Source organism: Mesorhizobium sp. BR1-1-2, assembly GCF_020165435.1.
Taxonomy (GTDB): Bacteria; Pseudomonadota; Alphaproteobacteria; order Rhizobiales; family Rhizobiaceae; genus Mesorhizobium.
On record NZ_JAIUID010000007.1, the window covers coordinates 57,672 to 114,542 of the forward strand.

Below are 56,871 nucleotides of genomic sequence, written 5' to 3' on the forward strand. Positions count from 1 at the left end.
CGTCATTTCCGATCGCCGCAGTTCTTTAAAATCGCCGCTCGCCATCGATACGGACTCGAACAGCACCGAGCCAGCGGTCTTTCTGCCGCGTCTTCCACCCGATCAGAAAACGGGCGATTCAAACTGCCCAGTTTTGACAGCGATTTTCAAAACAGGACGAACCTGACCAGCGACCCGCCTGATGGCCGGGTGTGCTGGAGTGGACGCTTGGCCTTTTCCACAGCCCTTCGCGCCAGTTCGGTGATCGTCAGCGTGCAGCTGGCGAGAGCGCATCGCCAGGGTTTCCACCTTTTGGTAGACGAGACATACAGGTGACCTTGTCGATCATTCGGAGCACCGCATGGGGGGCACTGTGGTGAGCCATGTGCCCGGCATTTGGGACTATTTCAATCAGTGATCCTGAGATCTCGGAATGCAAGCGTTCCGCGTTCCGCCGAGCGTCGAACAGCCTGTCCCGTGCTCCAGCGACTATACCGGTCGGCACGCCGATGTCTCGATAGCTAGGTTTCGTCAGCAGCGCCGCGCCGAGCATCAGGGCTGTCTCCACGCAGGCGGAGCGCAACTGAGATGGGCGGCTGGCAACCTCCCTTGTGCTAACCGAAAAAGCATCGGAAACCGGCCCGGGACGGAATATCGTTCGCATCGCCGATGGCCAGCCGAATCTTACTCCGAGCGGCAGCAAGGTGTGACAGAATGCCGTGCCGATCAGCGGTACGGCCGGTAGTGCTGCAAGAGCGAGATCCAGCCTCGGTGGCGGATAATAGTAACCGGAGACGAGGACCAGGCCGGCTGCCGAGGGAGCATGCCTGCGGGCCATCTCCAGCGCGATCCAAGCGCCCCAGGAATGTCCGAGCACGAGGTATCTGTGAATGCCGAGGCTGGCGGCGGCCTCATGGAAGAGATCGGCTTGCTCACGCGCCGACCAGCGCTTTCCAGCCGGTCGCGAGCTTTCCCCGAAGCCGGGTCGGTCGAAAGCGAGGACCCGGTGCTTGGCACTCGCCAGGTCGAGCATGCCGCTGATCGCAAAATCCTCCGCCACTGAGCCATTGCCATGCAACAGGATCAAGGGAAGCCCGCTGCCTTTCTCGATGACGCGCAGATCCACCCCATCGATCCTAACAGTGCGTCCAAAAGATCCGGGGGCCCGAGCCTTCCTGGCGCGCGCGTGATTGTATGCCGCCAGCGACAGGCCGGTAGCCGCAAATACCGCGGCGAGCTTTATCAGGTTTGATAGCATGCTCAGCTCCCGCGCTGGGACGGCATGGTGGCCCCACGGTTCGGTTGTGCGGCGCCGGCTGCACAGACCAGATAAACAGCGCCGCTGCCGATCACCCTCAACGTCTCGCCCTTCACCACGATGGCCGTATCCTCATTGAGGCCGATGCACAGAAAGCATGGGTTCTACGACACTGCCCCAATGACCCGGCCGATGCGGCTGTTTTGCCTCGGCAGTAGCCCTCGTCAACTCTCGTCGTGCTGGTGATCAGCTTCCGATAGCGGAGGTTCTCGGTTCGAGGTTCACGGCGAGCGCGTTGCGCGGCCTTCCAACTCAGCGCCGATCCGGCCGTCTGTCGCGCACGGCCAGCCGGATTCATCTGATTTTCGGCAGCCTCTCCCATTGATGGAAAGGAGGCGGAGAGGTCAATTCCCATTCCAATGTGGTGGCCCCTGGCCCCCAGGGGTTCGTGCCGGCGGCCCTTCGCCGGTGGAAAGCCTCCGCGATGCCACCGATAAAAATTAAAACACTCGCGGCCGACAAATACGATCCAAAGGAGGAGACCATGTTCCAACTGGCAAAAGCGTCGGGATAGTCGATATAGCGACGCGGCATGCCGGCCATCCCGAGAAAGTGGTGGGGGAAAAAGACGAGGTTCACACCGACGAAGGTCGTCCAGAAATGGATTCCAGCCAGGAGCGGGTTGTACAGATATCCCGTCATCTTCGGAAACCAATAATACCAGCCCGCGAAGATGCCGAAGATCGCACCCAACGAGAGAATGTAGTGGAAGTGTGCGACGACATAGTAGGTGTCGTGCAATTGGCGATCGAGGCTGGCGTTCGCAAGCTGTACGCCGGTCACGCCTCCGACAGTGAACAAGGATATGAAGCCGAGCGCCCACAGCATCGGGGTACGCAAGCTAAGGGAACCGCCCCACATGGTTGCGATCCAGGAGAACACTTTTATACCGGTCGGCACCGCGATCACCATCGTCGCGAAGGTGAAGTAGCGCTGCGTGTCCACCCCTATTCCGCTGGTGTACATATGGTGGGCCCAAACAACGAAACCAATCGCTCCGATCGCGACGATCGCGTAGACCATCCCCAGATAGCCGAAGATCGGCTTTCGCGAAAATGTCGAGATCACCTGGCTAACGATGCCGAAGGCCGGCAAGATCATGATGTAGACTTCAGGATGGCCGAAGAACCAGAAGAGATGCTGGTACAGGATAGGGTCGCCGCCGCCGTCCGGCGCGAAGAATGTGGTGCCAAAATTCCGATCCGTCAGGAGCATGGTGATGGCGCCGGCCAGGACAGGCAGGGCCAGCAGCAAAAGGAAGCCGGTGATGAGGATCGACCACACGAACAAAGGCATCTTATGCAACGTCATCCCCGGCGCGCGCATATTGAAGATCGTGGTGATGAAATTGATGGCGCCTAGTATAGAAGAGGCTCCCGCAATGTGCAGAGACAGAATGGCCAGATCGACGGCAGGACCGGGATGGCCGGAGGTCGACAGGGGTGGGTAGAGGAACCAGCCGGTCCCGGGACCGTAGCCGCCGGGGACGCTGGGCATGAAGATCGACAACAAAAGCAGCATCAATGCCGGCGGCAGCAGCCAGAACGATATGTTGTTCATGCGTGGGAAGGCCATGTCCGGGGCGCCGATCATGATCGGAACCATCCAGTTCGCGAACCCTCCGATCAGTGCGGGCATGATGGTGAAGAAGATCATGATCAGCGCGTGCGCCGTGGTGAATACGTTATAAAGTTGCTTGCCGGCATCTATGGCCGCGTCGCCTTGGTAGCCGTAGATCATCGACGCCAACCCGGGGAAAACCTGGATTCCGGGTTCCTGCAGCTCCATTCGCATGCCCACCGATAAGAGCATGCCGATGACCCCCGCGATAAAGGCGAAGATCAGGTAGAGCGTGCCGATATCCTTGTGGTTAGTCGAAAACAGCCAGCGAGTGATGCCACTCGGCTTGTGGTCGTCGCGGCTGCGCGGAGCCGCCGCCGAATATTCACTCATGAGCGTTCTCCGCCTTAGCCATCCCTCAACAGCGCATCCGAACCATGATGTCAGTTGATTGTTCCCTCCCCAGAACGCCCGACGTGAGGGAACATACGGCAGAAGCCGAGGTTCGGGTCAGGCGCGGCGTAACCCTGCGCGGTTGAAGGATCGACATCCATGCTGGCAATCATTGCTGCGACATTGGTTCTGACGACAGTGGTCGGCGGGCTGATTACTGCCTTCTGGATCGAGGCCCGTCTTGGTCTCCACGACCCGACGTCGGACAGGGCAATGCACCTGGAGCTGCTAACCAGACTTGGCTCTCCTGTTTGGGCGGAGTCGTCCTGATATGGACACCATCACCGCGAAACTCGACCCGAGAACGCGAGTCGGCTGGCTTCTGCTCGGCTTCGCGCTGGGCGGCTTCTTCGACGGCATCGTCCTGCATCAGATTCTGCAATGGCATCATCTTCTCTCGGGTCTCACCGACCCTGCGGGTGACGACCTGCGCTTTCAGGTCATGGCCGACGGCCTCTTCCACCTGTTCATGTACGTGTTGGCCGTTGCCGGCACGGTGCTGCTGGTTGCGGCGAGGGCAGCAGGCGGGCGGGCCGGAAATACGACCGAGATCCTTCGGCTCGCCTTCACCGGGTTCGGCGTCTGGCATCTGGTGGACGCCATTGTGTTCCATTGGCTGCTCGGCCTGCATCGGATCAAGATGAACAGCGACATGCCGCTCGCCTGGGACATTGCGTGGCTGGTCATCTTCGGAATCGTGCCGCTGCTGTTGGTGCTGGTGCTGCCTAACCGCGGTGGACCGGCACGCGGTGCCTCGGCGGCTCTGACCAGCATCGTCCTGCTTGCAGGACTGGCTACGGGCGTCGGCCCACCATTCAACGGTGCCGCCACTTCCGTCATCGTCTTTCGAGCTGGGATGGAACCCGCCGCAATGATGCGGGCGATTCAAGCCGCCGACGCCGACCTCAGGTGGGCTGACACCAGCGGCACCATCTGGGCGGTCGATAGGGTCTCGTGGCGCGGGTTGATGATCCTGCACGCGCGCGGCGCCCTGGTCGTCAGCACGACGCCTGTCATTGCCGGATGCCTCGCTTGAATCGATGCCGCCCGGAGGGACAACGGCCCCAACGCGCAACAAGACATTGCTGCCGCGCTTTGAGTTCGGAATCGGACAGGTGTATGAAGCTCGCCATCGAGAGCGGTCAGCCGGAGCACCGCGGATCCTCTCTTCGTGTTGACTGACGCCCAATGGACGAAGAGGTCCGCATTGCCTGAGTAAGGCAGTCGACCGAGGTCGAAGCGGCGGCGACAACCGCCGCTTCGACTAAGCCGTGCTGTGGATCGTGCGCACGGCAAGCGGCGTGACTTTTCAGCCTTTTTCGGGAGTTGGAACACCGTTTTCAAGAGATACCGCGATTGGGTCAAAGCCGATGCTTTCGTTGGTGTCGCACGGTAGCCCGAACTCGATTTAGGCGGGTGGTCCCCAGCTTTATCCGGTGCCGGCCAGATGGATCCGGATGGTACCGGCGAAGTTGCGTTCCTATATGAGAAGTGAACACAGGCTCCTCGAAACGGGAGCTGTTGGCCCCCCCTTCAGAGCAGATTGTCATGACGTCACCTGCGACCGCTGAACAACCCCAAGCCATTCAGATGCGGCTTCCCTCCTCAGCAACAGCTATGCGCAACTGCCGGAGCGATTCTTCGCGCAGACAGATCCGAAGCCGGTGTCCGAACCCCGGCTGATCCGGTTCAACAGGCCCCTTGCCAAGGAACTCGGGCTCCATGCTGACCAGCTTACCAGCTCGGACGGGGTGGATATGCTCGCTGGCAACAGATTTCCGGCAGGCGTGCAAGCAATCGCCCTGGCCTATGCAGGTCACCAGTTCGGAAACTTCGTGCCTCAGCTCGGCGACGGGCGCGCGCTCTACCGCAAATCCAGATCGTTCGCGAAATGACGGGCCAAATCGGCTTCACGGATCATCCAAGACGCTGGGTTGTTGAACGATCCTTCGCCTGGTGGCAACCGCATGATCCACGCCCTTGGCAGTCGATCTGCTCTGAACGCGAGGACGAACAGCGATCGAGGCGGTGCGGCAGCAGCAGCCAGTCCGATCTGCCTGCAGCGATGGCAGTTAAAAGCGATGTTAACAGACCTAAGCCTCTTTGATTACCCTCGCCGCTCGCACGAGCGATGACCAGTCAGCGCCCATGGGTTTTACAAGATCACGAGCATCTTCGTCGGATATTCCAGTGTGGTCTACAAGCTTCCGTGCCAGCAATTCGAAAGCCTATTCTATAAGCGTCATAGATCAGCCCCTTCTGAGAGTTCTTGCGACGATAGGTTGCGAGAGGGTTTTCCGCATTAGAAGATGTTAAACGGCCATCATGAATGTCTCAGTGTCGGTTTCGGAATTCATCCTTGGCGTGCGATGCGCCTGACGAGGACCATGGCAGCGGTCGCGTAGAGGAACGCAGTGGCGGACCCCGATTGTGGGTGCGAAATCTTTGATTCTTCGCGGACCCTGTCGCGTTGCCGGCTATACTCCCACCACCCGCGCCATCGGCCGACAGCGGATGATTACCTCGTCCCTGCCGGAAACGGCGCCTACTCCGCTCGCCGCTTTCGCCAATCGGGCAGATGACTTCCTTTGTCACCTCGAAGATGATGATCTCGTCCATGTCGGACTCTTTCCCCTGCCAGCACCCCTGCCGCCGCAATACGCGTGACACCTTGCAAAGTGTTAGCGAGTTCGTGCTTTCACGTGGTCGACTTCTCCTTGGCGAAGGGCTCTCCCGCGTCGTCGGCGAGGAAGCAGGATCTGACCGGGCATGCGACCGCCTCTAAATCTCTAAACGGCTGCGACAGGCACGATGTTCCTTCGGGCCGGCGCACTGCTCGGGCCGAGGTGCAAACATACACTGGGTGCATTCCCAACTCCGTTTCGAGTCGTGCGGAACCATATCTCGCTCTCAGCAGCTGTACTCGGAGGCGAAATTCGGGCGGACCGGGCAGTTGACTTCATGCCCTGCGCGATGAGAGGCACGAACGGCGTCCGAGGCAACTCTGGCCGTCGTCGAAGATCTCGCCTCGTTCCGCCTTTCGGGGCGCGCTATCCCTCAAAGCCGGCTAATTTCTGCCAGTCGAAAACAACGCCCACGCCGGGCTCGTCGGGTGCTATCGCAACACCATTATGAAGCCTGAGCGGCTGAGTGGTATAATGGTCTATATCGAAGCTGTGCGCCTCCACCCAGCCGCCATTTGTCTGCCCTGCGACGAGGCTGACATGAAGTTCCTGCATTCCATGGCTGCACACGGGAATGCCGGCCTTGCGTGAAAGCGCTGCCACGCGCAGCCAGCCCGTGACCCCGCCGCAGTTAGACGCGTCAGGTTGGATGTAGGCGAGCTTGGACCAGGCGAAGGCATGCTCGAACTCCTCTATCACATGCAGGTTTTCTCCCATAGCCAGGGGCATGCCCGTTGCCTTGGCAATGCTGGCGTAGCCTTCATAGTCGTCGGGTATGATGGGCTCCTCGAACCACAGCAGATCGTACGGCGCAAATGCTGTGGCCGCTTCGATCGCCCGCGGGACGTTCAGCGCGTAGTTGGCGTCAACCATAAAGGTGGTGTCGGGCCCGATGCGCCCGCGGACTGCCTTCACCCGGGCCACATCCTCCGCAAGATCGTCCTTGCCGACCTTGATCTTAATCGCCGTGAAGCCGGCTTTCAAATAGGAATCAGTGCTGGCCAGGAGCTGATCGAGGGTAAAATTCAGGTCGATGCCGCCGCGATAGGCCTTGGCGGTCTTCCCTGCCGCGCCAGCCATCTGCCACAGCGGCAGGCCGCTGCGCCGGCCCTTGAGATCCCATAGCGCGATGTCGATTGCCGATATCGCGAAGGATGCGATACCGCCTCGCCCGACATAGTGGATGTGCCAGAGCATGCCGTCGTAGAGCGTCTCGATCCCGGTCGCGTCGCGTCCCTGGAGGAAAGGCGCGAGGTCGTGCTCGATCATTGCGTTGATGGCATGGCCGCCCTTGCCGCCGGTGTAAGTGTAGCCGGTGCCCTCGCTGCCATCGGCAAGCCTCAGCGTGACAGTCACCAACTCGAAATGCGTGTGCGCGCCGTGCTTGGCATCGGTCATCACCTCACGCAGCGGGACCCGGAACAGCCGGGTCTCGACATCCCTGATTTCGGTGCAGCTCATGCAGCATCGCGTCCAGATTTTTTCATCGGACCATAATTGCACCAACCTCCCTGTCTGGCAACGGTTTGCCGGAATTTAGGTGCAATTGGCAATCTTTGGTCCTACGATGGTCTCTGAACGCTTGTGCTTTGGTCCGAATTGCTTCTAGTATGATCGCTGATTGGGAGGAAGAAGGCTTGCTGCATACGGGAGAGCCTGAGATGCCCGCAGTGATGGTTGCCGCCCGCGCGGCCGACGCGATGGTGGCTGGGATCGAGGCCGACATCACGTCCGGAAGACTTGGCGACGGCAGCTACCTGCCGGCCGAGCGCGAACTGATGATTGAGTACGGCGTGGGACGGGGCGTGGTGCGTGAGGCGATTGCACGCCTGGCCAGCCGCGGTCTGGTGGAAGCGCGTCCACGCTTCCGGCCAGTTGCACGCAGGCCGGGCCTGGATGCCGCGCTCGGCGCCCTCAATGGCATTGTCGGCCATCTGCTGAGCGACCAGGCAGGCGTGAAGAACCTTTACGACATGCGCGTCTTCCTCGAGGCCTCCCTGGCACGCAACGCGGCCATGCATGCCCGCAAGGAAGACATCGCAGCGCTCAGGGCCGCACTGGCGATGAACGAGGCGGCTATTCCGGACTCGCAGAAATTCTACGCAACCGACGTGGCTTTCCACGCAGCGCTTTACGATATAGCCCGAAACCCGGTGCTGCCCGTGGTGCACAAGGCATTCACCGCCTGGCTGTCGCCGCAGTGGATGCGCATGCCCCGATCGCCCGAGCGCAACCGCGTGAATTTCCTAAGCCATCGGGAAATCTGCACGGCCATCATCGAGCGAGATCCCGACGGCGCCGAGCGGGCGCTCCTCAACCACCTTTCGGCGGCCTGGGAGTATGTGCGCGGTACTTTCGAAAGCCGTGAGGCGCCTGAGGCATGACGCAGTCCTACGACCATATCGTAGTGGGCGGCGGCGCAGCCGGATGCGTTGCGGCGGCAAGGCTGGTCAAAGCGGGAAGGCGAACCCTGCTGCTGGAGGCCGGCCATTCCCATCATCACCCTCTGCTCGACATGCCGCCCGGCATCTTCAAGATGATCAACGGCTCTAAGTTCATGCGCTATCACCGCACCGAGCCGCAAGCCCACCTCGACGGCCGCATTCACGAAATCTCGCAAGGCAACGTGTTGGGTGGCGGCACCTCGGTCAACGCCCAGGTGTATATGCGAGGCCGCTCGGCCGATTACGACGAGTGGGACGAGATGATGCGCGGCAACAATGCCGGCGTACGCTGGAACTGGCAGGCAGTGCTGCCGCACTTCACTAGCATGGAGGGAAACAATCGACTCGCCAGCGAACTGCATGGCAGCGAAGGTCCGCTGCTGGTCTCGGATCCCGGGCACATCGATGATGTTTCGCGTTGGTTCGTCCAGGCGGTCCAAAGGCTGGGACTGCCGTACAACCATGATTTCAACGGGCCGTCGCAGCGCGGCGTCGGTTTTTACCAGTTCATGAACCGGCGCGGAAAGCGCAGCAGCGCCGCCTACGCTTTCATCGAGCCGCTGACGAATGACCCGAAGCTGACGCTGAAGCTCAATTGCACTGTCAGCCGGCTGCTGATCGAGAACGGGCGGGTTACCGGCGTCGTCTACTCCGACGCATCGGGCGCCGAGCATACCACCTATGCGGATGCCGACGTCATTGTCTCGTCGGGTGCCCTCATCTCGCCGAAACTGCTCATGCTGTCCGGCATCGGCCCGGCCGACGCGCTTGCCGGGTATGGCATTGCCTGCGTCGCCGACCTGCCCGGGGTCGGCGAGAATCTGATCGACCATCCGGAGGTCCCGATCATCGCCACGGCGAACGGCCCTTACGGCTATTTCAGGCAGGGCCAAGGCTGGCGGATGATAAGGAATGGCCTGCATTTCAAGCTCTTCGGCACCGGCACGATCCTCTCGGCAGGGGTCGAGGCCGGCGCCTTCGTCAACCCAGCCGATCCGGACGGGGAACCGACGATCCAGGCCTTCTGCGTTCCGCACGTCTATCTGGATCGCGATATCCTGACCCTGGTCGAGAACACCTATGGGCTTACCGTCACGACCGTGGTGGTGAAGCCGAAGTCGCGCGGTTTCGTGAGGCTGCGTTCGGCGGACCCGAAGGACATGCCGGTCGTTTCGCCCAATCTGCTCAAGCATCCAGACGACATGCGGGAGATGATCTCCGGCCAGCGTTACTTCCTGCAGGCATTCCAGACGAGGCCGCTCGCCGATCGGGTCAAGGCCATTGCCGTGCCAAGTCGGGATGATCTCAGCGACGAGGCGCTGGCAAAACATTGCAAGCGCTTCGTCAAGACCAATTACCATCCGGCCGGCACTTGCCGGATGGGCTCCGACAGCGACCGGATGGCGGTGCTGGACGCCGCGATGCGCGTGCGCGGAGTGGACAATCTGCGGGTTGCCGACATGTCGGCCTGCCCGAACATCAATGCCGGCAACACGGCTGCGCCGGCGATGATGCTGGGCGACCGCTGCGCCGATTTCATCCTGGAGGCGGCATAGAGCCTGATCCAGTTTGCCAATGTGGCATGCAGAGGCCGTCAGGGCCGAAATCGTGAAGAAGTCCACCGTCGCAGAGAGAGACAATCAAGGAGGAAAGAGCATGATCATTACCCGTCGAAAGCTTCTGGTTGGCTCGGCCGCCGGCGCGGTCGCGCTGACACTCGGCTCACGCGCCTTCGCGGCGCTGCCGCCGCTCGCCAAGAAGGACAAGTACAAGGTCGGTTTCGCCCAGACGGAAAGCAACAATCCGTGGCGCCTTGCCGAGACCAAGAGCATGCAGGAGGAGGCCGCCAAGCTCGGCCATCAGCTGGTCTACACGGACGCGGCCGGTTCGTCGGCCAAGCAGGCCTCCGACGTGAACTCGATGATCGCGCAGGGCGTCGACGCCATCTTCCTGCCCCCACGTGAGGACAAGCCCCTGGTGCCGGTCATCCTGGCGGCGCGCGATGCCGGCATACCAGTGTTCCTGGTCGACCGCGACGTCGACCACACCATGGCCAAGCCGGGCGAGGATTACGTTTGCTTCATCGGTTCGGATTTCATCGAGGAGGCGACCCGCATCGGCCAGTGGCTGGTCAAGAATGCCAATGGCAAGTCGAAGATCATCGAACTGGAGGGCACGACCGGCGCCTCGGCGGCCACAGACCGCAAGAAAGGCTTCGACGATTTCATCGCCAAGCATTCGGAGTTCACCATCCTGGCGTCCCAGTCCGGCGACTTCGCTCGCGACAAGGGCCGGCAGGTCGCCGAGACGCTGCTTCAGGCGCATCCTGACGCGGACATCATCTACGCGCATAATGACGAGATGGCGCTGGGTGCAATTGCCGCCTTGGAAGCAGCCGGCAAGACCCCGGGCAAGGATGTGCTGATCTTGTCCATAGACGGCGAGAAGGAAGGCGTTCAGGCGATCATCGACGGCAAGATCGGCGCGATCTGCGCCTGCAGCCCGCTGTTCGGGCCGAAGGCCTTCGCCACGATGGCCGACTATGCGGCCGGAAAAAAGATCCCGCCGTTCATCAAGAACGAGGACGCCTTCTTCGACGCCACGAACGCGAAGAAAGACTTCGATATTGCGTTCTGATATCCACTCGGTTTCCAGTCGCCCTGCCCGCTTCGGCGGGTAGGGTTTGGGAGTTTGCCGATGACCGCCCAGCGGGACCCAGCCTCGCTGCTCCTGGACATGCATGACGTCCAGAAGCATTTTGCCGGCATCCCTGCCCTGGTCGATGCCTCGCTCCAGGTTCTTCCGGGCGAGGCTCACGCACTCATCGGCCAGAATGGAGCGGGCAAATCCACGCTTATCAAGGTGCTCACCGGCTATTACCGCAGGGATGCGGGCCAGGTCCTATTCGAGCAGAAGCCGTTCGAGGTCGGGTCTCCGCATCAGGCGCAGATCAGCGGCATCAGCACCATCTACCAGGAAATCAATCTCGTGCCGCTCCGCTCTGTGACCGAGAACATCTGCCTCGGACGCGAGAAGCGCCGCCGAGGCCTGCTCAACTGGAGCGCGATGCATGCTGAAGCTGAGCGCCTACTCGGCCGGTTCTCGATCAGGATTGATGTGCGCCGCCCGCTCGGCGATTTCAACACCGCCACGCAGCAGATGGTAGCGATCGCCCGCGCCATCGGCTTTTCCGCCCGCCTCGTGATCATGGATGAGCCGACCTCCTCGCTCGACGAGCGTGAAGTCTCGGTTTTGTTCACCGTCATCCGGCAGCTCAAGGCCGAGGGCGTCTCCGTTCTATTCGTCAGCCACAAACTCGACGAACTCTACGAGGTCTGCGACCGGGTCACGATCATGCGTGACGGCCGCACAGTGCGCAACGCCGCGATGAGCGACATCGGCAAGCTGGAGCTGGTCGCGGCCATGCTCGGCCGCGATGTCACGGCCGTCGAAGGCCACGCGACCGCGTTCGGCGAGCGCGATCGATCGAGAATCGGCGATGTGCTGTTTGCCGCGCAAGGGCTGGCGGCCGGCCAGTCGGTCCGTAACGTGAGCTTCGATCTGCGGCGAGGCGAGATCGCCGGTTTTGCGGGCTTGCTCGGCGCCGGCCGCACCGAAACAGCCCGCCTCGTGTTCGGCGCCGACCGCCGGAAGGCCGGCGCGATGACGATGGAGGGCGCGTCCTACCATCCCGCACGTGCCGCGGACGCGATCGCCGCCGGAATGGGCTTCTGCACCGAGGACCGCAAGGCCGAGGGCATCGTGCCGGAGATGACCGTCGCGGAGAACATAACACTGGCACTGCTGCCAAAGATCAGCCGCAACGGCATCCTGAACGAAGCCCGGCAACGGGAGATCGTCGAGCGTTTCATTCGCGAACTCGGGATCAAATGCTCGGGGCCTAATCAGAAGGTCCGCGAGCTCTCCGGCGGCAACCAGCAAAAGGTGCTGCTTGCCCGCTGGCTGGCAATGAACCCGAAGCTGCTCATCCTCGACGAGCCGACGCGCGGCATCGATGTCGGGGCCAAGGGCGAGATCCAGCGTCTTATCCGCAAGCTTGCCGACGACGGGCTCGGCGTGCTGATGATCTCCTCGGAATTGGAGGAAGTGATGGAAGGGGCCGACCGCATATTCGTGCTGCGCGAAGGGGCGAGCGTGGCCGAACTGGAAGGCCAGGCAGCCAACGAGGAGGACGTGCTCGCGGCGATGGCGCATGGCGATGCAGCGGAGGAGGCAGCGTGAGCGATCTGGCCAGGCCATCCGCAGCCAACGACGACGGAAACCGCGGCTTCAATGTGTTCGGCTTCCTGGCGCGCTACGGCACGGTGATCGCGCTTGTGCTGCTGATCGTCTTCAACCTTGCCTATACGCGTAATTTCGCGACGCTGCAGACGCTCAACGTCAACCTGACCCAGGTCTGCACGATTGTGATCGTCGCGGTGGGGATGACGCTGGTGATCGCCACGGGCGGCATCGACCTGTCGGTTGGTTCGCTAATGGCGATCTCGGGCGCATTGGCGCCGATGATCTTCATGGGAACGATCTTCCCGGTCGGGAACATCTATCTGGCGGTGACCGTCGCGATGGTTGCCTCGATCCTCGTCGCCGGCCTGTTCGGGCTGTTCAATGGCTGGCTGGTCTCGCGCTTCCGAATCCAGCCGATCGTCGCAACGCTCGTGCTGTTCATCGCAGGGCGCGGGATCGCGCAAGTTATGACCAATGGCAATCTGCAGACCTTCCGCGTGCCACAATTCCAGTGGATCGGGCTTGCCCGCCCGCTCGGCATCCCCGCGCAAGTCATCATCATGGCCGTGCTGGTTGCGGCGGCCGCGTGGGCCCTTCACCGCACGGTGTTCGGGCGAAGCATCCTCGCGGTCGGCGGCAACGAAAAGGCCTCGGAACTCGCCGGCATCGCCGTATCGAGGATCAAACTCGCTGTGTATGCGATCAGCGGCCTGTGCGCGGGGCTGGCCGGTCTCGTCGTCATCGCGATCAACTCCTCCAGCGACGCTAATCTCGTCGGCCTGGGCATGGAGCTCGACGCCATCGCCGCCGTCGCCGTGGGCGGCACGCTGCTCAGCGGCGGCAAGGCGACGATCATCGGCACCCTGCTCGGCGCCCTGACCATCCAGTTGGTGCGCTACACGCTGCTCGCCAATGGCGTGCCCGACGCCGCTGCGCTCGTGGTCAAGGCCAGCATTATCGCATTCGCCGTCTGGCTGCAGCAGCAACACAGGGTGTAATCCCATGAACAGCGCCCGACTGGTCCGCATCATCGGCACCTACGGTGTTGTTGTCGCGCTTGCAGCCTTGGTCCTGTTTGGATTCCTGCGCTACGACCGGTTCCTGGGCTTCTTCAACGTGATGAGTGTTCTGCGCTATAACTCGATGTTCGCGCTCGTGGCGCTCGGCATGTGCTTCGTCATTATGACGGGCGGCATCGACCTGTCGGTCGGCTCCGTCGCCGCCTTAGGCAGCGTCGCTTCCGCCCTGGCGAGCCCGCACGGCATCGCGGCCGGCCTTGCGGCGGGCGTGGGGGCCGGCCTGGCGGCCGGGCTGGTCAACGCACTCCTCGTTACGCGCGGAAACCTGATGCCCTTCATCGCCACGCTTGCGACCATGCTTGCCGCAAGCGGCTCGGCGCTGCTTCTTGCCGGCAACCAGACGGTTTCGGTGTCCTACGATTCAGGTTTCACCGCCATCGGCCAGGGGAATTTCTGGATCTTGCCGATTCCTGCGGTCATCGCCATGGTTACTTATGTGATCGGATCGGTCGTCCTGAACTACACCAGCACGGGACGGACTGTGCTGGCCATCGGTGGCGGCGAGGATGCGTCGCGTCTGATGGGACTGCGCACGGACCGCGTCAAATTTCTCGTCTATGTCGCAAGCGGGTGCCTGGCTGGACTCGCCGGCGTCGTTCTCGCTTCGCAGTTCGGCGCTGGCCAGCCAATCGAGGGCATCGGCTGGGAGCTGTTTGCCATCGCTGCCGTGGTCGTGGGCGGGACGCTGCTTACCGGCGGCTCGGGCTCGGTATTGACTACGCTGGCCGGGGTGCTGCTCCTCGGCATCCTTTTCAACATCCTGAACTTTGAAAACGGGATGGGTTGGATTTCCCTCTCGGCCTACTGGCAGTCAGTGATCCGAGGGCTGTTTTTGCTCGTCGTCGTTCTTCTCCAGGCACGGCTGACGACAAGGCGCGAAACCGCCTAGGTATCCTGGTTGACCCGCCCCGGCCCGATTAGCGCGTCCTGCAGACTTTTTGCGGCACCTGATGCTTCCCCCGTTGCACCTGGCCTCCGGCACCTTTTGGAGCGAGATCCGACAGCTGACCTAGTGCAGTCACATGGCCGTCCCGGAGACGGTCATTTCCCGGCGACCGCCACGAACACGGACTGCCACTGCCTTCCAGTCGAACAGAATGGGCTTGCTCTGCCGGCGAGACTTCAGCCAGCCGACTTTTCCCTCGCGCCTGCCGCCCCCGTACTTTTTGTCATCCAGAGAGGAACAACGGTAGCTCGGCCGCGTTCGGCGGCCAGTCGAGTAACAGGAGTACCTGACATGCCAAGCAGAAACGGGTCCCCGTATCCGAGACGAAGCGACTTCGCCAATGATGAACCCATTCGGCCGGAGGATTCCGCCGTGTTGGACAGCCCTGCTGGTCATGAGGACAGGCATGGGGCGGACCCCGGTTTTGTGGGAGCCGACGATGTCGACCGGCCGATCGGCGCGATGCCCCGCAGCGAAATTACCGGTCGTCATGATGAAGGGGCAGGCGCCAATGAGACTATCGACGGCTTAAGCGAAACCGAGGAGCTGACCCGCAGCTACGCCGAGGACATACCGGCCGGTGACAATGAAGAGGACGAGGAAAACATCCCTGTCTTCGAAAGAGGCCGAAGCAGCACCGAACTGGAGGGGCGCCGACCTCTTTGAGCCGTGGCTCTAACCACTGAGCCATCTTTTCTGGCATGAGAGGGACGCGGCCGGAATATACCGCCAACGGCGGCTCGCGCTCACGCCGCAGCAACGTTCAGCGACACTGGAGCAAAAGTTCATATTCAGATTTCTTCGCCATTGCGTCTGGTGCGCGTTGGTGCAGGCTGGATGGCGAACATAACATCGCGCGAAGCTGCCCTCTGTGATGGTGGAGCCGCGCGCCAATTGGTCTGGTCGACCTTGTGTTCCATTCGGAGCAGGAGCCGAACCCCGCAAGCAGGCTGACTTGGTGACCGAACGCGATCGATTGGATATGCGGAAGCTGCGCGTATTGGAGAATTCACGGAGAACGATTTGCAGAGCATTGCGCGCCCATCGTCTGCTGGATTGCAAGTTGGAGAAGCTGGGGCACCATTTCTGGATTTGAACCTGACAATGTGGTTGAAATGGCAGAAAATCAGAAGCCAAAATGGTCACATGTCGGCACAACGCAGGTCTGCGAGCCCGAGTGACGGCGAGACAAGATCGTCAGGGGCCATGGCGAGAAACAGCGGGATGCGCCATCGGCATCGAGCCTTGCGTGTCTCTTGCCGGCCAAGTTCCTGCAATCCTGAGGGAGAGCCGCGTTCGGGCAACTCGGTCTCTTTCGCGACCTCTTTTTCTTAGGTTCGGCGGGAGCGTTCTGCTTCATCAGCATTGTTGTCGTCGTCTGTCCGCCCGAGTTCCTGATCGATTGTCTCGCGCGACCCCCTCTACCGGATCCTGTTGCGGAGATGCCGGCTTCGGTCTTGTCTTGGGCGGGAACGGCGCGGTCGGGGGACTTTGACATTTCAGATTCCCTTTCGTCTGTCATCCGCCTAGACGTTTCTGGCGACTGGAATTTCGCGGGTCTACCTGCCGAACCGAATCGTCAACGCATTGTTCCGGGAAGACCCCCAGGTCGTTTTGGCCTGCCCGTTCAGAGCGATGCCCCTGCCGGTCCGGAACATTCACGGCGATTGAAAGTTGGGCCGAACACCTACGTAGGGTCGGCCCTTTTGTCCCTCACCTCACCCTCGGAACTTGGCCAGCAGTGATGCCGATCCACATGTGAAAACCCCTGGATTTAGCTATGGATGGGCTGTTTTCCTTTTTGAGCGGCCCCGCTTGAGTTGTTGCGTTGTTCTAGGCCCAGGCAGATCCGAACGGCCTTTCGACGGCTCGAATCCCGCAAAGCTGAAGGCCCTTCGCTCGCCCTGGTTCTGCCGGACTACGCGTCGGCGGCGACTGGCCAAGGGGCGCTAGTCAATTCGCAGAATGCGCGGATCGTTGAAATGCGTATCGGAGGTGAAGAAGATCATGCCGCGGCCGGCTGCTACGCACGATCGGTGATAGCTCCGGCTACCGGCGCTCTTCGGCTTCATCATCGATCCCGATCGGGGCTTCCCCGAGCATCTTGAGTGCCTCGTCCCTCGTGAGGCCGCACTTGCGCGCGAAGTAGAGTGCCTCGATCGCCTTTTCGCGATCCGCCGTGGATTCTGAGTGCTGTTTGGGCTTTTTGCCCATCGTTCTCTGTCACCTCTGAGGCACCGAACCATCACAGTGCCGCGTTGTTCCCGTCTCATCGGATTTGCTGACCTGCCGGAATGCGAATTCCTGTCTCCACAAACGGCATTGCGCGAGCCGCGGACAAAGCCCGAGCCGTGGGAGGGGGCCGGCGCGGGCGATCGGGTTGGCGATCTTGCAGCGCGGGGGTGGTCCGCTGCATGGCTCGGACTCTGCAATTCGGCATTTGTTCCGGCGCGCATGGAGCGTCGGCGTCCCGAAGCCGCTCGCCCCGACTGCGGGTGGCTATCTTCCGGTTGTTCGTAAGCGTGCGGTCTCTGCACCAGATTGAGTAGTGCAATAACGCGACTTGTTGGCTCCTTCCGTTGCATAGAGGATCTCCGGTGAATTTGAGTCATTTCGAGAACAAGACGCGGCAGTCCAATTGGGTGGCGGACGGAATATTGCCTTGTGCATCGCCTGACGAAGGACACGCTCAATCGCGGGCTGAAGTACACGATGGGGCGCGTAAGCAGGCGGAATACCAGGCGGAGTTGCGCCGTCACAGGCGCCTGGAAGAGCGAGCAAAGCGGCAGAACAGGCGCGCTCGGCTGCGCTTTGCGGTGAGCACGGATGTGCGCAACCGAGCCATCCAGGCGTTCTTCGCGATGCTTCGAGTGGCCGGCTGAGACGCGTGGGGCCTCTGATGCCTGCTACTCAGCGCAAGCGACGAATGCACACGAGAGATCGCCAGCCTAAACCTGTGGGTCGGAGTTCCATGCATCGAGAAAAGGGCACGCACTCAGGAGCGGATCGCAGCGTTGTTGTTGTCCACCTATGTGGTCCCCCGAGGGCCGAAACGTCAGGTCGACTTTGGCCTCGCCGACCGGTGAGTCGCAGAACGCGCGTGCAAAGCCGCAGAACAGTTTCGGCAGCCGCATGTTGAAACGGACCGCAACCTCAAACATGCTGCTCATCAGTTTTACAACTCCGGTAGTGGGCCTGCCCAGCAGCACAGATGGCGACGCCGTCTGGCCTGTCAGTCAGGAGTTTGCCACAGCAACGAAAAGCGATTGTCCCTGCCGGTCGATACGGAACAGCATTGGCTTTTTCTGCTGACGGGATTTCGCCCATTCCTCGCCAACGTCGGACGGCTGGGTCATGTTTCGGTTGTTGGCCGACACGATAACGTCGCCTGGCCGAATGCCGCTTTCGGCTGCAAGACTGTTCGGAGCGACATCCTGGACGAACACGCCCGTGGTGCCGGCTTGCAGGCCGAGTTGCTGGCGCGCTTCGTCCGGAATGGCGCTCAGCGCTAGACCAAGGCGCTGGTCCTCAGTCCCAAGGTTTGGAATGGCACCGGTCTGATCCTCCTGGTCCCTGCGTTGATCGACAGTCAGCGACAATTCCTGGTTTGTGCCGCCCCGGTTCGTTGTTACGGTCACTTTCGACCCCGGCTTTTGGCTTGCTGCCGCCAGCGTCAGGTCATGGACGCCTAGGATGTCCTTGCCGTTGAACCGGGTGATCACGTCGCCGGACTGGATTCCCGCTTTCTGCGCCGGGCTGCCAGCCTCGACCGAGGCAACCAGCGCTCCCTTGGCACCCGGCATTCCGAGCGCCTCGGCGATGGAGGGCGTGATCTCCTGAAGACGCACGCCGAGGAAGCCGCGCTCGATGCGGCCAGTGCTGATCAGTTGGTCGACTATAGTCCGAGCTGTGCGCGAGGGCACCGCGAACCCGATGCCTATGCTGCCGCCTGACGGCGACACGATTGCCGTGTTGACTCCAATGACTTCGCCGCGCGCGTTAAACAAAGGACCTCCCGAGTTACCTCTGTTGATCGAGGCGTCTGTCTGCAGGAAATCGTCGTAAGGACCTGCCTGGATATCGCGAGAGCGGGCAGAAAGGACGCCGACAGTGACGGTGCCCCCGAGGCCGAAGGGACTGCCGATGGCGATGGTCCAGGCCCCTGGTTGCATTGCGTCCGAATCCCCCCAGGCTGTCGCGGTCATGTTGGGCCAAGGATCGACTTTCAATACCGCGATGTCAGTTGCGGGATCGCGGCCCATCACCCGCGCTGGCGCCGTCTCCTTGTCGGAGAACACGACATGAATCTCAGTTGCGTCGGCGACGACATGGTTATTGGTGACGATGTAGCCTTCGGGACTGATCACAAAGCCGGAGCCGAGTGCTTCCCGCACCTGGGGCTGGATACGCCCTCCTCCGTCGAAGGGATTGAGAAAGTCGTAGAGCGTCGTTTGATCCTGGATGATCTGCCTGGTCGTGATTGCGACAACCGCTGGCAGCTTCTGACGCACGATTGCGCTGAAGTCGTTCGGAATTTCCTGTGCGGTGGCCGGAGCAAGGCTGCCAGTCGAGAGCATCAGGGCTCCTGTGATCAAGCCAATCCACAAGTTCCTAGAGACGTAAGACATGACTGGTTCTCCTGCCGGGATTCGGCCCTTCGATTTCGCCCGACCTCAGAACTGATATTCTCGCTGATTGTTTCACCGGCCCGATAAAATGGTTCTAAGGCGTTGACGACGGGAACGTGACCCGTGCCCGAGCCATTGAAAGTTGCTTGAGACGTTCCAAAATTTCGTCTGGCGGGAATCGCGAGAGCCGCCGAACTCAAACACGCAGGAGATTGTCTGAAGCGGAGGACCAGCAATGGAAGCAGCCATTTCGACCCATTTTGCCTCGATTGAACCCGTGGCTCCTGATGTTTTTCTGGACCGCTTGCTGCATCCGGCTCGGCATTTCAAACATTCCCCAGGACGTTTTGGTCGACGTTGCCCTGGACGTTCAGGAGAAGCGGGCGATCCTTTCGTCATGGGCGTCGGATGCCTGCGCTGTAGGATCCGTGCCAGCGCTTCGCATGCTGCCGGGGGCGGGTGAACCGGTCAGCTTCGACGCGATTAGGGATGCGTTGCGACAATTGGATCAAAAGGATGAGCTTGCCGGTCGTGACGGCAGTGACAGCGCGGAGGTGGCCGCGTTCGTACCACTCGTCGATCGGATTTAAGCGCGACGTAATTGTTCTTGCACCATGGACCCGTCGGCGAGTGACCCGCCGGCGGGAGGGGTGGCATGTGGTGCTTTCGCCCAGATTGCCGCTGAAAACTTTCCTATTCTTGCTCTTGAAGGTGCAACTCGCGATTCTAAATTGATGGTCGCCGGCTGCCCAATGGGGCCGGCAAGACCAGGAGGCGGCAAGGCTCTTGGTCCCTTCTGTGATCCATATTGCTCAAAGGAGGATGTGGCTATGAAGACAAACCTCGATTTTACCCCCCTATACCGGTCCAGCATCGGCTTCGACCGTTTGGTCGACATGCTTGAAAGTGCGAGCAGTGTGGCCTCGTTCGACAACTGGCCGCCCTACGATATCGCCAAAGGTTGATGATGATGAGTATCGCATCACGATGGCGGTCGCCGGTTTCTCGCAGGACCAGCTGACCATCACTCACCAGCCCAACATGCTGGTTGTGAGCGGGTCGCAATCTGGCGATGAGAACGGCCAATATCTCTACCGCGGCATTAACGGGCGCGCTTTCGAGCGGCGGTTCGAATTGGCCGACCACGTGAAGGCGGCGCGAGCCAGCCTTGAGAACGGGCTGCTGAGCATCGATCTCAAGCGCGAGGTTCCCGAGGAGATGAAACCGCGCAAGATCGAAATCTCCAGCGGGGCTCCCATGCCGCAGATGGAGGCTCCCAGGTTGAGGCCGACAAGCTGGCCGCCTGAGCAATTAACCATGAAGGCTTCCGCTTGAGCCGGGCGTCCCGCCCGGCTCAGAGACCTACGAAAGGAGAAAGACAATGAGCGTACGTGACTTGATCCCATGGGGCCGGGGCAACGGAAACTCGGCCCCCAGTCTCTTCCCTGATGGAGATCGAGACCCCTTCGTCTCCCTCCACCGGGAGGTAAACCGGCTGTTCGATGACGCCTTCCGCAGCTTTGGCGCCAGACTGCCGGCCTTTGGTTCCTCCTTCGGGGCCAGTTGGCCGAGTGTCGAAATCTCCGACACGGACAAGGAAGTCTGTGTGACTGCGGAGATTCCTGGCCTGGAGGAGAACGACATAGAAGTCCTGCTGGAAGATGGGGCGCTCAAGCTTAAAGGCGAGAAGCGTTCCGAGACCGAGGACAAGGACCGGCAGTTCTCCGAGCGCTTCTACGGTCGCTTCGAGCGCCTCATTCCGCTCGGCTACGAGGTCGAGGAAGACAAGGTTAACGCCGCCTACAAGAACGGCGTGCTGACCGTGACGTTGCCCAAGACCGAGCGGGCGCAGGCGAAGGCCAAGCGGATCGCAATCAACGGCAGGAACTGACGCACGGCGGTACGAGCAGCGGCCACCACGGCCGCTGCTCGTACCACCCTTCATGATAGGAAGGGAGAGACAATGGAGACAGTTCAAAGCAGCGCCATCAGAAACCCAATAAGGACCTCCGTCAGACCGGACAATGACAATCGGCCTCGTCTCGACGAGCCGGCTTTGTCAATGGGGCGGTCACTGTTTCCGGACGGCGCAACGGCGCGGATCTACCAGCCATGCCGCTCGGCCATGACCTCGGCAAAGCCCCGGAAGGACTGGCGATTGGTCTTCGAACCTCGCACAGCCCCGTTCGTCGAGCCGCTGATGGGCTATACGGGCGGCCGGGACACCCTGACCCAGGTTCAACTGGATTTTCCGACGCTGGAAGCGGCGATCCGTTATGCCGAGCGTCAAGGCCTCAACTTTGTCGTGCAGGCGGCACCTCCTGCTTCCCAGGCTACGGTCAGGAGCCAGGATGTATCAGAGAAACAGGCCCTTTCCGACGTGGTTTGGCAGCGGCTGCAATTGGCTTGGCTTCAGGCAAGCCATGGTTATGGCGCGGGTGTACAGGCAGCGCACATACAGACGGTGCTTTCCGCGCCCGAGGCATTCTACACGTCTGCGATGGAGGTAGTGGACGATCCGGTGCTTTCGCCCGACGAGAAACGCGCTGTGCTCAAGAACTGGGCCTGGAACGAGTACCTGATCGACCTGGCCACCGCCGAAGGCATGCCGGAAAATACACGCCCGACGCGATTGGACGAGGTCGAACTCGCTTTGCTGGCCTTGAGTGCTCGAAACGGGGGATTCCAGACTCGGACCAGCCCGGTGCACTCCCGGATAGCCGCATGATTGGAGGCAAAAATGGACCCACTGATCGTCTTCGACGCCCAACGGACCATCCCGAACCCCTTCGTGCTTGCGCTCGCGGCAGCGGGGCGGGCGCATGCATTGGCACGCGGCGCAGAGCCCGGCTGCCGGCCAGCCGGGCCCTCTCCTTTTTCGCGAGACCACAATCGATGCCAATGCCGTTCCGGTTTGGCGACTCATGTCCCGCGCTCGTGTGGAGTGGCCGCCCTGGACATGAGTAACAGGAAACACAGTTCAACGTCGCGGGGCCGATGCTCTTACAGTACATCTTGACGCGAATTCCCATAGCGGCAAGATCGCCGACATGCAGGTTGGTGGCCCGAAGCCCTCGCAGACTGAACGGACGCGCTGGCAGCGGGATGAGGTGCCACGTCGATATGATTGCCAAGAGGCTACTGCGCTCGGCCGGCCACTTCTCTCTTGAACTGAAAAATGGCATTTCCAATATCCTCTCTGTGTCGAGAAGACGTCACGCAGACCGGCACACTTTTGCCGAGAATCATCCTGCGTCACCCGAAGAGGCACAAGCGTCGCTTCAGGACTTGAAGGGAGGTCACGATGGAAAGCGCTACGTTCAAACAGCCGATTTTCGTACGAGATGACAGTGTCGTCCTCAAAAAGATCGGTTGCGTCATAGAAAGCCATAGAATTTCTCGAAGAATGGCCGGTCCAAAGGCGCGGCATTCTCCACTGCGCGGCGTGTGATACATGCTACTCGGCGTACGATGGTCGCAAGTCTGTCGAGGCCGCGCACAAGACGTTTGCGATGTGGGCACGCAGGGTGGGTGTGATCGAAGACGTTCCCGTGGCGCCGCCTTGGATGACAGGGCCGAAGATTGGCGGTGCAGACGAACTTATAGAAAGTGAGCGTTAAAACTCTCTGCGGCGGCAATCCTACCGCCGCAACAACCAATCTGACACGCGCCTCACGAGGGAGAGACGCTCGGACCCAGCATTTTGCGAGTTGTGGCGCACATGAGTCGCCTAGTGGCCGCACCAAGAGCCGGCAATACAGTCTTGGCACGGTCGATCCACATGCCGAAATACTCGATCGCGCAAGCCGGGTCGGACCTCCGAGCCTTGGGATATCTTACGCACAGACAGTTTGAGCAAAAGAACTGCACTAGCTTGCTGCCCGTTTGCCACGATTCTTCAGGGTGCCGGCAAGGCTCTCAGTCAAAACGACCTCCAGGACCCCGCCGTCCTTGCTGGTATCCCTATGCTATGGCAAAGATGACAAGTAGCGCCACCTCCGGCGGCGCGATCAGAAAAAATGTACGACCAAGGCTATTGCCCCACAGTGGTTTTCGTTCCCGTTTCCCCCTTAGGACGGTGGATGAGCAGACTACCCTCTGCTCAATAATCGCCGTTGTAGTACCTGTCGTCGCACGGTGCCGTGTAGATGCGGCCGCGGCGGTCTTGGTAGCGGCACATCTGTTCGCCGCGCCGTTGCGGCGTAGTGGCCGAGCCGACGACGGCGCCGAGCAGGGCGCCGCCGGCAGCGCCGATGAGCGTGCTTTCGGTGTTGCCGCCGATGGCCTGACCGACGAGGGCGCCGCCAGCGCCCCCGATCAGCGCGCCGGTTCCGGCCCTTTGCTGGCCTTCGGTCTGCGCGCAGCCCGCGAGTGCTGCGGTCATCAGCACGGCGGCAAAGGCTTTATGAAAGTTCATGCGAGGTCTCCCTTGAAGGCCTATAATCCCTATGGCTGGCCACGTGCGGTCGCATTGCGGCGGAACGGCCGCACAAGCGTCACGATATAAGACATGGTTTCTCGGGCGTTGATGATTATCCATTTCAGCCGGACGTCGATGCCCAACCCCGAATCTTTGCCGCCAAAATAACCCCACCGAACACAAAGTGTAGGGGAACGCGGGCGTGTCCCCCAACGAGGACGTGCCGGGAGGGCGGTCCCGGCCAAAGCCATAACTATTAGCATTACATGATGTTCCGTCAGAATTGGGCCCGCACGCTTGGGGACGATGCGAGCCCGGCCGAGGTTGCTCGACCAGCAGCGCGCGGAGGCGCTGCCGCCATGGAAACCAGCCATCAATTAGCAGGTTCCGCTGATTCAGAAAAAGCGCGTTACCTCTCGGCGGCGGTTTTCTGCGCAGATCGTCTAGACTACGCTTCGTGTCTTGGTGACATTCGCGCATTCTACCAGCAGCCCTGAACTTGTTGACTCCGGCCTTCGGGAAAGCCTAAGTCGCGGCTCGCGCCCCCGCGTCCAGGGCGCGCTTTTTACTCACAGAGGTGCCAAAGTGGACGACAAATATACCAATGCTCGTGAACACTTCTTCGCCGCGATCCGAGCGCTAGCGGCTTCCGAACATAGCATTCAGGCGAGGCTGATCGAGGCGAATGGAAACATTCTGAATGTGACGATCGACGAATTCAACGGCGACCGCGAACTCAAAATCAAATTTGCAAAATTGCTGGACCTTCTGGCCATCGATCAGGATGATTTGGAACCGTTGCTGTAGAGAACGCGGCGCACATGACTGACTTCGAAGCTGTGAAGGTTGCCGATCTGATCTGCGATTTCTATTATGAGATCACCTAGGTTCGGCGTGTGGCCACCTCGCTCTACACGCAACCAGCAACCGACCTCGGCCCTCTCCAAGTAACAGTGACATGTAACCCCATGTAACATGCTCTTGACACTTGCGACCGCTATGTTCGGGACAGGACGCGGTGTGGTTCGACGGGAGATGGGGGCATCACTCGTACGGCCCGGGCTCAGGCAAGCTACCGCGTCCGCACGCTTTCCATGTAGGCCGTTCCTGCCCGTTCGGGGCGCTCCCGCCGCAGCTGCTCGATCTCTTTCATGTCGCAGTAGCAGATCTTGCTTTTCAAGTGTATTGCACAGGGATCGTCGGGCAATAGTCGGCACGATCAAGCAGCCGAAGCATCGAGTTGATTGACCGTGCCGACCATATCTGGCACGAGGGTGGGCCTAATTACCCGGCCCATATGATACTGCACAATGGCATTGCTACAATTACGCCTGATGGCGTTTGTCTTCCAAAGCGAAATCTTGGAACTGGCCTCCAAGTGGCACATTACCCCTATGAGCGGTCGATTCCCAAGGACAGGTCCGCCGCCTCGCCCCAATAGGCGGCGGATGAGCAACTAGGCGCCTATGGGGACAAGCTTCGCAAATAATGCGACGTCGCGCGGATAAGATCGAGGCGAACGCCGTCCTTGCGCCGGTGCGACGAGCACTCAAAGCCAGCCAGGAAAAGATTGGCGAACGGCGACGTGCCCGCAATCGAAGTCAAGCCATCGCTATCTTTGTGCTGCTTCGCTCATGCGGTAACCCCTTCTCATTTGCCATGCTGCATCATCGTCCAGGGTATTACTGGGAGCCAAACCCGGATGGTCGAGCCTTTGTTCCGATCGAGCCCACCGAGCCTGTGAGCAGATAGCAGCCAGGGAACAAGGTGCGCCGAGGCAAGTTCGGGACCGAGCCGTCATCGATTGTCCGGCGGTTACAACGGAGGCAGGGAACAGTATGACCGTTCAGATTCGACTTTCCGACATCGACCATGCCAGGCGCGAGGATCGTGGCGACGGCGTCTGGAGCATCGCGCCGGATTTGGCCTATTTGCGGCTGACAATCGTGAATGTCGTGTTCTTCGGCGCTCCCGGCAGCGGAGATCGAAACTGGGTCCTCATCGATGCGGGTTTGCCGACGTCCCGAAGCAGCATCCTGGCGGTCGCGGAAAAGCGCTTTGGAGCCGGCGCGCGGCCAGCCGCGATCATCTTGACCCATGGCCATTTCGACCATGTGGGAACGGTTGTGGATCTGGCCGGCACATGGGATGCGCCCGTTTTCGCGCACCCGCTCGAGCGTCCCTATTTGGACGGGACCGAAGCCTATCCACCACCTGATCCTTGGGTGGGGGGAGGCCTGATGGCGCTGCTTTCGCCAATCTTTCCTCGTGGCCCAATCGATCTCGGAGATCGCCTGCAACTCTTGCCGGTCGACGGATCGGTCCCCGGCATGCCCGGATGGCGCTGGCTGCACACGCCCGGGCATGCGCCGGGGCATGTCTCTCTCTGGCGCGAAGAAGACCGTTCGCTGATCGCTGGGGACGCCTTCATCACCACGGGTCAGGAGTCGGTCTATGAAGTCGCCGTTCAGGACTTGGAGATGCATGGTCCACCGCGCTACTTCACACCGGATTGGGATGCGGCGGAAAAATCCGTGAAACAACTGGCTGCGCTGAAGCCGCAGATGGTGATCAGCGGACACGGAGCGCCAGCTGCGGGAGTTGGCATGCGCCAAGCCCTTGACAGACTGGCTGAGCAGTTCACGGCATTCGCCGTGCCGCTGCGGATGAAGTTCGTGCGTGAGCCAGCCACTGTTTCAGATGGCGGAGCTTAGCGGAGCGCCAGGAGCTGTATTGCCGCTCTAAGTTGCCTTGCAGCTTGTCTCGGCTGACTGAACAACCTCGTAGCGCCAGTGGGGCATGTTCCGTTGCGGACGTCAAAGCCTTGCCGAATTGGCGCCAACGGTATCTCAGCGACAATTTCGAACACAGCCCATGTCATAGGTCAATGCATTGCTCCGCAGGCTTCCCTATGGGCGGCATAACTGCGGGCTCGATTGTGCGGCGGTCCAACTCACGTCGGGAGCTGCATACGCAGGCCCCGCAGAACCGGCCCGTTCTCCGCCGCCGCTCTGTAATGTCACGGAACTTTCAGCGCGAATGCAAGTTCGATAAATAACATAAGCTAGGTAGCCAATTTGTCTCCCACCTCATCCTCGGATGTACTTATCCGCAAGCTTCAGAGCATCTCGGATGTTCGACAGACCGACATCGACGTTTTGAAGAGCATCCCGATCCAGGAGAAGGATTTTTTGGCCAACTATGACCTGGTGCGTGAGGGGGACCGTCCTGTTAGTTCGTTTGTCGTTTTGGATGGCCTGCTCGGTTCCACCAAACATACCGGCGACGGGAAACGGCAGATCACATCCTTCTTTGTGGCTGGTGACATTCCGGATCTGCACGGCGTGCATCTGTCGGTCATGGATTGTAACTTTTCGACCCTCACGCCGGCCAGACTGGGCTTCATACGGCATGACGCTCTTCGCGCCATTTGCGAACGGCATCCTCGAATCGCGACGGCTTTTTGGCGGTCGACCCTGATCGATGCAGCGATTTACAGGGAATGGGTCACTAATGTGGGAAGACGCGAGGCATACACGCGCATGGCTCACATATTGTGCGAACTGATTTTTCGCTTGCGCTCGGTTGGACGCATCCAGGATCACGTCGCGGATCTTCCCATTACCCAGGCGGCCCTTGGCGATGCATTGGGCTTGTCCACAGTCCACGTCAACCGAATGCTTCAGGAACTTCGACGTAGAGGCCTCATCGCCACTACGGGGTCAAGAGTTCATGCTCTTGATTGGCCTGGCCTCACTCGTGCAGGTGATTTCGACACGACCTACCTGCACCAAAGGAACCCCGCAGCTTAATGGTGACGGAAACTCTCGGATGGCACGGTTTTTCTTTGATAGTGGCGAACACGATGTGGTCATCAAGGACCAAATCGGCATCGATTGTGCCGGCTTGGAGGAGGTGCGCCGCGTGGGCTTCGAGGGCCTTATCGACCTTACGAGAGATGCACTCACTGAGGTGGACGGGCAGCAGGTGTTTGTTGAAGTGCGGAACGAAAACGGCGACAGGATTCTGAGGCTGAGCATCTCGCTTCAGATCAAGTTGATGAGGTGAAGTGCGCACCGGACTTGCTGCGTCAGAAAGCTGCCGAGCGACGGCACATCGAATGGCATGAACGGAGAGGAAACCCGAACGCCGCGTGATCGGACAGTCGCGCGAAGATGCCGCCGCCATTTGCGACCTCAGGCAAGCTTCGGTTCCCCACAGGAAGAAATCGGCAAGGCACAGCAGAAGGCCATGGCCCGTCCCATACTTGGCCCAACCCGAGTGATTTTAATCGGTGTCGCGTATTTTTTGATTGAAGTTCTGGAACGCGCACTTTCGGCGCTCGTTCATGTTGTCTCAGCAGTGGGTGTCGAAGTGCTAACGAAAAGCGAACGAAGCAAGCCGGGTAGCGAAAGGCCAGGAACTTGAGCTCGAACATCTGGTCCAGCTCACGGACATTGACCCCAAGCAAGCCCGAACGCTGCTTCGCAAGCACGGCGCCGATTGGCCGAAGCTCAAAGATGAGGCGGAAGCTCTGAAGAAGGAAGACTAATCGTCACCTTCCCAGCGGTTGGCGAGAAAGCTGTTCTAGCTCATCCTCATCCGTGATCCCCGCTTGGTAGTAGGCCAGAATACTTGATGCGCGGCGTTCCCTCTCGGTTGCGGTTTCGTTTTTTTGATTTTGCTGCGTGCGAAGACGCGACTGAGTAGGGCAAGTTCTGATGGCGTGAAGGCGGCTCTATGCATCGCATCTCAACTCCGCTCGCCGCCCGTCTCGAGAGGGGCCGAGGCGGGTGGTTGCAACCTTTGATGCCGGCCAGCAAGAGATCGCAGAACAGGTCGTCCGGCGCGCGCTAACGCTGGACGAGAAAGAATGTTCCACGTGTTCTCGGGAGGCAAACAAAATGGCGTCCGCTCGAACCAGCAACGGCCTTTTATCGGTCTACGGCGTGATCTGCCTCAACTACATCCGGAAAGCTCTTCCTAGATCGAAAGCCCGCCCCGGACAAAGCCGAGACGGGCCGAAGCTGCTTCGGCAGCCTCAAGGCCCAGACAAGGAGGGAGGATTGTAGGCCTGCAGCCAAACCTCGTGCCCCAGTGAATGTTCCGCGGCTGGAACTGTTGGCGGGATCATCTGCTGCGATTGCAGGACGCGGCAACTTCTTGTCGGCCGGGGTCGAGACGTTCCGATGCGCCGTCAAGCGGCCGACATCCCGATCAGCCGCGTGTTTTCATGTTCATTGAGAAGGCTGATCTGCAAATCCAGTCTGCTCGGCGCCAGCTCCCTATGGGCATGCGACGCGGCAATGGCAGCCTGTCCAAAACCGATGGCTATCTGGTTCAACGCGTTGACAGCGTCACCGGTGGCGTACATGCCATGGATGGAAGTCTGCTGATGCTCGTCGACTGTGACATAGCCGTCTTCATAGCATCTTGCGCCAACGGCCTCGGCGAGTTGAGAACGAACCTTGCATCCCAGTGCCAGATAAATGGCATCGAAGCGGTATGACGTCCCATCTTTCAAAATCGCCTCGCAGCCGTCTGCTGCCGGACAGAGCGTGTCGAGAGGTCACCGATGACTATGCCTCTTGCCCTCGCCGCACGATGAGTGCTGATCGGAAGGTCGGATGCGTCGCTCCCAAGCATGTTATGAGCGGTGTAAAACCGACTGAGAAAAATGGCCTCTTTCAAGGCTCTCACGTCGTGCCCGACGACTGCAATCTTCTGGTCGATCGCCTCCCATCGCATACTGGGCAGAGTCGAATGACACCTGCGGCAATTGCCTCGCGTAGACGCGGAATGACGGGTGTCGTGTCGGTGATCCCTGTCGCCAAAAACACCTTGCGTGTCCGGATTGCGCCAATCGAGGTCTCAGTGACGACCCCCCCTTAGGCGGGGGCGGGGGAATAGACCTGCCCTCCAACCAGAGTGGCTCCATACAAGGTGGCGTGACGTCGAAGGCGATCCAGAATATCGGCTCCACTTATTCCTTCGGGAAAGCCAGGACAGTTATGGCTCGTTGGGATCAAGGCGGCACGAGGATCGCCGGCATCGATCACCAGCACGCGATGGCGAAAACGGGCAAGATATTGAGCGGCGGTCAGTCCTGCCGGCCCGCCTCCGACGACCCTGGGTGAGCTTTGGCTCGGCCAATTTGGATGAGCGTTCCTTGCGCCTCAACGATGAGGCACTCTGAATGTCTACGGCATGGAATTCGCGCGGACGCAAATAGACGTTTTCAACGAGGACCTGAAACGATCAAGGCAGGTCAGTGTGGAAGAATGGCAAGCTCGTCCGCTAAGCGAAAAGGTCACCGACGACTTTGCGAGAAGGCTTCGCTCCCAGCTTTAATGGCGAGGTGCGGAGATGCAAAGTCCCCGCGGTTGATCGCCATTGGTATTGATAGACGCTCTTGGTCGAAATTAAACGCCGCGCCGTGGTTCTGCACAGATGTGGAGGGCCTAAAATACTTCAATCACCTTACGGCTTCTCTTTTTGAGAGCCTGGATGGATTCGCGATGAATTTGCGGTTGCGCCGGCGACGACTCCACCAGGTGCTGTGCAAGCCTTGCTTGTCTCAGCCGCGCCGTCTTCTCAGCGCGCTCCGCTCGTTCAGCGTCCAGCATCTCTTGGCTGATACGCTTGGCGCGGTCGTATCTTTCCTTGTCGTGATTGCGAGTCACGGACACCTCCTAGCCAGCAACAAAAATCCTGCGACCCTTTTTGGTGACACGCGGCCTGCGTTCGATGGGGCCGCGCGTGATGGCTTGTGCGAGGCGCGCTTCCTTCAATCGGCCCGTCTTGGCGGCGCGCTCAGCACGTCCTTGTCGACAACAAGTGCTGCAGCCAATGTGTTCTTCTCGTTACGACCGTCATCATTAGTCCGCGGCATCTCAGCGCCTCGCCTTAATTCTTATCGCCCGCAGTGCGCCATTTTGTACCTGGGTCGTGCTCTAACCTGGTCTATCGTCCTCTTGGCGGCTTTTGCCTGCATGAGCCGGCTTCTTGCGCAGGTGATTATGGTTGTGGGATGGCCATCTCGGTCTCCTATGCGGGCCTAACTTCGAAATGGCGGAAGTGTTCCCAGGCAGCTCGCAAGCTGCTGGGCTATTTTCGGTTGCAGCGGCGGATCCCAAGACATGCGATCCGGGATTGGCGTCGTTGCCAACTCGCGTCCAGCGATTGATAACGGCCCACCTTGCAGGTGGGCTGGGCAGCGGGACTGCTCGAGGCAGGTTCATAGCTGATTTCACGCTTGGAACCTGGAAGACAGCCTGAACTTTCAGGGGTTCACATGGCCGGCCGCTTCATTTGGTCTTTTGCGCATCCGGCGCAAACACGGCCTGCCCCGCCAACTTCGCATACAATGTGCGGGCCAGGTCAAGATGTTCCAGCACTGTCGGCAGCTTTTCGGAGGCGAAGCGCTGAAGCGCTGCATCCTCGCCCGAGCCTATCTCCCACGCCAGGAGTTGCGCCGTCTTTTGGTGATCAACGATCTGCGCCCCCAGGTAAGCCAGCTCGAACGCGGTGCCGTCGAGTTTTTCGAGATCGGAACGGATTTTTTTGTGATCTGGGTCGAGCCCTTCGGGAAGTGGAATTTTGCTTTTATCTGCCACGGATTTCAGCTGCTCATTGGCCTTGTCATGATCATCGACCATCCGATTTGCAAATTCCCGGACGTCATCGTGACTTGTCTTTCCAGCCGCGAGCCGACCTAGCTCTATCTCGGACCTGCCGCCTACCGTAATCAGCTGGGCGAAAAGCCGATCCTGATAATTCGTCTGTTGCGGTGCTGGAACTCCAGGCTTCTGCATGCTCGTATCGGGAGCAAGGCCGGCTGGATTGCCGATTTGCGCCAGCGCACAGCAGGGCGACAATGCCAGGGCTACTGTCATTACGGCGGCACGCATGATGTCCTCCATTCAGTACCGAATTAACCCTTCGGCCGCGGTTTCCCCGGTGTTCTAGAGCGTGAGCAGATAGGCCACCAATGCATCCTTTTCCGCTTGGTCGAGCTTCGTTCCGAGCACCAGGTTGAAGAACTCTACGGTATCGCCCAGCGTCATTAGGCGGCCGTCATGAAGATAGGGCGGAGAATCCTTGATCCCGCGCAACGTGAAGGTCTTGATCGGTCCATCTGGTATGGCAACCTGATCGTTGAACGTCTGGCCAACTTTGTAGAATCGCTCAAGCTTCAGATCGTGCATGTTGTTGTCCATGAAGGACAGACCTGGAACATGACATTCGCCGCAGCGGCCCTTTCCCATGAACACCTGCTCGCCCTTGATCTCCAGCGCATTGGCGGCAGCCGGGTCAAGCCGTCCGAACGCGTCGAGCTTCGGTGCCGGCGGAAAATCGACGATGTTCTGCATTTGCGCCATCATCGCAACCTGGTTGGGCCGATCCGGCAGATTCACCCCTTTGCGGGTGGCGCTCACGTGATCGCCGTTGAAATAGGCGGTGCGCTGTTCGAACTCCGTAAAGTCCTCCACGGAACGCAGCGAGCGTTTGGATCCGTGGATCTGCTGGTTGAACAAGCCACGCAGACTGGTTGTGTCGAGCCGGAAGCGCTCGGCTTGCGGCCGCACGTCCGGGGTGAGGTGAAACGCCGCGTTGGTGTGGAAATTGGAATGGCAATCGAGGCACGCCACACCCGTGCTTTGCATCGCTACCTTCCTGTCCTCGGTCTGATTGAATTCCTCCTGCGGAAATGGCGTCAGCAGCAGACGAAGCCCTTCCATCTGCACGGGCGTGATGATGCCGTTCATGTATTCGTAGAAGTTGCGTATCGTGAGCAGATCACCTCGCGACACATCGCCTAGCTCCGGGTGCGTGGTGAGAAATATTGGAGGTGGAAATTCCGGCGTAAGATAATCCGGCAGGTCGAAATCGACATCGAAGCGACGCAAATCCCGTCCTTCATCAGCGCCGATCTCTCTAATCTGACTTTCAGGAAAGACCTGACCTCCAGTGGCCTGCTTGACGTGCGGCAACGGCAGGAAACCTTGCGGCAACAGACCACGATCACGAATTTCCTGAGGAGTTTTCGCTGCCAGGTTGCTCCAGGTTTCGCCTGCCGGCAGTTTCACTCGCGAGCCTTCTTGTACAGCTTTGCGCCCACCCGACATCATGACGCCCCGCATCGGCCGGTCAGCCAGATCGTAACGTCTCTCAAGCAGGCCGCGTTGCCGTTGTGTCACTGCCGGTTTTTGCGCTTCGTCAGTCTCCTTGACCGCGGAAAAAGGCAAGCTTGGCAATGGACGATACGTCAAATCCGGCGGCAGCGGGTCCGAAGCAACATTGAGCGCGAACGTCGCAGCCCCAAGCAGGACTGACAAACCAAGATTGAAGATACGCGACATATCTCCTCCCCACAGCGTTGAATTTGGCCCCAACCAGTGTGCGCCAGCTTTGTTCCCGAGCTTTAGAAAAAGCCGATCAGCCGCCCGGACAACGCAGCGCATGATCGTCCCACGCTCGGCTTCTCGGGATCACCGGTGTCGCTGTTTTGGAGGGTGCGTCGATCTGCGTGCCTGAACGCGGACCACGATTGTGCTGCTCGAACTATTGCCCGCGATCCGTTCTCGCCTTTTTCTGGCTGATGACTGCACGTCCGCCGATCGACTGGTGCCTTGTAACCCTGCGAAGCTATTCTATCCCGACAGTTCGGCTTGTATAACCTCATCGGTTGGCGACCCATCAGAAGTGACTGCGCTTTTGATCTGGTCCATCCCGAACTGAGCGACCTGAATCATCATAGCCTTGGCGTTTGCGATGAGTTCGTCGTCGGGAAGACTATGCCCGGCCTGCAGGGTGCTGTAACACACTCGCCCTCCCTGCGGAATTCCACGACCGGAGCCCGGTCTCGGCTGACGACAATTTCCATCATCTGCATAAGAACCTCCTCGTCGCTTCGACTGTAGCGGCCAGCCGAAACTAAACGCACGGCCGTCTAATCCTTGACATAAGCCCCAGGCTGACGACCGCCCCTGGGCGCCTTGGCGTCTTTCGAACGCTCGGCGACCGCAGGACCTGCTCCAGAGGTGTTCTCTGCGGCCGGTGAAGGTGTCGCCTGCTTTGGCGGGGGCGGGGTGATATGCCAACTGAAGAGTTGTCTGAAGAAGTCATGGCTCGTTTCCTTGGCAGCGAATTCCATTACCAACCTGACAAACGCCGTGACGTTCCATTGCAACTCGTGCGTGCAAACAAGATCTCCGCTGGTGAACCTGGGGCCTCGCTGAGCCAACGGGCTGTTTTCGCAAGACAACGGTAAATGCCAGACAGCTCGGGCAAACAGAGCTTAGCCTGAGACATGGCAGCGTGGCAGCAGAATACGAGCCGACACGAAACTCGTAGAGATACCCATCGCCGAACGCGGTGACGGCAGCAGCTTCGGTCATTCCGCAGAACCGTTTCAGCGCCGCGGCAATGGCCCATCGCCCGAGGTCCAGGAGCCTGAATCCAGCGCGACCAGCAAAAGGCTGGCGATACAGGCCGAGTCCGCAGCTCAACCGATGAGGAACAATATCTCCCTTTGAAAGTTCTGGCCGACCCGTGAAGGAGAATGAAAAATGTCAGAATCGCGCGAATGGCTTGTGCAATGGCTTAGGGATGCTCACGCTATGGAGGAGCAGGCCGAGACCATGTTGAATGGGCAGCTGAACCGAATTGAGAACTATCCTGAGCTCAGCGACCGGATTCGCCAGCACGTCCAGGAGACCAGGCAGCAGGCTGCTCGGCTGGAAACTTGTCTCGACCGCATCGGACAAGGATCTTCCACATTGAAGGATGCCGGCGGCAAGCTGACGGCAATGGCGCAGTCGCTCAGTGGGGTCTTCGCCGGTGACGAAGTGATGAAAGGATCGCTTGCAAGCTACACGTTCGAGCACATGGAAATCGCCTCCTACACAATCCTTATCGCCGCTGCTAAATCGCTAGGTGAAGCAGAGGTCGCCCAGGTCTGCGACGAGAACCTGCGTGAGGAAGTCGCGATGGCGGACTGGCTGAAAAGCCATATTCCAGCGACAACCGAACAATTCCTCGCGCGGACCGACTCCGAGAGTGAGAACGCCAAGCGTTGATCGGTCGGTAGAGTCATTTGTCGAATAAGAGATCGCGCGTTGCGCCGAGCTCGGCACAACGCGCATTGAGGTCGAGGCGTTACCGGTGTCAAAGGCACTTCGAAGTAAAGGCAGTTTTCGTCAGTTTCTCCGTGCCGCGATTCATCATCCCGACATGCAGGTCGAGCCAAGGACATCTCCATCTAGCTCAAGAGCCAGGCGAAGCACGTCATGTGCGGCAAGATGTTGAGGGCCGGAATTGAACATTGAAATTCCGGACGGAATTCTCTGCCATGGGACCGTTCCTTGAGAGCCCGCCGAACTGCCGTTTACTTCGATTGTTCCTATTGCTCGCTGTTTTGCGACAGTTCCCCATCCCCAACCATCTCCGCCAGCCGGCTGAGGAAGTCCATCAAAGCAGCTTGCGGCTCGTCGATTTCGCCGCCGACGACCGAAATGCCCCAACGCCCAAGAACGGCCTCCTCCACAGGGTTTCGGCTGGTCATGAGGATGAACGAGGGCGGGCGATCTTTCTCATAGCCGGACCGATGCCACGTCTGCCAGAGACGGTGCAACAGCAACCGAATGTTTGGGTCGGAAAGGCTATAGCCAATGAAGAGGATCGTGCTGCCGAGTGCATCCGAGCGAAAACGCACGTCCAGCGGAGAATTGAAGGACAGGCGATCGAGGTAGTCCGTTTCGGTGAGGACGAGGGACGAATCCTCGTCGAAATCACCATGGAACTTGACGATGTGGGTAACGCCTCGGCGGGCCTGCGCTACATCGCGTGCATTGGCCACTTTCACGTAGTCCCGGCCGTATATCTCATAAGCCAGTTCTAGGTTCCGGTCATAATTAGTTGTGTAGATGACAGGGAAGTCGAGCCTCACGATGAGACGATGCAACTCGGATTTCTCGATCCGGTCCTTGGGGACGGACCAGTTTCTGTCCATCCAACTGCGAAGTGGCCCGATGCTGCCATGCTTGATCCGATAGTACTCGGCCAAGGTTTGAAAACGATCGCGCCGCGTGGAAAATTCGTCGTCGACGCCGAGCTCCTTTGCCATTCGCTCTATCAGCTTCTCCCAGGAGGGTAGTCCAACACTGATCGACACCCCTGCCCCAACAAACAGAATTGCGCTGCGATGGCGAATTGCGTTGGCGAGCGAATCTACAGGGTCATCGTTCATCAAGTCTTTCGAGGCCAGCCGCGCAGGTCGACCTTCCTCCCTCACATCTGGTCGTTGTTAGGCTGCTTGGTGATCCCCACCTGCCTGGCCAGCTCGGAAAACGGTGGCACACTCGCTTCGAACTGCTTGGTGTTAGCCAGCCGCAAAAGACGCAAATGGAAACACACTGCGTCGCGGTTAGCCGGCGACATGTCCTCGAAGAGGCGCTCCTCAACCGTGAACGAGGCTTCCGCGTTTTTCAACGCCGTGCCGATATCATCGACAGAGAGAAGGCCTCTGCGGACCAAGGCGTTATTGACGGCCGCGACCGCCATAAGCAAACCTTCCAATTGCAGGTTGGCGACGTTCATGGGCCACGTCCTTCATATCGTTGGAAGCCCGTCGATAGATAATCCTGCTCCGGAGGCCTTGTGCCGTGCCGGTGATGGGGTTGCCGCTTGCCAAAGCGTTTCGGCTGCGCGGCGGCGCCGCGATTGGCCTCTGGTGGCGCCATGGCTTGGATCTCCGCTGGGCTGCTGGACAACTCTCCACATGGATCGAGGTTCCGGATCGCCATGGCTGCAAGATAGAGGCAAGGCTTCAGCGGGAGCCACCCAGCGTGTCTGCCGGCCAGCCATGGGCGGGAAATCTCGCGGATGGAACCGGAATACCATATCGGAACTCAGGGCTGTTGAAGTAGCGTTCACCGTAACCACGCGCAGGGGCCACTGGGTGCCGTTCGATAGCGCTGACTTCCGGAAGCGCGAATGGGTGTGCAATTCGGGCTGGCTGATCACCTACGAAACCTCGCTGTCCTACTACCGTCGGGCGCACGAGGTGATCGAGGTTTGGTCTTCAGACTACGATTCAACAAGCGCGTTACATGGTTCTCCGCGAGCGCGAGCCGCCTTTCGGCAGAAGATCCAGGCCGCGTCCCGCTCGTAGCCAAAAGCAACCGTCTGCAACGCGTTCGGCAACTTTAGAGCTCCAACTGTGCCTCCTAGATGGGCCATATAGAAACGACCAACCTGATGCCTGCTACAGGTCTCGGGATCTCGTTTTGTCGGCGACATTAGGCTGCCGCGCTTGGCAGGTCAGCAGATCCGATGGATGGGAACAACCCGGCACGGTGATGGTTCGGTGGCATCAAAGGTGAAAGAGAAAAACAGGTAAAAAGCCCAAACGGCACACAGAAGCCACGGCGGATCATGAAAAAGCGATCGAAGCCTCTACTTTGCGCGCAAGTGCGGCCTCACCAAAGAAGAGGCACTCAAGATGTTCAGGGAAGCCTAAATCAGGATCGATCGATGATGGACCCAAAGGCGCTCCGGCCACCGAACTTAGAAGCGATCGTCGAGCGCTCGGCTCAGCCAGCGGCGGCGCATGATCTTCTTCACCTCCGACACGCATTTCAACGATCCCCGCATTCTGCGGCTCGACCCTCGCCCCTTCGGTTCATTGGCGGCACATGACCAGGCACTGACTGAACTTTGGAACGAGACTGTTGCTCCAAATGACGAGGTTTGGCACCTCGGCGACTTCGCCAAGGGATCGGCCGAGACAGTGTCTTCGCTGGTGTCGTGCCTCCACGGCACCAAGCACCTGATCATCGGCAACAACGACGGCGTGGTAACGCTCCGCGCTTCGGCTTGGGCTAGCGTGCAACACTACAAGGAGCTAACTGTCGAGGGCCGTTTCTTGGTTCTTTGCCACTACCCGTTCCGCACCTGGAACCAGATCGGCAAGAAATCGATAAACCTGCACGGCCATTCTGATGGCCGGCTGAAGCCAATGACGCGCCAGCACGACGTCGGCGTGGACGCCTGGGATTTTCGCCAGTCACTTTTGTTGCCATAGAGGCCAGGCGGCGCCGCCGAGGTTAGCGCATCAGATGATCGAACGATCGACGTCTTTACGTGGTGATGCTAGCCGCAAATAGGAATCCAGAAATCCTGCCCCTGGGGTATTGCAGCCTTGCCTGGAACGCACCTCGAGTGAACCGGGACCGAGGAGCGTCCCACCCGTCTGCCGCCGTCACAACCTTTGGGACAGGCGCCGACCCCCGTCGTCACCACGGCCACCTCGCTTGAAACGAGCTTCAATCGCCGTCCTTGGCGACCTCAGTGCCACATTCTCCCTCTAAGCCACTTAAGAAACCTGTTCCCTCCGATCGACCGGCGGACTCTAGCGGCAGCCCACTGCCCTCTGAACGTGGTTCCGACGTGGCAACTGCAGACGATGTCATGCAACTCACCGTCAGACAGTTCGAAGAAGCGCTTTGCTTCCCCATAGGTGTCATCCTTCAGGCCTAACGCACGCAGTAGCGGGTCCTCGAAGGCCACTGTAATTGGCGAGCCCTCACCGCGTGCTGCGTCGCGGGCTTCCCGCTTCAGATACTCAGTGCCGGCAAGGGCTCTCAGGCGTCGCTCGGGATGTTGTTCCAGCAACTCTGCCCAGCGCTCAATGCGCTGTTGCCGGGTCATGATCGGGTATGTCGACAGGGGTTCTACTTCTGCAATTGTCTGCAGTTGGCTTAGAGTTTGGTGTTCCATCGTCGGCTCCTTTGATCGAAGTCCCTTCCCCACAAAAACTATCGCGCGCCTACGCGCTAACAAGAGCCGGTAAGGCGGCCACTTGCCCGACATGGAGGCCACTGTAATGCGGCGCTTATCGGCCGCAACGCAACCGCCGTTCAAGGCAGCAAGCGCCGGCTTGACATTCTCGTGGCGTCCGCGGGCGTCGTCGAGATTGAATGTTTGGCCCGGTCAATGCCGAGAGCTATCAACGTACGCGGCCTGCTGAACGCCTGCCACAAGGCGTTGCCGCTAAATGACGAATGCCGGATCCATCATTATTGGTCAGCTCTATCCCCGCGTTCATGAGCTTCCCCGGCTACACGACCTACAGCGCGACCAAGGCTGCGGTCCGCTCCTTTGCGCGAACCTGGACGGCCGCGCTGAGGGACCGGGGCACGGATATTGCAGCGAACGTCCGCAATAGGACGGACAGTATCGTCGGCAAAAAGAGCGACCGAATAGGGCTTCGGCGGCTCCGTCGTGGGAACGAAAAAAGAAGAGAAGCAGAACTTTCGTGTGCCATTCTTGCACAGGTTCTCCCGTAACTGTCTGATATTACTAACTTATCTGCCCCATCCATCATTGGGCCGGTTCCGTAACCCTCTTGGCCGCGGACGACAGGCAGAGCCGGCAGCAGACCGCGCACGGGAAGATGCGCGGCACCATCGCCGGTCCGCCAGCCCTTTCTGGCCTGTTTCTCAAACCCTTGGTCTCAAGGGCTGTACAAGATCGCTCCCGGCAATTCGATCGGCCAGTTGCTGGCGGCAACGACCGGAAATCCAAGTCAAGTTCATGACCCAGGGCAGCTTCGCCCATGGCCTTTGGTGATAGCGTCCACGAGGCGGTCCCACACACCTGCTTTCCGCCATCGGACGAAGCGATTGTAACAGGTGGTGCGTGGACCGTACCGCTCTGGTAGATCCCGCCAAGGCGCACCGGATCGCAGCAGCCAGAAGATGCCGTTTAGCACGCGCCGATCATCGACACGCGGCACCCCTCGTGGCCTTTTGGGCAAAAGTGGTTCGATCACGTGCCATTCGAAGTCGGTCAGGTCATATCGGCTCATGCAGAGTCTGGAAACAGATTCCGCTGCAATAGGAAAGCCGCCAGTCGACAATCGACCTCTTAGCGGACGTATTTGATCAATTCACAGGTGGCCGTTTTGGGAGTGCCGCAGCCACGAAGTCTTCACCTCGGAATTGCAGTGCCATTGGGTTTCAGCCGCCAGCACCCTCGTCGATGGCAAGGGAACTCGAGAGCTCGCGATAGGCATCGATCTGCTGCTGCAGAATGGCAATCTTCTGCTCTGCCGTGGCAATGGCGTCGGCACCGGCAAGGAAACGCTGGGGCAGCACGTCCTCAGCCGTGAGCGTGATTAGGGCGCGCGCAAGCTTGGCGGGATCACCCCCCTGCTTGCCGTTCTGAGAACGCCAGAAGGCGATCTGCGCCGTCCGCCGCTCATGGTAGTCCTCAACGGAGGGCGCGGCATAGTTGGTCGACTCTTCCGTGAGAAGCTCGGTGCGGAAGAAGCCCGGGTTCACGATCATCGTCTCGATGCCGAACGGCACGACTTCGGTCTGCAGCGCCTCCATCCAGCCGTCGAGGCCGAACTTCGAGGCTGAATAGGCCGTGCAGAACTCGAAACCCATTAGCCCGGCCGTCGAGGAGATCGAAATGACCCTGCCCGACCGCTGCTTGCGCATCGCTGGCAGAAAGGCCCGCGTCACGTTCATGGGACCGACGAGGCTGGTGCTGAGCTGCAGTTGCATCTGTTCGGCGGTCAACTCTTCGAAGTACCCGGCAAAGAAACTCGCCGCATTGTTGACCAGCACGTCGATGCGGCCAAACCGGTCAAGCGTGGCATGGGCAGCGGCTTCGGCGTCGGCCGCGCTCGTCACGTCCAGCTTGACAATAAGGAGGTTCTCGGACTTTCCCACGGCCCTTGCGACCTTTTCCGTGTTGCGGCCGGTTGCCACCACCTTGTGGCCCGCCGCCAATGCGGCCTTGGCGATATCCACACCGAGGCCCCGGCCTGCGCCGGTGATGAACCAAACACTCATATTGGGCTCCTGTTCTCTAGGCCGCAGCTCGGCCTCGAATTCGGACGCGATGGCCAGCAGGGACTGACGCCATGCTGGTATCCATCCGCCAGCGGACTGCGTCACTGCGGAAGGCCGGCGCCTTCGGTGATGATGCGAAATCCTTCGGTCGACTTGGTGAAAAACTGCCGGGCCGCCGTGTATTCCGGCGAGTCGTAGTAGCGCTGGGCGTCAGCAAGGCTCGGGAACTCGGCGACGGCGATCACCGATCTCGAGCTTCCTTCGATGGCAGTGACATTGGGATTGTAGACGATCACGCGGCCGCCATACTTGGTGACGAGCGGCGAGGCGGCTTCGATGTACTGCTGAAACACCGCCTGATCCTTGATGTCATAGCTGCCGATCATGTAGGCGCGGGGGGCGGCGCCCGTCGGTTCCTGAGCAAAGGCGGCCGGGCTCACGACCATGGTGAGGGCGGCGAGCGCGCCGACGATTACCTTCTTCATTTTGTTCTCCTTCAGTGGGCCAGTTGGACGGTAGGCATTGGGCGGAGAGTTGCTCCGGTGGACCGTCTGGCCTTGAGTCAGGAAGTTAGCTCCTTTAGCGGCATGCAATTAGATGGTATAATCTGCATGGGCTTAGAAATGGGATTGATGAATGCGTCGCGACAGTCTGGATGACTTCCTGACCTTCATCGCCGTCGCCCGCGAGCGCAGCTTCACCAAGGCGGCCGCCAAGCTCGGCCTGTCGCAGTCGGCTCTGAGCTATTCGATCCGCACGATGGAAGAGCGCCTCGGCGTTAGGCTGCTGACCCGCACGACCCGCAGCGTTTCGCTCACCGAAGCGGGGGATCGCCTGTTTCGAAGCATCGCTCCCAACTTCGATGAGATTGCAAGCGAGATTGCCGCCCTCAGCGCCCTGCGCGACAAGCCGGCCGGCACAGTCCGGATCACCACCGTGGAGCATGCCGGCGAGACCATCATCTGGCCTGCCATGGTCGGGCTCATGCGCGACTATCCCGACATCAGGGTCGAGATTATCCATGACTACGGCTTAGCAGACATTGCGGCCGATCGCTTCGACGCGGGTGTACGGCTTGGCGAACAGGTGGACAAGGACATGATCTCGGCGCGGATTGGGCCAGACTTCCGCATGGGGGTTGTTGTAGCGCCTTCATACTTCGTAAGCCGCTCCCGTCCGGTCACTCCTGAAGACCTTGCCGATCACGCGTGCATACCCCTGCGACTGCCCACAGGCGGCTTTGCACCGTGGGAGTTTCGCAAGCAGGGGCGGGAGTTGAAGGTGCGCGTTCAAGGACACGCCGCGTTCAACACCCTCGCGATGATCCGTCAGGCCAGCCTTGAGGGATTCGGGCTCGCCTATCTGCCCGAGGATCTGGTGGCCTACCCTCTTGAAGAGGGTCGCCTAGTGCGTGTTCTTGAGGACTGGTGCCCCGTCCGGCCGGGATATCACCTGTATTATCCAAGCCGGCGCCAACTCTCGCCGGCTTTCGCACTCGTACTGGAAACGCTGCGCTACCGCGACTGAGTGCGGTTGAAATAAGGATCGTCAGACCTTGGCGACCATTGGCGCCTGTCCAAGCCGCTCAGTACAGGAGTCGGCGTCCGTTTCCCACCGATCCCGGTCTCCCCAATTTATGAGTTCACGGCCTAGCCTTCCGCAAGCTCGGCCAGCGGCGGCTTGAGATCAAAAGACCTTACCCCCGGCTCGATCCTGCCCTTGAGCATGCGCTCCATCAGAATGGGCGCGTTGTCGGCCCCGACACACGGGAACCTTCCATCGCTCAATCTTCGAATAAAGCGATATGAACGCCCAACACTCGTGATGGAAAGAAGTAGCTCGCGCGTGCTAGCCACGCATCGGCAGATGGCTAGCTGTCGCGCTCCCATCCTTGTCGTGACGGCTCCATATAGGTCCGGAGAGTTTTAATGTCTGACCACGGTTATAATAGCGGACGGCTCGACCTTCCCTTCGTAGGGCTAAGCACGTTTGGCAAGCGACCCGTCTGCCTCGATTGGGATGAGATCGACGCAGATGTCGCGATCCTGGGCGTCCCATTCGACATGGGCACCCAATACCGCTCCGGCGCGCGTTTTGGGCCGCGAGCGATCCGCGAGGCCTCGACGCTTTTTTCCTTCGGTCATGGCGGCGCTTACGATCATGAGGACGACAAGATCTACCTAGCGCTCGACAAGGTCCGAATAGTCGACGTTGGCGATGCTGACATGGTGCACACCGATACCGCAGCCAGTCACGCGAATGCGGAAAAGGCAGTCCGCAAGATACTCGAGAGAGGCGCCCTGCCGGTCGTGCTGGGTGGTGACCACGCCATCAACATTCCATGCATCAGGGCATTCAGCGATCATGGTCCGATCCACATCGTGCAGATCGACGCGCATCTCGATTTTGTCGACGTGCGCCATGGGGTGCGCGAAGGGCACGGCAATCCCATGCGTCGCGCATCGGAGCAGCCATATGTCAGCGGCCTCAGCCAGATCGGCATCCGCAACGTCTCCTCGACGGCACGGGAGGGCTATGAGGACGCGCGGAAACGCGGCTCAACCATCCTTTCCGTCCGTCAGGCGCGCAGGCTCGGCGCCGAGGGCGTGCTAGCGACCATTCCCGCGGGAGTCCGCTATTATGTGACGATCGACATCGACGGCTTCGATCCATCCATCGCACCCGGCACAGGAACTCCCAGCCACGGAGGTTTCCTGTACTATGAAGTCATGGAGATTCTCCAAGGCTTGGTGAAACAAGGCGATGTCGTCGGCATCGATCTGGTTGAGGTCGCCCCGGCCTATGATCCCTCTGGGATCACCGGCTTCCTGGCGGCACAGGTTCTGTTGAACTTCCTTGGCTATATATTCGCGGAACGCGAAGCCCCGAGGCGCTGAAAGAAAGGGCGGCAGATGCAAAGCAGGGACCATAGGGGCCGAACTCATTTGATTCCCGCACGCAAGGGCGTTGCGGCAGGCGTCATGCAGGGGCAGGTCGTAACCGTCATCAACACCCACGGCAGCCAAGTGGTGGACACCTGGGCCTTTCGCGCCGACGACATGGCGGAATTCATGTCGATGGAGCATAGCCGCGGCGCGATGCTAAAGGTTAATCCCCGTGCGGGCGACACGCTGCTCAGCAACAAGCGGCGTCCGATGCTAACCATCCTGGAGGACACCTCAGGCGGCGTACACGATACGCTGATCGCTGCCTGCGACCGCTATCGCTATGAGCAGCTCGGACACGTTGGCCACCACGACAACTGCACGGACAACCTAGCCGGGGCTCTTGCGGCACTCGGGCTTGCGCATTCGAAAACGCCGTCACCGCTCAACCTGTTTATGAACATTCCGATCGACGGCAAAGGTTCGATCTCCTTCGACACGCCAGTCTCCACGCCCGGCTCCTACGTCAGCCTGCGTGCGGAAATGGACCTCGTGATCGCGTTCTCGGCCTGCCCCCAGGACCTCGTTCCGGTGAACGGGGCGGCCTGTGTGCCCACAGACACGCATTTTCGCATAGACGGGCCGGCCGGCCATAGCCAGGCATCCGGCCATTAAGTCTTATCCTTCTTTGACGCCACTGCGGGTTTCGCTTGGGTGGATTCCCCGGCCGCTATCCTCTTGCGCAGTTCCTGCAGGAAGATGCGTTGAGACAGCGAAGCTTTCTTGTGTTTCGGCGAGATAATGACGAATGGCGACCGTATCTGCGCTTCGGGGATCAGCAGCGCCTTCAGTCGATTCTTCTCCCTGAAGATGGACGCCATGTGATCAGGCAGGTAGCCGATATAATGGCCACTCAGGATATACATGGCCTGCGCTTCGATGTTCGAGGCGTAGGCTCCCACCTTGGCGTTCGGAATGTGCTGCAGTTCTGTTTTGTTCGCGTAGGGTCGCACCACGACAACGGCGGCCTCGACGTCCGCTTTCGTCACGATTTTCTTCGGGAACAGCGGATGTCGTTCGCTGCAATATAACGAGTTCATCTCATGATGGAATTCGGTTTGCGAATAACCCGGCAGCAGTTTGATGCGCGGAGAAATCGCGCAATCGATGCCATCCTTGGCAATGTCGGCGATGAGCTGCTCAGGTGAGCCGATCGTGACGCGCAGATCGACCTCGCTGGCTTTCCTGACGAACTGATCGATCACGTCGTCGATGCCAAGCACCGAATCTGTAACGGTCGAATCGACGATGCCAATGCGCAGGGTGCCGGTTGCGCGCAGGCGAAGCTCGCCCAATTGCTGCTCGAACGAGGAAAGGGCCGATGTCAGTGAATGGGAGTAATCGTAAACGGCCCGGCCTCTGTCGGTCAGTTCGAAGCCGCGACGGCCGCGTTGGCACAGGGAAAAGCCCAGCCGCTGCTCCAGCGCGGTAATCTGGAAACTGATGGTCGACTGGCTCATTGCCAGCGCAAGCTGCGCTCCGCTGAAACCGCCGTGCTCAACGACCGACCGGAAAACCCGCACTGCCCTAATATCGGAGGCGGACATGCGCATCTGGAAAATCCTCTAAATCGCCATGCCACTCGGCTAACAGAGTTCATATCGTGAATCTCGATGTATAGTCTATTCCTTCCATATTTATTAGAGAGTCAATCCTGACATGCTGGGCTAGGCGTAGCGGCGCCAAATTGGCCACAAGCTGCCGACGGAGTAATCCTTTTTGGCCCATGACCGTGGGGGAAAAGGGCCCTGTGATCGGGAAGCGGCAGGGCTGTGGTTCCATTGCATGTCGCGACGCAGGAACGGGAGGAATTCATGCGGTCTGTTTTGAAATCGTACTTGCCTGCATTGCTTGTTGCTTCGCTGTCGCTTGTGGCGGCTAGCGGGGCCCCGGCGGCCGACCTTCTTGACCGGATCAAGGAGAAGGGGCAGATCGTGATCGCTTCCGAAGCCAGGTATCCGCCGTTCGAATACGTCGAGAACGGCAGCATTGTCGGCTACGGCGTGGACCTGTTCAACGAGGTCATGAAAGCCCTTCCCGGTGTCAAGATAGACCGGCTTGACCTGCCGTTCCAAGGTCTGTTGCCGGGGCTTCAGACTGAGAAGTTCGACGCCATCATAACGTCGGTGACCGTCAACAAGCAGCGGTACGATACCTACCGCCTGTCCCTGCCGATCGCCGATGCATCCTTCACTTACGTCAAACGCAAAGGCGATTCCTCGCTCAAGACACCCGACGACCTCAGCGGAAAAAGCGTCGGTACCCAAGCCGGCTCCGCCCAGCTGAAAGCCACCGAGGCCTTATCCGAACAGCTCAAGTCAAAGGGCTTGGCGCCGATCACGAACATCCAGACCTATGTGGACTTCAACGAGGCCTATGCCGATCTGGCAGCCGGACGCACCGACGCGGTGGTCAATTCGCTGCCGAACTTGCTCTATCTGCAAACGCAGCGTGGCGACGCGTTCGAGACCGTGAAGACGACATTCGGAGCGCCGACCTACTTCAGCTGGGCCTTCCGGAAGGACGACGACAGCAAGTCGCTGGCCGACTTCTTCGACGACCAGTTCCGAAAGCTGGCCGCCGACGGAACGATGGCCAAGCTGCAGGAGAAATGGTTCGGCTTCACCATGAAGCTGCCGACCGACGCCTTGCCTGTACCGAAGGATTGAGGAGGCGTCTCCCCCACATCCCGTCCAGCTCTCTGGTACGTCTCTAGGTGAAGCCGTTGACCACGCTTGCCCTTATCCAAGACAACCTGCGCGTGATGCTGTGGGGCGCCGGCATGACCGTCCTGGTCTCCGGGATCGCCATCATCCTCGGCATGCCGTTGGGACTGGTCCTTTGCTTCGGTGTGTCGTCGTCCAACAGATGGGTGAGCCGGTTCTCACGCGCCTATCAAAGCGTCTGGCGCGGCACGCCGATCCTCGTGCAGTTGCTGATCATCTATTACCTGCTCCCGCTGGTCGGCATCAACGTGCCGCCCATCCTGGCCGCCATCGTCGCCCTGACGCTGAACACCATCGCCTTCCAGGCCGAGATATTCCGCGGCGGGCTCCTGGCCATTCCGCCGGGACAGATGGAAGCCGCCCGCATGGTCGGGATCCGAAAATGGGCCGCGCGCCGTACCATCCTGGTGCCGCAGATGCTCAGGCTGGTCATCCCTTCGCTCGTCAATGAGACTGTCAGCATCCTGAAGAACTCGTCGCTGGTTTCGGTCATCGCGGTGACCGAGTTGATGCGGGTAAGCCAGCAGATCGTGGCGACGACCTATCGGCCGTTTGAAACCTACATCACCGCCGGGATCATCTATATCGTTATTAATTTCCTCCTTTCGCTTGCTGGTCGCTCGGCAGAGCGGCGACTGGCGCGGGGAGGCTGAGCCCATGACACAGTTCCTCGATCTTTGGGTCCAATATGCACCTTTGATGTTGGCCGGACTGGTCACCACAGCCTGGATTTGTGCGCTGGCGACGGTACTCGGGATTGTGGTCGGTCTTGTCCTTGCCTGTCTCGACGGCATAGCGTTCGAGCCGCTGCGCTGGGCGGTTCGCGTTTATGTCGAGTTTATGCGCGGCCTGCCGATCCTGATCCTTCTGTTCGTGCTCTACTACGGCGGACCGAGCATCGGTCTCAGACTGGGAGCGCAGACGGTCGGTGTGCTCGGACTCGGCTTCTATGGCGGCGCATATTTCGCTGAAATTTTCCGATCCGGTTTCCAGTCGATCCCCAAGGGTCAGATCGAGGCGGCCCGCATCGCCGGCCTCACTGGCACGCAGATCATCCGCCATATCAAGTTGCCGCAGATGTTAGTGCTGATCACGCCGGCTATCGTGAACCAGATCATCATCCTCATAAAGGAATCGGCGGTGCTGTCGATTATCACTGTGGCGGAATTGACGAAGAATACGACCCAGTTCGTCAATGAGACCTATGCGGTCATCCAGCCCTATGTCGCAGCCGCGGTGTTGTATTGGCTGCTGGTTGAAGCCGTCGCCCAGCTCGGCAAGCTCGTCGAGCGGCGCGTGAAGTTCTAACGATCCCAGCCTGGCAACTCAACGAACGATCGGACAGACGCGATGGCCACCCTATCCCCTCAACCGATTATCGGGATCCGGGACCTGACGAAGGATTTCGGCAAGTTCCAGGCGTTGTCGGGCATCTCGCTGGACATCAACCCCTCGGAGGTCGTCTGCATCATCGGACCGTCCGGCTCCGGCAAGAGTACGCTGCTGCGCTGTACTTCCTTCTTGGAGGATTACACCAGTGGCGAGGTCGAGATCGAAGGATGCCTGCTCGGCTACCGTCGTACCGGGACTGCGCTGGTGCGTGAAAGCGAACAGAATATCGCCGCGGTGCGCCGCAACGTCGGTATGGTGTTCCAGCATTTCAACCTGTGGCCGCACATGACGGTGCTGGACAATGTCACACTCGGGCCACGCCTGACCAAGCGCATTCGCGCAGCCAAGGCTCGGGAACAGGGCCTGCATGCGCTCGCCAAAGTGGGCCTGAGGAGCTTTGCGGAGCGGTATCCTTCCCAACTCTCCGGCGGTCAGCAACAGCGCGTCGGTATCGCGCGCGCGCTCGCCATGGAACCGCATGTCATCCTTTTCGATGAGCCGACATCGGCGCTCGATCCGCAACTTGTCGGCGAGGTCCTCGACACCATGAAGCAATTGGCCCAGGAAGGCATCACCATGGTCGTCGTTACCCATGAAATGGGTTTTGCAGCCCAGGTGGCCGATCGCGTCGTGTTCATGGACCAGGGCAAAGTGGTCGAGCAGGGGCCGCCTGCAAGACTTTTCAGTGCGCCGCAGAGTCCGCGCCTGCGGGAATTCCTCGATACCTGGAGGTCTCGCAACATGCTCTTCCAGAACGATGGGCCGGGAACCGGGACAAGTGCAGAAGGAGCACGGCCATGAGCGAAGCCCTCAGCCCACTCGGCGTTCCGCGCATCTATGGCGACGTTCCGCCGTTCATGGCCTTTCCTCATGTCCGCGACCTGGCTTCTTTCGTCGCCGATGCCGTTGTGGTCGGCATGCCCTATGACGGGCTTGCCACCTTCCGCGGCGGCGCGACGCGGCGCGCGCCCCAGGAAATCCGCAAGTACTCCCTCCTGTATGGCACCTACTCTTTCGATTGGGACATGGACCTTTCAAGCCATATCGCTGTGGCCGACGCCGGTGATATCGATGTGGTGCCGGGGGACAACGCCGAAAGCTATGCTCGTCTCGGAGCCCGGCTTGGCGCGATTCAGTCCACGGGGGCGATCCCGGTGACGATCGGCGGGGACCACGGCATCAGCTATCCGGCTGTACGCGCCGTGGCCGAGGCCGGCGACGCGCCAGTCGGGTTAATCGTCTTCGACACCCATCTCGATCTCAGTGAATCCTTCGCCGGCGATCGCCTGACGCGCGCATCCCCACTGCTGCGCATCGCGGAACTGGATAAGGTCGATCCGCGGCGCATCGTGGTGATCGGGGCGCGCGGACCGCGCAACCTCCCGGAGTGGACGCCGCTCTATCGGCAGCTCGGAATCACGGTGTTCTCGATGGCTGAAGTGGAACGCCTTGGCATTGATGTTGTTGCCGAACGTGCGCGGAAGATCGCGATCGCGGACGGCGCACGCCTCTACATCAGCCTCGACATAGATGGCGTCGATCCGGCCTACGCACCGGCCACCAACAGCCCCGAATCCGGCGGTCTGACTTCACGCGAGATCATTCGCGGGGTCCGCATCGCGGCCCGTGACGGATTTTCTGGCTTTGATCTCGTCGAAGTGTCGCCGGATTTCGATTCCGCCAGCGGGACGACCTGCATTCTCGCAGCACGCCTGCTCGCAGAGGCGCTGTTCTGCCTCGCCGCAAATAAGGGCGGGAAGCAGGACGCTTGGCGCCATGCTCATGCGACAGAACGGATGAATTACAGCGGCATTTAAGCTGCGCACAGAATGCGACGGCTGCATGCGCGGAAAGGAAGGCACGATCATGAGCGATACGGAGTTCCAACCCCTCGATTCCGGCAAGGTTCCGCGCTTCGCCGGCCTCTCGACATTCATGCGCCTTCCCATGGCCCGTCCCGACCAGGTCGACATAGCACTTGTGGGCATCCCCTTCGACGGCGGCACCACCAACCGCTCGGGCGCTCGGCACGGTCCGCGCGAGATCCGCAATCAGTCCAGCTTGGTGCGGCGTGTCCATCACGTCACCGGACTTTCTCCGTTCGATCAATTGCGCGCCGGTGACTGCGGCGACGTACCGGTAAGCCCGCTTGATCTTCACGACGCGCTGGACACAATCACGGAGTTCTTCACGAAAGTTCGCGACGCCGGCGCTCGGCCGCTGGCGGTGGGCGGCGATCATTTAATCAGTCTGCCCATTCTGCGCGCCGTAGCTAACGAGCCGCTGGGCCTTGTCCATTTCGACGCCCATTCGGATACCTACGACGAGTTCTTCGGCAACCGTTACAATCACGGCACGCCGTTTCGCCGTGCGGTCGAGGAAGGTCTTCTCGACCCGAAACGAATGGTCCAGATCGGCATCAGGGGGTCAATCTCGGATGCTGGAAACTATGATTTCGCCACGCAGGCGGCCGTCCGCATCATCTTCATCGAAGAATTAATGGCGCGCGGCGTAGAGGCGGTGATTGCCGAGGCACGCTCCGTCGTCGGCGCAGCCCCCGTCTACGTCTCGTTCGATATCGACGCGCTCGATCCGTCCTTTGCCCCCGGCACGGGCACTCCCGAGATCGGCGGCATCACGACGCGCGAGGCCCAGGCCATGGTGCGCGGCCTCGCCGGCCTCGACATCATTGGCGCCGATCTGGTCGAGGTCTCGCCGCCGCTCGATCCTTCGGGCGTCACGGCGTTGACAGGTGCAACGCTCCTCTTCGAGCTGTTGTGCGTAATGGCGAGCGCGAGCAAGCCGAAGCACGCCAGATAGGGAGCGGGGTCAAGCTTTGGAACGGTAGCGGCTCGTGAACGGCCGCTATTGCAGGTCAACTGGCCGCTGCGGACACCGGCTCTCGGTCGAAGCACTACCATAGTTACTCCTGGAGAGCGTTTCTGCAGCAAGACCATTCGAAGTCGCTCAATTTGGAGACTCTGATGATTGAACGCGGAATTGGATATGTGGTTTGCGAGCAGAACCGGTTATCAAAAAAGCCAGATGATACCGAAGTAAGTATGGTCCTGCTCTTTTTGGGTTTGGTTGTCGCAAACGTTACCTTCATCGTCGCGGTGATAATGTTACTGACAAATTAAGATCCAGTACGACGGTTTGCACGACGTCTCATTTCTCTCCGACGACGTCCCTTGGCGTGGTTTCCTTGCGTTTGGCTTTGGCACGAGCTCGAAGGCACCCGCGAGCCGCCGTGGCATGGTCGCGGCCCGATGATAGGATCGAGCCTAATACGATGCTATCGGGCATGAACTTATGGCGCCAGGCGCGTCTTTCTTACCGACCCCGTTGGCACGACCGACGTTTTGAAGACTATGATACTATATTGGCGGCGGCGAAGGCTGGACTTGGTATCGCACTGTTGCGTGAACCGTTAGCACGAGCGGATTTGACGGCGGGTAGAATAGCTTATCTCAGTCCTCGTTCGGAGGACAATCCTGCGGTCCATTTTGTTTGCTTGCGAGTTGGCGAACGACGCGCGGCAGTACGGGAGTAGGCCGCTCGGCTGTCAGTTCCGGCAGGTAGCGAAGGCAAACGCAGCAGCGAAAATGTGAGATGAGGCCCTTCCGCGCCGGATTTTATGCTAGGCCCAAACAGTTCTCGATGCGCCCAGAAGGATCACCCGCAGCAGGTGAAAGAGCTACTCGACAGGCACGGCAATGACCGCACAACTCTGGAGCTGGAGGCTAAGGCGCTGAAGGGCCGGTGACGTCAATGGCTACATGGTGTCGGGCCTCTAGGGTATTGGATGCCCAACTACTACCTCGTTGCTCGGCCGCGTAGCGCAATTCCTACAGACAATCCGTCACCTGCTCACCTAGGCGATTACAGGAAAGACTATCTTTGTGATGGTGCCGTTGGCAGAGCTATCCTGCTGAACTTTGCCGCCGATCTGGCCGGTTAGTGCCTGGATCAGCTTTTGTCCCGACCCACCAGGCCGGGGACTTTGAATGCCGTGCCCGTCATCTGCCACTATAAGTCGCGCCTCGCCATAACCAATGCCGGATTCGAGTTTCACATTGATATGCCCTCCGCCCGGGCCAAAGGCATGCTTGACCGAGTTCATTACAGCCTCGTTCATAATGAGACCGAGCGGCACCGCACGTTCAATCGCGAGTTCGATCTCGTCGGCCTCGATCTCGATCGTGGCATTTTCCATCTGAGCCTGAAGCGATGCGCACAGTGCTCGCAGGTAACGCGCTACATCGACAGCTCGCAATCCTTGACCGGGTGAGAGCTGATCATGAGCAAGCGAGATGGCATTAACGCGGTTCGCGACATGTTCCAGGACGCGGTGCACTTCGGCGCTTTCAAACCGTCGTTTCTGGATGGCTATCGATGACAGGATGAGTTGGAAGTTGTTCTTTACGCGGTGCTGCATTTCTCGCAGCAGCACCTCGCGTTCCTGCGCTTGGACGATAGCTGCCGCCGTCGCTTGCGCATCGCTGGCATCAAGGGTTGGCCTTTGCACCGTAGAAGCGATGACGGCCGCAGCAGCCGTCATGAATTCGATAGTATCCTCGCCGAAATCCCGCGTGGTTGCTGAATCGACCTCCAGAACTCCCCAGGCGGCGCCCTTGATGAGGATGGGCACGTTGGCGAGTGATCTGATACCGTGGTCTTTGAGCACATCGGAAAAAGCATAGTCGCCATCTCGCTGCGCAGCGGCCCCGTCCAAGATCGCCAAGGGCTCGCCGGTCTGGTAGGTTCGTCCAGGCGGCGACCGCAGATCCGCAGAAAAGGTCGCCATGCGGACCACGCCGACCTTCCATCCGAAACCTGCTTCCATGAACAGGTCAGCCGTACGACGGCGGTAGCGCAGCACCTTCACGTGGTTGATCTCTACAGCTCGGGCGACCTGCACACAGGCTTGATCCAGGAAGCGACTGACCGGCGTTTCTTCACCGGCCAGGCGGCCGAGGTCCACAAGAATGCGAACATGTCGGCGCAACTTGGCAAGGTGGTCGGTACGGTCCACGTGCGATCCTTTCCAGATCAACGTGCGCAGTAAACGCGCGCGCCTTGAAATTGCTCCGCCGTCGTATCAGGTGCCCGGCATTCAAGCCGGCTTGGCCGCAAATCGCCTGCAAAGAAGCCTCGCAAGGTCGCGGGATGTTAGGCTGCGCCTATCAGTCGTCCGGTTGCTGCTGCGCGGTCAAAACGTCAGGACTTGATGGGCGGCGCCGTCACTCTTTGCGGCTGCTCGCCGGGACGGAAAGCGTCCTGTTGCACGAAAAGCTGGTCAGGTTTGGCTGGCTCCCGAGGGGCCGGTGGCAACATTGGATCGACCCAGAGTGCATCGTGGAGAGAGCTGGGGAAATCTGAGGTTATGATCGAGCTGAACTTGCCTCGTCCCTTGCCTCCGCGATCTTATCGAGGACAACTTCAGGCGCCACGTCGCGCTTCAACTCCGCCAACTCGTCGTCTGTTTCTCTGCGGACATGCAAGTGTCTGGCTATTTCCTCGACCATCTTGATCAGCTTCGTGGTCTCGTGTTCGTTCAGCAGGCTCACCTGAAGGTCTAAGTCTGCCCGGGCATCATCCTGAGCCGCCATCCGGTTCTGGTTTATCAGCACGAAAGTGGAGAGGAAGATTGCCTCCACCGATGCGAACATCGCCAGAATTACCAAGGACGGATCCCAAGGCTCAATTAGGCCAACAGGTGCAACGTTGAGGAAGATCCACACGCCAAAAAAGACGAGATGAAGGTAGACGAACATCATGCTGCCGGCGAATCCGCTAAGCGCCGCTGCCGCCCGTTCCTCGATCGAGGCTTGCTTTGCCTCCTGCTTCCTTCGTTCGACAATTGCTTCAATGTTCCGGGCCAGTGCCGGAGCGAGTCCCTCGGCAGATGGCCTGGTTGGGGTGATGCTATTCCTATCCGCATCCGAGTCGCTGAGGTTCATAGGGTTCTCCGTTCGCAGTCAGCCCCAACTCAAATTCGGCACTGCATGCTCCCTGAAGTTGGCTAATCGAATCGAGGGGAGACCACCATGTCGCCAACCATCTCTTCGAGCCTACAGGTTTGCATCAGCCGATGTCTCCAATGGAACGCGATTCAAACTTGGAGCGGTGCGGCTTGTTCCTCGTCAGTGCCGGTCGCGTAACGGGAGGTTAAACAGCCGCCTACCCTTAGATTCGTGCTAACCGCCACCACCTTGATCCGGTGTCCAATCAATCAAAACGGAACCGATCAGGTGCCTTGACGCTTTTCATGTTGAAGGGACTGGAAGGAGCATCATCGTGAACCGTGACTTTAGTGTATTGGAAGCTCGCTGGCTTTTGGCCGTCCCTTTTTCACTCGCAATCGCCGTGCTGCTGGCAGGGCTCGTGTTGAGTTAAAGCCATGGCATTCAAGACCCGACCGCATACTCCTAACCTTGCGATGCTCGCCGGCCGGCAAAGGAACCCCAAGGGGCGCCTTTGCGGCGGTGCAGGATCAAGGCGGACGCTATCGGCGCGCCTTCCGGCATCCTGCGGAGCGGGCTTCAGCTTCGCTGCGCAATCACCGATCGCCGCTTCCTGTAGAGATCGCAATCCGGACGTAACCCTTGGGTATGATGCTTGTCGTCTGTGTTTCGGCTTGGCATACGTTAAACCCCAGGAGCGACGTGTGTCTGAGCCCGCACTCTGGTGATCTTGCCGGATCGCACGCTCAAATGGCGCGATGTTGCCGTCGGGTCGGTGGTCACTGCGTTGCTGTTCACCATCGGCAAGTCGCTGATCGGCTGGTATATCGGCACCAGCGCGATAGCGACTTCCTACGGAGCGGCAGGCGCGCTGATGGTGGTGCTGCTTTGGGTCTATTATTCAGCGCAGATCTTCCTCTTCGGTGCAGAAATTACGCGCGCTTACTCGGTCAGGCGTGGAAGCCGGCCAGACCTTGCGCCAGTAGTGGCGTTAAGCGACGCCGAGATGGACACGCGGCTCCGCCCTGATGGTGGCTAACTCATCCTTCCCTGCGTTTCGTTGCAATCAGTGCCGCGCCTTTTCGCTCGCCTCCTATTTTATTTTTAATGCGTGTCTATACCTCGCACCTCGCGTGTGGGCTTCGCAACACGAGCCGGAACGCCCCTGGGTTGCCGTCCCTTGATGATTTTGATTACGGTGCTACATTGATAACCAAGATAACCGAACGGAGTCGGGCCACATGGTCGCTGCCAGTAAGACCGACGAGTTTTCCCGCGTTGGCACGCTTACGGGAACACCAGAGCAGGTCCGGAGGGGGCTTAACCATCTTAAGGCCGAGCAGGTTGTTGCCCTGACCATCGAGCACGGCAGCGCGTCCGCCGCCAAGGCCTTCGCTGAGACGGTCGCGGGGCTCGCTCCCTTTGTCAGTGCAATTCTCAAGCGTCGCCAGGATGAGACCTTCAATTCCATCGTTGAAGCCTTGGTACCGGTGGTCCCTCCTCCACATCACATGCTCCTCGAAGCGCGCATGGTGGGGGATGCGCGCAAGGCGGTGCTGGAAAGCGGTGACTGGCTAACGGCCGCCGAAGTGGCCAAAGTAGCCGGTTTCAGCGCCAGCAATCCCAGCGCCCAGCCAAATAAATGGAAAAAGGAGGGGCAGGTCTTTGCCGTGCGGCATCGAGGCGTCGACTACTTTCCGGGGTACGCCCTTGAGCCCTCGACCGACTTTCGGCCAGTGAAGGCTTTGGCAAAGGTGCTCAGCACCTTCCGAGGAAAGAAGGACGACTGGGGTCTCGCCTACTGGTTTGCCTCGGTCAACAGCTTTCTCGGAGGCAAGAGGCCGCAAGACCTTCTCATCAGCGAGCCCGATCGTGTCATTGCCGCTGCCAAAGACGAGGTTGCTGGCGTCCTCCATGGCTGACAGAAGGTCGCGCGCGAAGAGGCCGCTAGTCGTCGGCACAAGCGTGCCCGAGCCCTGGAAGGACCTCAGCACACGGATCCAGACCATGACCTGGTCGGCGGGTCGAGTCATTCACCGCATCCACCTGAACCTCTATGGCGGCAATGTCTTCAATCCGGGGGTGAGGGGAAACGCCCGCTTCAGCCCAATTGGGAACTCGGTCGGTAGCAGTATCCCGACGCTGTATGGTGGAACGAGCTTTGACTGCGCCGCAATGGAGACGGTATTTCACGACGTGCCAATCGCACCGGGGCTGAAGACCTTCGATCAAGCGAAATTTGCCGGTCAAGTCTATTCGACGGTGACGCCCCGACGGGACTTGGTACTGGCCGACCTCAGCTCGACCGCACTGCGGTCGCTCGGATTGCGTCGGATGGATCTTATCGACACGGAGAAGGACCAGTATCCTGGCACGCGGAGATGGGCGGAGGCCATCCACAAGCAGTGCCCGGCGGTTAAAGGCTTGTGCTGGGTTTCGCGCCAAGACGACCGAGCGCGGGCGGTCCTCCTGTTCGGCGACCGCATTCCTGCGAACGACCTGCTTGCGGACGCCGCCCGAAGCATCCTCAATGATAACGAGCTCGTTTCCGACCTGCTGATCCTGGCCAATCGCATCGGCGTCAACGTCGTTTAAATCGTCTCCCCTATGCTGCGATTGTCGCCGGACGAGGCCAGCACTCGCAAAGCTGCTCACCTAACAAAATACTATAGAGTGATGTTGTGACGCCCACGCCTTGCAGATGAACTCGTAGGCGTGAGCCTTTGAGGGTCTTGAGCCTGCGGTTGCCAATGCACGGGCGAACTGGATCAACAGTCTGGATTTCCGAAGAGTTTGCATTTTGCCCGGCACCCGTTCGGGCGGCAGCGTTGAGGATGCCGGCTATCTCGTGGGCATAGTCCATTTCGAGAACGACATATGGATGTCCTTCAATTTCAGCTGGCAAGCCGGTGAACACGTCGAACACCGTCCACAGTTCAATCGATCTCCTGCCTGACGCAGTACCTGGATGCCATCGGGTAAACCCTAACGAAGCTGAGAACATTCGAGGCGTTTCAGGCTATGCCTTGATGTTCGGCGCCGGCGGCTTCACCGTCTTTTGCAGCTGCAATCTCCCAACGAGTGAAGGTTCGTTACCGGGAGATCGGTTCAAAAACCTTAGGCACGAGGAACGCAACTGCCGCTAACGCCGCCCAATTACCGCGATCAAAATCATGGTGCTGCCGCCGCTGTGGCCAGGGATCAACGCCAAGGCCAAAACC

General features: G+C 59.9%; 53 protein-coding genes and 4 pseudogenes. 34 read left to right on the forward strand and 23 right to left on the reverse strand.

Annotated features, from left to right (window positions below):
* Nucleotides 1–247 precede the first annotated feature (247 nt).
* Nucleotides 248–1,105, reverse strand: a complete 858-nt coding sequence (locus LB551_RS17875) for an alpha/beta fold hydrolase (RefSeq protein ID WP_224660030.1) — start codon at nucleotides 1,103–1,105, stop codon at nucleotides 248–250.
* Between the two features lie 486 nt (nucleotides 1,106–1,591).
* Nucleotides 1,592–3,250, reverse strand: coding sequence for a cytochrome c oxidase subunit I (ctaD, locus tag LB551_RS17880; RefSeq protein WP_224660031.1), 1,659 nt, complete (start codon nucleotides 3,248–3,250; stop codon nucleotides 1,592–1,594).
* 331 nt (nucleotides 3,251–3,581) lie between these two features.
* Here ctaD and LB551_RS17885 point away from each other — a divergent pair, with 331 nt between their 5' ends.
* Both LB551_RS17885 and LB551_RS17895 read left to right on the forward strand, forming a co-directional pair.
* Nucleotides 3,582–4,346: a DUF2243 domain-containing protein gene (locus tag LB551_RS17885; protein ID WP_140552558.1), complete on the forward strand. Its 765-nt coding sequence runs from the start codon at nucleotides 3,582–3,584 to the stop codon at nucleotides 4,344–4,346.
* Nucleotides 4,347–4,920: 574 nt separating this feature from the next.
* A pseudogene (locus LB551_RS17895) lies at nucleotides 4,921–5,175 on the forward strand (protein adenylyltransferase SelO family protein); the annotation flags it as partial.
* A 1,185-nt stretch (nucleotides 5,176–6,360) separates the two neighbouring features.
* Here LB551_RS17895 and LB551_RS17900 read toward each other — a convergent pair.
* Entirely contained in the window at nucleotides 6,361–7,455 is a 1,095-nt protein-coding gene (locus LB551_RS17900; RefSeq protein WP_140552559.1) for a mandelate racemase/muconate lactonizing enzyme family protein, read from the reverse strand.
* Between the two features lie 200 nt (nucleotides 7,456–7,655).
* Here LB551_RS17900 and LB551_RS17905 point away from each other — a divergent pair, with 200 nt between their 5' ends.
* The 7 genes from LB551_RS17905 (at nucleotide 7,656) to LB551_RS17935 (ending at nucleotide 15,374) form a co-directional block, all read left to right on the forward strand.
* Nucleotides 7,656–8,378 carry an FCD domain-containing protein gene (locus LB551_RS17905; RefSeq protein WP_181172590.1) on the forward strand — a complete coding sequence of 241 codons (723 nt, stop codon included), beginning with the start codon at nucleotides 7,656–7,658 and terminating at the stop codon, nucleotides 8,376–8,378.
* Nucleotides 8,375–9,994 (forward strand): GMC family oxidoreductase, encoded by a 1,620-nt coding sequence (locus LB551_RS17910; protein WP_140552561.1) that lies wholly within the window; start codon nucleotides 8,375–8,377, stop codon nucleotides 9,992–9,994. Before LB551_RS17905 ends, LB551_RS17910 begins: the two co-directional genes overlap by 4 nt.
* A 100-nt stretch (nucleotides 9,995–10,094) precedes the next feature.
* Entirely contained in the window at nucleotides 10,095–11,075 is a 981-nt protein-coding gene (locus LB551_RS17915; RefSeq protein ID WP_140552562.1) for an ABC transporter substrate-binding protein, read from the forward strand.
* A gap of 60 nt (nucleotides 11,076–11,135) precedes the next feature.
* Nucleotides 11,136–12,680, forward strand: a complete 1,545-nt coding sequence (locus LB551_RS17920; protein WP_140552563.1) for a sugar ABC transporter ATP-binding protein — start codon at nucleotides 11,136–11,138, stop codon at nucleotides 12,678–12,680.
* Nucleotides 12,677–13,681, forward strand: coding sequence for an ABC transporter permease (locus tag LB551_RS17925; RefSeq protein ID WP_140552564.1), 1,005 nt, complete (start codon nucleotides 12,677–12,679; stop codon nucleotides 13,679–13,681). Before LB551_RS17920 ends, LB551_RS17925 begins: the two co-directional genes overlap by 4 nt.
* 4 nt (nucleotides 13,682–13,685) lie before the next feature.
* Nucleotides 13,686–14,651: an ABC transporter permease gene (locus LB551_RS17930; protein ID WP_140552565.1), complete on the forward strand. Its 966-nt coding sequence runs from the start codon at nucleotides 13,686–13,688 to the stop codon at nucleotides 14,649–14,651.
* A 348-nt stretch (nucleotides 14,652–14,999) separates the two neighbouring features.
* On the forward strand, nucleotides 15,000–15,374 hold the full coding sequence (locus LB551_RS17935) for a hypothetical protein (protein ID WP_140552566.1): 375 nt from the start codon (nucleotides 15,000–15,002) through the stop codon (nucleotides 15,372–15,374).
* Nucleotides 15,375–16,757: 1,383 nt separating this feature from the next.
* On the opposite strand, the gene LB551_RS17940 is transcribed toward LB551_RS17935, so the two are convergent.
* From LB551_RS17940 to LB551_RS17950, 3 genes are all read right to left on the reverse strand, one after another.
* Entirely contained in the window at nucleotides 16,758–16,922 is a 165-nt protein-coding gene (locus LB551_RS17940; protein WP_181172591.1) for a hypothetical protein, read from the reverse strand.
* A gap of 734 nt (nucleotides 16,923–17,656) precedes the next feature.
* On the reverse strand, nucleotides 17,657–17,878 hold the full coding sequence (locus LB551_RS17945) for a hypothetical protein (RefSeq protein ID WP_224660032.1): 222 nt from the start codon (nucleotides 17,876–17,878) through the stop codon (nucleotides 17,657–17,659).
* Nucleotides 17,879–17,944: 66 nt separating this feature from the next.
* Nucleotides 17,945–19,285 carry a Do family serine endopeptidase gene (locus tag LB551_RS17950; RefSeq protein WP_224660033.1) on the reverse strand — a complete coding sequence of 447 codons (1,341 nt, stop codon included), beginning with the start codon at nucleotides 19,283–19,285 and terminating at the stop codon, nucleotides 17,945–17,947.
* Nucleotides 19,286–19,548: 263 nt separating this feature from the next.
* Between LB551_RS17950 and LB551_RS17955 the strand changes: the two genes are divergently transcribed.
* The 5 genes and pseudogenes from LB551_RS17955 to LB551_RS17975 all read left to right on the forward strand — a co-directional run bounded on the left by LB551_RS17955 (nucleotide 19,549) and on the right by LB551_RS17975 (nucleotide 22,956).
* Entirely contained in the window at nucleotides 19,549–19,926 is a 378-nt protein-coding gene (locus LB551_RS17955; RefSeq protein ID WP_318012738.1) for a hypothetical protein, read from the forward strand.
* 240 nt (nucleotides 19,927–20,166) lie between these two features.
* Nucleotides 20,167–20,643, forward strand: a pseudogene (locus tag LB551_RS17960) (Hsp20 family protein).
* Nucleotides 20,644–20,717: 74 nt separating this feature from the next.
* On the forward strand, nucleotides 20,718–21,227 hold the full coding sequence (locus LB551_RS17965; RefSeq protein ID WP_140552568.1) for an Hsp20/alpha crystallin family protein: 510 nt from the start codon (nucleotides 20,718–20,720) through the stop codon (nucleotides 21,225–21,227).
* Nucleotides 21,228–21,299: 72 nt separating this feature from the next.
* Nucleotides 21,300–22,064 carry an NADH dehydrogenase ubiquinone Fe-S protein 4 gene (locus tag LB551_RS17970; RefSeq protein ID WP_224660034.1) on the forward strand — a complete coding sequence of 255 codons (765 nt, stop codon included), beginning with the start codon at nucleotides 21,300–21,302 and terminating at the stop codon, nucleotides 22,062–22,064.
* 700 nt (nucleotides 22,065–22,764) lie between these two features.
* Nucleotides 22,765–22,956, forward strand: coding sequence for a DUF982 domain-containing protein (locus LB551_RS17975; protein WP_246676216.1), 192 nt, complete (start codon nucleotides 22,765–22,767; stop codon nucleotides 22,954–22,956).
* Nucleotides 22,957–23,438: 482 nt separating this feature from the next.
* On the opposite strand, the gene LB551_RS17980 is transcribed toward LB551_RS17975, so the two are convergent.
* The gene (locus LB551_RS17980) at nucleotides 23,439–23,753 is read right to left on the reverse strand and encodes a glycine zipper 2TM domain-containing protein (RefSeq protein ID WP_140552570.1); all 315 of its coding nucleotides are present in this window, start codon (nucleotides 23,751–23,753) and stop codon (nucleotides 23,439–23,441) included.
* Nucleotides 23,754–24,341: 588 nt separating this feature from the next.
* Between LB551_RS17980 and LB551_RS17985 the strand changes: the two genes are divergently transcribed.
* The 4 genes from LB551_RS17985 (at nucleotide 24,342) to LB551_RS18000 (ending at nucleotide 27,824) form a co-directional block, all read left to right on the forward strand.
* Nucleotides 24,342–24,563 (forward strand): hypothetical protein, encoded by a 222-nt coding sequence (locus LB551_RS17985; RefSeq protein WP_224660035.1) that lies wholly within the window; start codon nucleotides 24,342–24,344, stop codon nucleotides 24,561–24,563.
* A 1,031-nt stretch (nucleotides 24,564–25,594) separates the two neighbouring features.
* Nucleotides 25,595–26,470, forward strand: coding sequence for an MBL fold metallo-hydrolase (locus tag LB551_RS17990; RefSeq protein WP_140551973.1), 876 nt, complete (start codon nucleotides 25,595–25,597; stop codon nucleotides 26,468–26,470).
* 363 nt (nucleotides 26,471–26,833) lie between these two features.
* Nucleotides 26,834–27,568 (forward strand): Crp/Fnr family transcriptional regulator, encoded by a 735-nt coding sequence (locus LB551_RS17995; protein ID WP_140551972.1) that lies wholly within the window; start codon nucleotides 26,834–26,836, stop codon nucleotides 27,566–27,568.
* 19 nt (nucleotides 27,569–27,587) lie between these two features.
* A complete protein-coding gene (locus tag LB551_RS18000; protein ID WP_140551971.1) occupies nucleotides 27,588–27,824 on the forward strand; it encodes a DUF6894 family protein in 237 nt (78 codons plus the stop codon).
* Between the two features lie 1,129 nt (nucleotides 27,825–28,953).
* Here the strand turns inward: LB551_RS18000 and LB551_RS18005 are convergent.
* The 5 genes from LB551_RS18005 to LB551_RS18025 form a co-directional block, all read right to left on the reverse strand.
* Nucleotides 28,954–29,280, reverse strand: a complete 327-nt coding sequence (locus LB551_RS18005; RefSeq protein WP_181172541.1) for an FAD-dependent oxidoreductase — start codon at nucleotides 29,278–29,280, stop codon at nucleotides 28,954–28,956.
* Nucleotides 29,281–29,644: 364 nt separating this feature from the next.
* Nucleotides 29,645–29,860 (reverse strand): NAD(P)/FAD-dependent oxidoreductase, encoded by a 216-nt coding sequence (locus LB551_RS30110; RefSeq protein ID WP_140551996.1) that lies wholly within the window; start codon nucleotides 29,858–29,860, stop codon nucleotides 29,645–29,647.
* 357 nt (nucleotides 29,861–30,217) lie between these two features.
* On the reverse strand, nucleotides 30,218–30,439 hold the full coding sequence (locus LB551_RS18015) for a hypothetical protein (RefSeq protein ID WP_140551969.1): 222 nt from the start codon (nucleotides 30,437–30,439) through the stop codon (nucleotides 30,218–30,220).
* Nucleotides 30,440–31,063: 624 nt separating this feature from the next.
* Nucleotides 31,064–31,666, reverse strand: coding sequence for a DUF4142 domain-containing protein (locus LB551_RS18020; RefSeq protein WP_140551968.1), 603 nt, complete (start codon nucleotides 31,664–31,666; stop codon nucleotides 31,064–31,066).
* 54 nt (nucleotides 31,667–31,720) lie between these two features.
* Entirely contained in the window at nucleotides 31,721–33,118 is a 1,398-nt protein-coding gene (locus LB551_RS18025; RefSeq protein WP_140551967.1) for a cytochrome B6, read from the reverse strand.
* Between the two features lie 1,209 nt (nucleotides 33,119–34,327).
* Here LB551_RS18025 and LB551_RS18030 point away from each other — a divergent pair.
* On the forward strand, nucleotides 34,328–34,837 hold the full coding sequence (locus LB551_RS18030) for a ferritin-like domain-containing protein (protein ID WP_140551965.1): 510 nt from the start codon (nucleotides 34,328–34,330) through the stop codon (nucleotides 34,835–34,837).
* 121 nt (nucleotides 34,838–34,958) lie between these two features.
* Here the strand turns inward: LB551_RS18030 and LB551_RS18035 are convergent.
* The 3 genes and pseudogenes from LB551_RS18035 to LB551_RS18045 all read right to left on the reverse strand — a co-directional run.
* Nucleotides 34,959–35,111 (reverse strand): annotated as a pseudogene (locus tag LB551_RS18035) (NADH-quinone oxidoreductase subunit D); the annotation flags it as partial.
* 49 nt (nucleotides 35,112–35,160) lie between these two features.
* Nucleotides 35,161–36,006, reverse strand: coding sequence for an SIR2 family NAD-dependent protein deacylase (locus LB551_RS18040; RefSeq protein WP_140551964.1), 846 nt, complete (start codon nucleotides 36,004–36,006; stop codon nucleotides 35,161–35,163).
* Nucleotides 36,007–36,047: 41 nt separating this feature from the next.
* Entirely contained in the window at nucleotides 36,048–36,356 is a 309-nt protein-coding gene (locus LB551_RS18045) for a hypothetical protein (protein ID WP_140551963.1), read from the reverse strand.
* Nucleotides 36,357–37,368: 1,012 nt separating this feature from the next.
* Between LB551_RS18045 and LB551_RS18050 the strand changes: the two genes are divergently transcribed.
* Complete coding sequence (locus LB551_RS18050) at nucleotides 37,369–37,842, forward strand: metallophosphoesterase family protein (protein WP_140551962.1); 474 nt, start codon at nucleotides 37,369–37,371, stop codon at nucleotides 37,840–37,842.
* Nucleotides 37,843–38,105: 263 nt separating this feature from the next.
* Here the strand turns inward: LB551_RS18050 and LB551_RS18055 are convergent, their stop codons facing one another.
* Nucleotides 38,106–38,537, reverse strand: coding sequence for a hypothetical protein (locus LB551_RS18055; RefSeq protein WP_140551961.1), 432 nt, complete (start codon nucleotides 38,535–38,537; stop codon nucleotides 38,106–38,108).
* A gap of 284 nt (nucleotides 38,538–38,821) precedes the next feature.
* On the opposite strand from LB551_RS18055, the gene LB551_RS18060 reads away from it, so the two are divergent.
* Nucleotides 38,822–39,106, forward strand: a complete 285-nt coding sequence (locus LB551_RS18060; RefSeq protein ID WP_140551960.1) for an SDR family NAD(P)-dependent oxidoreductase — start codon at nucleotides 38,822–38,824, stop codon at nucleotides 39,104–39,106.
* A 275-nt stretch (nucleotides 39,107–39,381) separates the two neighbouring features.
* On the opposite strand, the pseudogene LB551_RS18065 reads toward LB551_RS18060, so the two are convergent.
* The 3 genes and pseudogenes from LB551_RS18065 to LB551_RS18075 form a co-directional block, all read right to left on the reverse strand.
* Nucleotides 39,382–39,627: pseudogene (locus LB551_RS18065) on the reverse strand (IS5 family transposase); the annotation flags it as partial.
* Nucleotides 39,628–39,778: 151 nt separating this feature from the next.
* Nucleotides 39,779–40,621: an SDR family oxidoreductase gene (locus LB551_RS18070; RefSeq protein WP_140551995.1), complete on the reverse strand. Its 843-nt coding sequence runs from the start codon at nucleotides 40,619–40,621 to the stop codon at nucleotides 39,779–39,781.
* Nucleotides 40,622–40,722: 101 nt separating this feature from the next.
* Nucleotides 40,723–41,106: a DUF1330 domain-containing protein gene (locus LB551_RS18075; protein ID WP_140551959.1), complete on the reverse strand. Its 384-nt coding sequence runs from the start codon at nucleotides 41,104–41,106 to the stop codon at nucleotides 40,723–40,725.
* 151 nt (nucleotides 41,107–41,257) lie between these two features.
* On the opposite strand from LB551_RS18075, the gene LB551_RS18080 reads away from it, so the two are divergent.
* The 3 genes from LB551_RS18080 (at nucleotide 41,258) to LB551_RS18090 (ending at nucleotide 44,181) form a co-directional block, all read left to right on the forward strand.
* The gene (locus LB551_RS18080; RefSeq protein ID WP_140551958.1) at nucleotides 41,258–42,148 is read left to right on the forward strand and encodes a LysR family transcriptional regulator; all 891 of its coding nucleotides are present in this window, start codon (nucleotides 41,258–41,260) and stop codon (nucleotides 42,146–42,148) included.
* A gap of 401 nt (nucleotides 42,149–42,549) precedes the next feature.
* Nucleotides 42,550–43,518 (forward strand): agmatinase, encoded by a 969-nt coding sequence (gene speB, locus LB551_RS18085; RefSeq protein ID WP_140551957.1) that lies wholly within the window; start codon nucleotides 42,550–42,552, stop codon nucleotides 43,516–43,518.
* Nucleotides 43,519–43,533: 15 nt separating this feature from the next.
* A complete protein-coding gene (locus LB551_RS18090) occupies nucleotides 43,534–44,181 on the forward strand; it encodes a DUF1989 domain-containing protein (RefSeq protein WP_140551956.1) in 648 nt (215 codons plus the stop codon).
* On the opposite strand, the gene LB551_RS18095 is transcribed toward LB551_RS18090, so the two are convergent.
* On the reverse strand, nucleotides 44,178–45,119 hold the full coding sequence (locus tag LB551_RS18095; RefSeq protein WP_140551955.1) for a LysR family transcriptional regulator: 942 nt from the start codon (nucleotides 45,117–45,119) through the stop codon (nucleotides 44,178–44,180). The two genes, LB551_RS18090 and LB551_RS18095, sit on opposite strands and share 4 nt — an antisense overlap.
* 228 nt (nucleotides 45,120–45,347) lie before the next feature.
* Here LB551_RS18095 and LB551_RS18100 point away from each other — a divergent pair, with 228 nt between their 5' ends.
* The 7 genes from LB551_RS18100 (at nucleotide 45,348) to LB551_RS18130 (ending at nucleotide 51,237) form a co-directional block, all read left to right on the forward strand.
* Nucleotides 45,348–46,235, forward strand: a complete 888-nt coding sequence (locus LB551_RS18100) for a transporter substrate-binding domain-containing protein (protein ID WP_224626978.1) — start codon at nucleotides 45,348–45,350, stop codon at nucleotides 46,233–46,235.
* Nucleotides 46,236–46,291: 56 nt separating this feature from the next.
* Complete coding sequence (locus LB551_RS18105; protein ID WP_224626976.1) at nucleotides 46,292–46,945, forward strand: amino acid ABC transporter permease; 654 nt, start codon at nucleotides 46,292–46,294, stop codon at nucleotides 46,943–46,945.
* A 4-nt stretch (nucleotides 46,946–46,949) separates the two neighbouring features.
* Entirely contained in the window at nucleotides 46,950–47,600 is a 651-nt protein-coding gene (locus LB551_RS18110) for an amino acid ABC transporter permease (protein WP_140551954.1), read from the forward strand.
* Between the two features lie 42 nt (nucleotides 47,601–47,642).
* Nucleotides 47,643–48,485, forward strand: coding sequence for an amino acid ABC transporter ATP-binding protein (locus LB551_RS18115; protein WP_263495917.1), 843 nt, complete (start codon nucleotides 47,643–47,645; stop codon nucleotides 48,483–48,485).
* Nucleotides 48,482–49,501 (forward strand): agmatinase family protein, encoded by a 1,020-nt coding sequence (locus LB551_RS18120; RefSeq protein ID WP_140551953.1) that lies wholly within the window; start codon nucleotides 48,482–48,484, stop codon nucleotides 49,499–49,501. Before LB551_RS18115 ends, LB551_RS18120 begins: the two co-directional genes overlap by 4 nt.
* A gap of 49 nt (nucleotides 49,502–49,550) precedes the next feature.
* On the forward strand, nucleotides 49,551–50,504 hold the full coding sequence (speB, locus tag LB551_RS18125) for an agmatinase (RefSeq protein ID WP_224660036.1): 954 nt from the start codon (nucleotides 49,551–49,553) through the stop codon (nucleotides 50,502–50,504).
* Between the two features lie 484 nt (nucleotides 50,505–50,988).
* The gene (locus tag LB551_RS18130) at nucleotides 50,989–51,237 is read left to right on the forward strand and encodes a LysR substrate-binding domain-containing protein (RefSeq protein ID WP_181172540.1); all 249 of its coding nucleotides are present in this window, start codon (nucleotides 50,989–50,991) and stop codon (nucleotides 51,235–51,237) included.
* Between the two features lie 321 nt (nucleotides 51,238–51,558).
* Here the strand turns inward: LB551_RS18130 and LB551_RS18135 are convergent, their stop codons facing one another.
* Nucleotides 51,559–52,719, reverse strand: coding sequence for a sensor histidine kinase (locus LB551_RS18135; protein WP_224626972.1), 1,161 nt, complete (start codon nucleotides 52,717–52,719; stop codon nucleotides 51,559–51,561).
* A 349-nt stretch (nucleotides 52,720–53,068) separates the two neighbouring features.
* Nucleotides 53,069–53,647 carry a DUF1003 domain-containing protein gene (locus tag LB551_RS18140; protein WP_140551949.1) on the reverse strand — a complete coding sequence of 193 codons (579 nt, stop codon included), beginning with the start codon at nucleotides 53,645–53,647 and terminating at the stop codon, nucleotides 53,069–53,071.
* 727 nt (nucleotides 53,648–54,374) lie between these two features.
* Between LB551_RS18140 and LB551_RS18145 the strand changes: the two genes are divergently transcribed.
* The 3 genes from LB551_RS18145 to LB551_RS18155 all read left to right on the forward strand — a co-directional run bounded on the left by LB551_RS18145 (nucleotide 54,375) and on the right by LB551_RS18155 (nucleotide 56,245).
* The gene (locus LB551_RS18145) at nucleotides 54,375–54,689 is read left to right on the forward strand and encodes a YihY/virulence factor BrkB family protein (protein WP_411970951.1); all 315 of its coding nucleotides are present in this window, start codon (nucleotides 54,375–54,377) and stop codon (nucleotides 54,687–54,689) included.
* Between the two features lie 202 nt (nucleotides 54,690–54,891).
* Nucleotides 54,892–55,572, forward strand: a complete 681-nt coding sequence (locus tag LB551_RS18150) for a hypothetical protein (RefSeq protein ID WP_140551948.1) — start codon at nucleotides 54,892–54,894, stop codon at nucleotides 55,570–55,572.
* A gap of 85 nt (nucleotides 55,573–55,657) precedes the next feature.
* Nucleotides 55,658–56,245: an RES family NAD+ phosphorylase gene (locus tag LB551_RS18155; protein ID WP_224626969.1), complete on the forward strand. Its 588-nt coding sequence runs from the start codon at nucleotides 55,658–55,660 to the stop codon at nucleotides 56,243–56,245.
* A gap of 10 nt (nucleotides 56,246–56,255) precedes the next feature.
* Here LB551_RS18155 and LB551_RS18160 read toward each other — a convergent pair whose 3' ends face one another.
* Nucleotides 56,256–56,576: a hypothetical protein gene (locus LB551_RS18160; protein ID WP_181172539.1), complete on the reverse strand. Its 321-nt coding sequence runs from the start codon at nucleotides 56,574–56,576 to the stop codon at nucleotides 56,256–56,258.
* Between the last annotated feature and the right edge of the window lie 295 nt (nucleotides 56,577–56,871).

Coding starts and splice junctions, on each gene's coding strand:
- ctaD (WP_224660031.1), bottom strand. CDS start 3,250: ATGAGTGAATATTCGGCGGCGGCTCCGCGCAGCCGCGACGACCACAAG.
- LB551_RS17885 (WP_140552558.1), top strand. CDS start 3,582: ATGGACACCATCACCGCGAAACTCGACCCGAGAACGCGAGTCGGCTGG.
- LB551_RS17900 (WP_140552559.1), bottom strand. CDS start 7,455: ATGAGCTGCACCGAAATCAGGGATGTCGAGACCCGGCTGTTCCGGGTC.
- LB551_RS17905 (WP_181172590.1), top strand. CDS start 7,656: ATGCCCGCAGTGATGGTTGCCGCCCGCGCGGCCGACGCGATGGTGGCT.
- LB551_RS17910 (WP_140552561.1), top strand. CDS start 8,375: ATGACGCAGTCCTACGACCATATCGTAGTGGGCGGCGGCGCAGCCGGA.
- LB551_RS17915 (WP_140552562.1), top strand. CDS start 10,095: ATGATCATTACCCGTCGAAAGCTTCTGGTTGGCTCGGCCGCCGGCGCG.
- LB551_RS17920 (WP_140552563.1), top strand. CDS start 11,136: ATGACCGCCCAGCGGGACCCAGCCTCGCTGCTCCTGGACATGCATGAC.
- LB551_RS17930 (WP_140552565.1), top strand. CDS start 13,686: ATGAACAGCGCCCGACTGGTCCGCATCATCGGCACCTACGGTGTTGTT.
- LB551_RS17935 (WP_140552566.1), top strand. CDS start 15,000: ATGCCAAGCAGAAACGGGTCCCCGTATCCGAGACGAAGCGACTTCGCC.
- LB551_RS17940 (WP_181172591.1), bottom strand. CDS start 16,922: ATGGGCAAAAAGCCCAAACAGCACTCAGAATCCACGGCGGATCGCGAA.
- LB551_RS17945 (WP_224660032.1), bottom strand. CDS start 17,878: ATGAGCAGCATGTTTGAGGTTGCGGTCCGTTTCAACATGCGGCTGCCG.
- LB551_RS17950 (WP_224660033.1), bottom strand. CDS start 19,285: ATGCTCTCGACTGGCAGCCTTGCTCCGGCCACCGCACAGGAAATTCCG.
- LB551_RS17965 (WP_140552568.1), top strand. CDS start 20,718: ATGAGCGTACGTGACTTGATCCCATGGGGCCGGGGCAACGGAAACTCG.
- LB551_RS17970 (WP_224660034.1), top strand. CDS start 21,300: ATGGAGACAGTTCAAAGCAGCGCCATCAGAAACCCAATAAGGACCTCC.
- LB551_RS17980 (WP_140552570.1), bottom strand. CDS start 23,753: ATGAACTTTCATAAAGCCTTTGCCGCCGTGCTGATGACCGCAGCACTC.
- LB551_RS17990 (WP_140551973.1), top strand. CDS start 25,595: ATGACCGTTCAGATTCGACTTTCCGACATCGACCATGCCAGGCGCGAG.
- LB551_RS18000 (WP_140551971.1), top strand. CDS start 27,588: ATGGCACGGTTTTTCTTTGATAGTGGCGAACACGATGTGGTCATCAAG.
- LB551_RS18020 (WP_140551968.1), bottom strand. CDS start 31,666: ATGCGTGCCGCCGTAATGACAGTAGCCCTGGCATTGTCGCCCTGCTGT.
- LB551_RS18025 (WP_140551967.1), bottom strand. CDS start 33,118: ATGTCGCGTATCTTCAATCTTGGTTTGTCAGTCCTGCTTGGGGCTGCG.
- LB551_RS18030 (WP_140551965.1), top strand. CDS start 34,328: ATGTCAGAATCGCGCGAATGGCTTGTGCAATGGCTTAGGGATGCTCAC.
- LB551_RS18040 (WP_140551964.1), bottom strand. CDS start 36,006: ATGAACGATGACCCTGTAGATTCGCTCGCCAACGCAATTCGCCATCGC.
- LB551_RS18045 (WP_140551963.1), bottom strand. CDS start 36,356: ATGAACGTCGCCAACCTGCAATTGGAAGGTTTGCTTATGGCGGTCGCG.
- LB551_RS18050 (WP_140551962.1), top strand. CDS start 37,369: ATGATCTTCTTCACCTCCGACACGCATTTCAACGATCCCCGCATTCTG.
- LB551_RS18055 (WP_140551961.1), bottom strand. CDS start 38,537: ATGGAACACCAAACTCTAAGCCAACTGCAGACAATTGCAGAAGTAGAA.
- LB551_RS18060 (WP_140551960.1), top strand. CDS start 38,822: ATGCCGGATCCATCATTATTGGTCAGCTCTATCCCCGCGTTCATGAGC.
- LB551_RS18070 (WP_140551995.1), bottom strand. CDS start 40,621: ATGAGTGTTTGGTTCATCACCGGCGCAGGCCGGGGCCTCGGTGTGGAT.
- LB551_RS18075 (WP_140551959.1), bottom strand. CDS start 41,106: ATGAAGAAGGTAATCGTCGGCGCGCTCGCCGCCCTCACCATGGTCGTG.
- LB551_RS18080 (WP_140551958.1), top strand. CDS start 41,258: ATGCGTCGCGACAGTCTGGATGACTTCCTGACCTTCATCGCCGTCGCC.
- speB (WP_140551957.1), top strand. CDS start 42,550: ATGTCTGACCACGGTTATAATAGCGGACGGCTCGACCTTCCCTTCGTA.
- LB551_RS18090 (WP_140551956.1), top strand. CDS start 43,534: ATGCAAAGCAGGGACCATAGGGGCCGAACTCATTTGATTCCCGCACGC.
- LB551_RS18095 (WP_140551955.1), bottom strand. CDS start 45,119: ATGCGCATGTCCGCCTCCGATATTAGGGCAGTGCGGGTTTTCCGGTCG.
- LB551_RS18110 (WP_140551954.1), top strand. CDS start 46,950: ATGACACAGTTCCTCGATCTTTGGGTCCAATATGCACCTTTGATGTTG.
- LB551_RS18115 (WP_263495917.1), top strand. CDS start 47,643: ATGGCCACCCTATCCCCTCAACCGATTATCGGGATCCGGGACCTGACG.
- LB551_RS18120 (WP_140551953.1), top strand. CDS start 48,482: ATGAGCGAAGCCCTCAGCCCACTCGGCGTTCCGCGCATCTATGGCGAC.
- speB (WP_224660036.1), top strand. CDS start 49,551: ATGAGCGATACGGAGTTCCAACCCCTCGATTCCGGCAAGGTTCCGCGC.
- LB551_RS18130 (WP_181172540.1), top strand. CDS start 50,989: ATGAACTTATGGCGCCAGGCGCGTCTTTCTTACCGACCCCGTTGGCAC.
- LB551_RS18140 (WP_140551949.1), bottom strand. CDS start 53,647: ATGAACCTCAGCGACTCGGATGCGGATAGGAATAGCATCACCCCAACC.
- LB551_RS18150 (WP_140551948.1), top strand. CDS start 54,892: ATGGTCGCTGCCAGTAAGACCGACGAGTTTTCCCGCGTTGGCACGCTT.
- LB551_RS18155 (WP_224626969.1), top strand. CDS start 55,658: ATGACCTGGTCGGCGGGTCGAGTCATTCACCGCATCCACCTGAACCTC.